Consider the following 56,062-nt stretch of genomic DNA (forward strand, 5'->3'; position numbering starts at 1 on the left):
CTGGCGCGCGATCTGGGGCCGTTCGGCGTGCGGGTCAACACGGTCACGCCGGGCTGGGTCATGACCCAGCGCCAGGTCGACCTGTGGGTCGACGCGGCGGCCGAGGTCGAGATCAAGAAGGCGCAGTGCCTGCCGGGCAAGCTGATGCCCGACGACGTCGCGCGCATGGTGCTGTTCCTCGGCGCCGACGACAGCAGGATGTGCACGGCGCAGGATTTTGTCGTGGACGCTGGTTGGACCTGATCTTTCGGTAGCACACGCGCGGGACTTCGCTCGGTCGGCGTCCCCGTCTACACAAAACAACGTCATTCCCGCGCAGGCGGGAATCCAAGTATTGCCGGCCAATCGTGCAGCCTTGGGTACCCGCCTCCGCGGGTACGACGTACTGGAGCTTGCCATGACTGCATACCGCTTCACCGCTCTGCTTGTCGTTGGAACCTTCTGCGCACATGCGCACGCCGCACCTCTCACCAGCCCCGACCGCCACATCGCGGTCGACGTCACCGTATCCCCGACGGGCGCATTGAGCTATGCCGTCACCCGCGACGGCAAGCCCGTCATCCTGCCATCGAGCCTCGGCATCGCAGTGCAAGGCTCCGACCTGACCCAGGGCCTGACGCTGGCGGCCAGCTCCCCGGTCAAGTCGATCGAAGACCGCTACGAACTTGCCACCGCCAAGAAGCGTCACATCGCCTACCGCGCCAACGAACAGACCCACACCGTGCGCAACGTCCATGGCCAGGCGATGGATGTGACCTTCCGCGTCTCGAACGACGGCGTCGCCTTCCGCTACCGCGTCCCGGGCAAGAACCTGAAATTCGTTCATGAGACCACCGGCTTCGCCTTCGACAAGTCGACGAAAGCCTGGCTGCAGCCGATGGCGGTCGCCCAGACTGGCTGGTCGAACACCAATCCCTCCTACGAAGAACACTACCAGCGCGAGATCCCGGTCGGCACCCCGTCGACCCTGGGCGCCGGCTGGGTGTTCCCGGCGCTGTTCCGCACCGGCGAGACCTGGGTTGCGCTCACGGAGGCGAACCTGGATGGCAGCTTCCACGCCTCGCGCCTGCACACCGATTCGCGCGGCGGCGTCTATCGCCTCGATGTCCCGGTGGCGCCGGAGGTGTTTACCAACGGCGCGCTGCTGGCCGAGTCAAAAGGCGATCTGGTCACGCCGTGGCGCGTCGTCGCACTGGGCAGCCTGCGCACGCTGGTCGAATCGACCCTCGGGACCGATCTCGCGGCGCCCGCGATCGCCTTCGACAAGGCCAGGATCCAGCCTGGCCATGCATCCTGGAGCTGGGCACTGCTCAAGGACGACGGCACTTATATCGACACCCAGAAGCGCTTCGTCGATTACGCGGCCGACATGCGGTGGGACTACACGCTGGTAGATGCCGACTGGGACCGCAAGATCGGTGTCAAACGCTTACGCGAGCTGGTGGACTATGCGGCCGCGAAGAAGATCGGCATCCTGGTCTGGTACAACTCGTCCGGCGCCTGGAACAAGACGCCGTACAGCCCGAAGGGCGCGCTGCTCACCCGCGCAGCGCGCGTGCGCGAGTTCGCACGGCTGCGCGACATGGGCGTCAAGGGCGTCAAGGTCGACTTCTTCGCCGGCGACGGCAAGTCGATGATCGCCTATTACGTCGACATGCTCCAGGACGCGGCCGATGCCGGCCTCTTGGTGAACTTTCACGGCGCTACCTTGCCGCGCGGCTGGTCGCGCACCTTCCCGAACCTGATGACGGTGGAGGCGGTGAAGGGCTTCGAGTTCACCACCTTCGACCAGAAGGACCAGGATGCGATGCCGCCGCACGCCGCCATGCTGCCGTTTTCCCGCAACCTGTTCGACCCGATGGACTACACGCCACTGGTGTTCGGCGACATCCCCAAGATCAAGCGCGTCACGCGCAACGGCTTCGAGCTGGCCGAGGCGGTGCTGTTCCTGTCCGGGATCCAGCACTTCGCCGAACGGCCCGAAGGCATGGCCGGCGTTCCCGCGTATGTAAAGAACCTGCTGCGCGACCTGCCGCGCAGCTGGGACGACGTGCGCTTCATCGACGGCTACCCGGGCCGCCATGCGGTCATCGCGAGAAAGAGCGGCGACAGCTGGTATGTGGCCGGATTCAATGCCGACACTGAAGCGCGCAGCGTCGACCTCGACCTCTCGTTCATCGAGGGGCGCAGCGGAATCTTGACCACCGACGGCGATGGCGAACGCGCATTCAGCCAGGCCCCGATCAGGGCCGGCAAGACCAGCATCAGCATCAAACCGCGCGGCGGCTTCGTCGCGGTATTCAAATAAGACCCACTATAAAACCAGGAGACGTCAGTGAAAGCACTCAAGCCCATCATCTTCGCATGCAGCCTCGCCGCCTTGCCGGCCCTTGCCTTCGCCCAGGTGAGCGTGTCGGTCGACACCACCAAGCCGGGCCCGGTCATCAACAAGAACGTGTACGGCCAGTTCGCCGAACACCTCGGCACCGGCATCTACGAGGGCATGTGGGTGGGGCCGGATTCCAGGATCCCGAATACCCGCGGCTGGCGTAACGACGTGGTCGGCGCGCTGAAGGAACTGAAGGTGCCGCTGGTGCGCTGGCCGGGCGGCTGCTTCGCCGACGAGTACCACTGGCGCGACGGCATCGGCGCGCGCAACAAACGTCCGGTCAAGGTCAATACCCACTGGGGCGGCGTGGCCGAGGACAATGCGGTGGGCACCCATGAGTTCTTCGACCTGGTCGAGCTGCTGGGCACCGAAGCCTACGTCAACGGCAATCTCGGTTCCGGCACCCCGCAAGAGATGGCCGAATGGCTCGAGTATATGACTTCGGACACCAAGTCGTCGCTGGCCGAACTGCGGCGCAAGAACGGCCGCAAGGAGCCGTACAAGGTCGCCTATTTCGGCATCGGTAACGAGGCCTGGGGCTGCGGCGGCAATATGAAGCCGGAATATTACGCCCACCTGTACAACCACTACGCTACCTTCCTGAAGACGCCGCCGGGCGCGCGGCCGAAGATCGTCGCCAGCGGCGGCAACGACAACGACACCAGGTGGACCGAGGTATTGAGCAAGGAAGCCGCGCGCGGCACCGACGGCATCAGCTACCACTACTACACCTTGCCGACCGGCGTATGGGACAAGAAGGGCGCCGCGACCGGCTTCCCGGAATCGGAATGGTTCTCGACCATCCAGCAGACCCTGCGCATCGACCAGCAGATCAAGCAGAACATCGCCATCCTCGACAAGAACGATCCGCAGAAGAAGATCGGCTTCTATGTCGACGAGTGGGGCACCTGGTATGACGTGGAGTCGGGCACCAATCCGGGCTTCCTGTTCCAGCGAAACACGATCCGCGATGCGGTCGTGGCGGCGCTCAACTTCAACATCTTCCACGAGTACGCCGAGCGTGTGCGCATGACGAATATCGCGCAGATGGTCAATGTGCTGCAGGCGATGATCATCACCGACAAGGACAAGATGCTGCTCACGCCGACCTACCACGCCTACAAGATGTACATCCCGTTCCAGGACGCGACCAAGCTGCCGGTGGCGGTCGACAATGACGTGGCCTATTCGAGCAATGGCAAGGCGGTGCCGGGCATCAGCGCCACCGCGGCGCGCGGCAAGGACGGCAAGGTCTACCTCGCCCTGGTCAACACGCACCCGACCCGCGCCAGCGATGTGGCGCTCAATGTGGCCGGCCTGAACGTGGGCAGTGTCTCGGGCCAGGTGCTGACGGCCGAGAAGATGGATGCCCACAACACCTTCGAGCAGCCGCAGGCGGTCAAGCCGGTAGCGTTCAGCGCAAAGGCGGTCGACGGCAAGCTGACGATCAAGGTGCCGGCCAAGGCCGTGATGGTCTTCGCCGTCGAGGCGTGAGGTGAAGGCCGCGCGCGCAATCGCGGCTGTAGCGATGGCGGTATTTGCTTCACTGGCCGCGCTGACCGGTGCGGCCCACGCCGCCCAGGTCGGCGTGCACGATCCGGTAATGGCAAAGCAGGGCGATCGTTACTACCTGTTCAGCACCGGCCCCGGCATCACGTTCTACAGCTCGAGCGACATGAAGACCTGGAAGCCGGAAGGGCGTGTGTTCCCGGATGGCCCGGCGTGGGCGACCAAAGCCGCACCGAGCTTCAACGGTCATATCTGGGCGCCCGACATCTATCACCATGGCGACAAGTACTATCTGTACTATTCGGTGTCAGGCTTCGGCAAGAACACCTCGGCCATCGGCGTGACCGTCAACAGCACGCTGGACCCGCGTTCGCCGGCCTACAAGTGGGAAGACCAGGGACTGGTGGTGCAATCAGTGCCGGGCCGCGACCTGTGGAATGCGATCGACTCGCACGTGATCGACGACGACAAGGGCACGCCGTGGATGTCGTTCGGCTCGTTCTGGGGCGGGCTCAAACTGGTGAAGCTCGACACCAGCCGCACCCGCCTGGCCGAGCCGCAGGAATGGCACACGATCGCGCGCCGCGAGCGTCCGGCCTTCACGCCCGACGAAGAAGCCGCGCCGGCGCAGATCGAGGCGCCGTTCATCTTTCCGAGGAATGGCTGGTATTACCTGTTCGCGTCGTGGGACCTGTGCTGCAAGGGCAAGGACAGCACCTATAAGGTGGTGGTGGGGCGGTCGAAGCGCGTCACCGGCCCCTACCTCGACCGCAATGGCGTCGACATGGCCAGTGGCGGCGGCTCGCTCGTGATCCAGGGCGACGGCGACTGGCAGGCGCTCGGCCACAACAGCGCCTATACCTTCGACGGCAAGGACTATATGGTGCTGCACGCCTACGAGACCGCCGACAAGTACCGGCAAAAGCTGAAGGTGCTCGACATGACATGGGATGGCGACGGCTGGCCCGTGCTCGACCAGAAAGACCTGAATCGCTACCAGAGCGTCCTCCAGAAATGAAAATCCCTATCGCAGCCTTGACCCTGATGCTCGCCGGCGCCTGGGCGCAGGCGGCCGAGCTGTTTCCGCTGTCCGCCGTGCGCTTGCAAGCGGGCCCCTTCCTCGACGCCCAGACCACCAACCTGAACTACCTGATGGCGATGGAGCCCGACCGCCTGCTGGCGCCATTCCTGCGCGAAGCCGGCCTGCAGCCGCGCCAGTCCAGCTACGGCAACTGGGAGTCGACCGGCCTCGATGGCCACATGGGCGGCCACTACCTGTCGGCGCTGGCGCTCATGCACGCCTCGACCGGCGACCAGGAAGCCCTGCGCCGCCTGAACTACTTCGTGGCCGAGCTCAAACGCGCGCAGCAGGCCAATGGCGACGGCTATATCGGCGGCATCCCCGGCGGACGCCAGGCCTGGGGCGACATCGCGGCCGGCAAGCTGGAAGCCGACAACTTCTCGGTCAACGGCAAGTGGGTGCCCTGGTATAACCTGCACAAGGTGTATGCGGGCCTGCGCGACGCCTACCGTTACGCCGGCAATGAGGATGCGAAGACCATGCTGGTGCAGTTGTCCGACTGGGCGCTGGCCTTGAGCTCGAAGCTGTCGCCCGCGCAGATGCAGACCATGCTGCGCAGCGAGCATGGCGGCATGAACGAGGTGTTCGTCGACGTGGCCGAGATGACGGGCGAGCGCAAATACCTCGACCTGGCGCTGGCCTTCTCGCACCAGGCTGTGTTGCAGCCGCTGGCGAGAAAGCAGGACCAGCTGACCGGCCTGCACGCGAATACCCAGATCCCGAAGGTGATCGGCTTCCAGCGCATCGCCGACATGACGGGACGGCAGGATATGGGAGAGGCGGCCCGCTTCTTCTGGCAGACCGTGGTCGACAAGCGCACGGTGGCCATCGGCGGCAACAGCGTCAAGGAGCACTTCCACAGCACCGACGACTTCGAGCCCATGGTGCACGAGGTCGAAGGCCCGGAGACCTGCAACACCTACAACATGCTGAAGCTGACCGGGATGCTGTTCCGGTCGGAGCAGAAGGGCAGCTACGGGGATTACTACGAGCGCGCGCTGTACAACCACATCCTGTCGTCGCAGCGGCCGGAAGGCGGCTTCGTCTACTTCACGCCGATGCGGCCGAACCACTATCGCGTGTATTCGCAGGTCGACAAGGGCATGTGGTGCTGCGTCGGCTCGGGCATCGAGAGCCACGCCAAATACGGTGAGTTCATCTACGCGCACGACAAGGACACGCTGTTCGTCAATCTGTTCGTCGCCTCCACCCTGGACTGGAAGGAGAAAGGCGTCAGGATCGTCCAGGCCACGACGTTCCCGGATGCCGACACGACGCGCCTGACGGTCGAGGGCCAGGGCCGGTTCGCGATGAAGATCCGCTACCCGGCCTGGGTAGCGCCGGGCCGCATGGAGGTGAAGGTCAATGGCACGGCGATGAAGATCGACGCCCGGCCGGGCAGCTATGCGGCGATCGAACGCGCCTGGCGCAAGGGCGACCGGGTCGACGTGCGACTGCCGATGACCACCCACCTTGAACAAATGCCGGGCAAGTCGAATTACTACGCCGTGCTGCATGGGCCGGTCGTGCTGGCGGCGCGCACGCGCATGTTCGGCGACGACAAGCTCAATTACCTGGCCGACGAGTCTCGCATGGGCCATATTGCCGCGGGGCCGACCTGCCCGTTGGAGGCGGCTCCAATGTTCGTCAGCGATTCGACCGATTTCATTGCCCGCTTCAAGCCGGTGGCCGGCAAGCCGCTGACCTTCACAGCGCCGGGGCTGGTGCATGGCGCGGATGGGCCGCGCACCGAGTTCATTCCCTTCTTCCGCCTGCATGAATCGCGTTACACGATGTACTGGCAGCATGCGACGCCGGGCGGACTGAAGGCGCAGCAGGCCGCGAACGCTGCGCGCGAGGGGGACCGGATCGCGCTCAACGCCAGAACCATCGACCAGGTGGCGCCGGGCGAGCAGCAACCGGAGGCGGATCACTTCTTCAAGGGCGAGGGCAGTGAGGCCGGGATCGACGATGGCCGGCACTGGCGGCATGCGAGCAGGTGGTTCAGCTATGAGCTGAACGATCCGAAGGGCGAGGCCAGCGTGTTGCGACTGGCGTTTTCCAGGGAGGATGCGGGGCGGCGGTTCGATGTGCTGCTCAACGAGCATCTGTTGGCGAGCGTCACCCTGACGGCGGATGCAAAAGAGCAGATCTACACCGTGGATTATCCGATTCCTGCGTCGATGCGCCAGGCCGCCCGGGGCAAGCTGAGCGTGCGCTTCGTCGCCAGGCCGGGTTCGGTGACCGGCCGGCTGTATGGATTACGCTTGCTGCGCTAGGCGGCAGCTACAGCATCCGCACCCAGTTGCCCTTGTAGAGGATCGGCCCGGTTGGCCCGTCCGGGTTCGGCGAGCCGCCGCGCGGTTCCAGTGACACGGCGAGCAGCGCTACGTCGTCGCCGATCGCTGTCCGGTTCAATTCGAGTTCGATCACGCCGCGATCGGACAGCACGCCGAGCGAACGCGGATTGCCTTGCTTCGGCACTGCCCAGAGCTGCAGGCTGCGGTCGGCGGCGACCGGGCCCGGCTCGACCAGGCGCACGGTCAATACCTGGCGGCGACTGTCGCCGGTCAGCAGCAGCGCGGTGCGGGCCTTGTCGTCCTGGAGCGTGGCGAGGTAGTCCACCCGTGGGCGGTCCAGCAGCGACGAACCGAGCACGCCCACCAGAAGCAACGCGCAGGCCATCGAGGCCAGCCCGAGCGTGCGCCAGAAGACCAGCGATTCGCTCCGCCAGAATTGCCATGCGGAATGGCGGCGCCGCAATCCGAGCCGCCGTTCGATGGCCAGCCAGACCCGCTCGGGCGCGGGCTGCGGGGGCGAGAGCTCCGCCATCGGCGCCAGACGCTCTTCCCATTCGTGCACGAGACGGCGCAACGCCGCGTCGTCGCGCAGATGGGTCTCGAAGCGGCGCCGCGCGCCGCCCTTGAGCGTGCCCAGGACGTATTCGGCGGCCAGTTTATCGCACAGGGCAGGATGGTCGCGCAGCTTCATGGCCGATCCCCTTTCGCCAGGCAGGCCTTGAGACGTTCCAGGCTGCGCCGGATCCAGGTCTTGACGGTGCCGATGGGGATGGCCATCTGTCGCGCTACCTCGCTGTGCGACAGGTCATGGAAGAATGCCAGTCCGACGACTTGCCGGTGCTCACCCTCGAGCGTCGACAGGCAGTAGGCCAGCGCCTTGGCGTCGCGGCTGATGAGCAGCGCATCGATCGGCGTCGCGCGCGGATCGTGCAGCGCGGCCATCACGCGCTCGTCGAATACCGGACCGTCGATACCGGCGTCGTGCGCATGCCTGCGCAGCAGGTCGAGCGCCTTGTTGCGCACGATGGTCGTCATCCACGTCATGGGTGCGGCCAGGTGTGCCTGATAACTGGCGGCGCCGTGCCAGATCGCGACGAAACCATCCTGCAGGGCTTCCTCCGCCAGTTCCCGCTTTCCCAGTATACGCAGTGCGAAGCCAAACAGTTTTGGCGACGTGGCGTCATAGAGCAGGCGAAACGCGGGCCCGTCGTGCCGCGCTGCCGCTTGCAGCCAGGCCTTCAGCTGTTCGGGATCGATCGGGTGGAAGTCTGGCACCGGGCACCTTGGCGTTAGCGCGTGGGAAAGAAATCTGCTTTTTTCGACAATATCACGCGATATCGCCGAGCACGCGCACGCGAGCGGCCGCGCGCGTCGTCAAATAATTGAAACCGAACGCAGCCAGCGCGAGTACAAGCTGCATGCGCCGTGTCGTCGATTTCGAGCAGATTTCCTGATTGAAATTCTTAAGCATGCGCTGGCGAAGTTTCTTGATTGCTATTCCAACAGGAGAACTACCATGACAGACACGAATGTGACCTTGGCACTACTCGAATCACGCAAGCAGAAGCTCGAAAAACGGCGTTCCTTCTTCAAGAACGTCGGCGGCATCAGCGTCGGCATGGTGGGCGGCACCTTCCTGAGCGCCTGTGGCGGCTCGGTAAAGAACGCCATCGCCCAGGCCGCCGCGCCGACCGACGTTGATATCCTCAATTTCGCGCTCAATCTGGAGTACCTGGAAGCACAGTTCTATTCTTATGCGGCGCTGGGCATCGGCCTTCCAGCCAATCTGCTGACCGGCGCCGGTACGCAGGGCGCCGTGACCGGCGGCCGCCAAGTGCAGTTCAAGGATCCGCTGGTGGCCCAGTATGCGAAGGAAATCGCGCAGGACGAGATCGCCCACGTCGCCTTCCTGCGCGGCGCGCTCGGCGCGGCGGCGGTGGCCCAGCCGGCGCTGGACATCGGCGGCACCGATCCGAACGGCGCGTTCTCGAGCGCGGCGCGCGCCGCCGGCCTGGTCGGCCCGGGCGTCGCTTTCGACCCGTATGCCAGCGACGAAAACTTCCTGCTCGGCGCCTTCATCTTCGAAGACGTCGGCGTGACCGCCTACAAGGGCGCTTCGCCGCTCATCCAGAACAAGACCTTCCTCGAGGCGGCAGCCGGCATCCTGGCGGCCGAAGCCTATCACGCGGGGCTGGTGCGCACGGTGCTTTACTCGAAGGGATTGAGCACGCCGTCGCTGCGCACCGCGGCCGGTGCGATCTCGGATGCGCGCGACAGCCTCGATGGGACGAGCGATGTGGACCAGGGCATCGTCCACGCGTCGGATGCGACCGTGTCGAACATCGTACCGCTGGACAAGGACGGCATTGCCTTCAGCCGCACGCCGGGCGATGTGCTCAATATCGTTTATCTGACCAGGGAGTCGGTCACCATGGGCGGGTTCTTCCCGCGCGGGGCGAATGGGGTGCTGAATATGAGCTCTGCATATTCCTGAGCCGTGACCGGAGGACCTGCCTGCCGGTCCAGGGGGCAGGTCACGATCGATATTCAAAAACATATCGCAACTCTCAAAAAATTGATTGGATCAGTATCTCGCTTTGGCCTAGGATTGCAGAACAACAATACCGGAGACAAAGTGATGAGACTCACCCGCAGGAATTTCCTGGGCGTCGCCGTTGCCGCGCCTGTGGCCGCAACCGTTGTGCCGCTGAACCCGGCCTTCGCCGCCAAACCCCTCACCATCGGCTTTTCGCAAGTCGGCGCCGAAAGCGAATGGCGCACCGCCAACACCGCCTCGATCAAGGACGCCGCCAAAAAGGCCGGCGTCAACCTCAAGTTCGCCGACGCCCAGCAGCGCCAGGAAAACCAGGTCAAGGCGATCCGCTCCTTCATCGCCCAGCGGGTCGACGTCATCGCCTTCTCCCCGGTCGTGGAATCGGGCTGGGATACCGTGCTGCGCGAAGCCAAGCGCGCCAATATTCCCGTCATCCTGACCGACCGCGGCGTCAAGGTCAGCGACGAGTCGCTGTACGTCACCTTCCTCGGTTCCGACTTCGTGGAAGAGGGCCGCCGCGCCGCGCGCTGGCTGGTCGAACACGCGAAGAAGAACCCAAACCGCACCTACAACATCGTCGAGCTGCAGGGCACCGTGGGCTCGGCCCCGGCCATCGACCGCAAGGCCGGCTTCGCGGAAATCATGAAGACGGAGCCGCGACTGAAGATCATCCGCTCCCAGACCGGCGACTTCACCCGCGCCAAGGGCAAGGAGGTGATGGAAGCCTTCCTCAAGTCCGAGGGCAAGAACATCACCGTGCTATACGCGCATAACGACGATATGGCGATCGGCGCCATCCAGGCGATCGAGGAGGCGGGCATCAAGCCGGGCAAGGACATCCTGGTCGTGTCGATCGACGGTGTGCGCGGCGCGTTCGAGGCCATGTTGCAGGGCAAGCTGAACGTGACGGTCGAGTGTAATCCGCTGCTCGGCCCGCAGCTGATGGAAGCGGCCAAGGCGGCCAAGGCCGGCAAGCCGCTGCCGAAGCGCATCGTGGTGCAAGAAAGCGTCTTCCCGGCCGAAGTCGCAGCCAAGGAATTCCCGAACCGTAAGTATTGAGGCGGCCATGCTCGCCTCGACCACGGCGCTGCCGGTGCTCGACGTCACCGGCATCCACAAAGAATTCCCGGGCGTGAAAGCGCTGTCGGATGCGGGCCTGCGCCTGTATCCGGGCGAAGTCCATACCCTGATGGGCCAGAACGGGGCCGGCAAATCCACCCTGATCAAAGTGCTGACGGGCGTCTACCAGCCCGAGCGCGGCAGCATCGTGCTGGATGGCGAGCACGTAGCGCCACGCTCGACCCAGCACGCCCAGGAGCTCGGCATCAGCACGGTGTACCAGGAAGTGAACCTGTGCCCGAACCTGTCGGTCGCCGAGAACATCTTCATCGGCCGCTATCCACGGCGCTTCGGCATGATCGACTGGCGCAGGATGCGTCGCGACGCCGCCGAGCTGCTCGCACGCCTGCAGGTCAATATCGATGTCAGCCAGCCGCTGGCCAGCTATCCGCTGGCGATCCAGCAGATGGTGGCCATCGCCCGCGCGCTGAACATCTCGGCCAAGGTGCTGATCCTCGACGAACCCACGTCCAGCCTCGACGAGGCCGAGGTGCAGCTGCTGTTCTCGGTGTTGAAGAACCTGCGCGCGCAGGGCATGGCGATCCTGTTCGTCACCCACTTCCTCGAGCAGACCTATGCCATCTCGGACCGCATCACGGTGATGCGCAACGGCGAGCGCGAAGGTGAGTACCTGTGCAGCGAGCTGTCGCGCCTGGCCCTGGTGAACAAGATGATCGGCGTGGCCGCCGACACCCGGGAGCAGCCGCAGACCTGCATCGAAGAAGGCCACCAGGCCGGCCCGATCCTGCTGCAAACGAAAGAACTCGCGCGCCGCGGCGTGCTGGCGCCGCTCGACCTGACCATCAAACAGGGCGAGTTTCTGGGCCTTGCCGGCCTGCTGGGTTCCGGCCGCACCGAGACCGCGCGTCTGCTGTTCGGCGCCGATAAAGCCGACGATGGCGCGATCGAGATCGGTGGCCGTTCAACTACCTTTGCCACGCCGCGCGATGCGATTCGCGAGGGCATCGGCTTCTGCTCCGAAGACCGCAAGCACGAGGGCGCGATCCTGGACCTGTCGGTGCGCGAGAACCTGATCCTGGCCCTGCAGGCGCGCCAGGGATTGCTGCGCGCGATCCCGCTGCGGCGCCAGCAGGAGCTGGCCGACTACTACGTCAAACAACTGGGGATCAAGACGGCGAGTATCGAGACGCCGATCGGCACGCTCTCGGGCGGCAACCAGCAAAAAGTGCTGCTGGCGCGCTGGCTGGCCACCGAGCCCAAGCTGATGATCCTCGACGAACCCACGCGCGGCATCGACGTGCGGGCCAAGCAGGAAATCATGGACTACGTCACCACGCTGTGCCGCAAGGGCATGGCCATCCTGTTCATCTCGTCCGAACTGCCCGAGGTGCTGCGCGTCTCCGACCGCATCGTCGTCATGCGCGACCGCAAGGCATGCGGCGAGTACCGCCGCGGTGAGCTGGACGACAGCTCGGTGCTGCACGTGATCGCGGGGGAGGGCTGCCAATGATCGTCAAGGAACAACCGCCCGTGGCAGCGACGACGCCGGCCGGGAAGCCAAATGCGCCCGTACCCGTCTCGCTGCCAGCGCGCATGACAGGGCACCACCTGTTCCGCCCCCTGGCCGCGCTGGCCGCGCTGCTGCTGATCGACTTCCTGCTGATTCCCGGCTTCTTCCGCCTGGAGATCAAGGACGGCCACCTGTACGGCTCCCTGGTCGACATCGTCAACCGCGCCGCGCCGCTGATGCTGGCGGCGATCGGCATGACCTTGGTGATCGCCACGCGCGGCATCGACATCTCGGTCGGCGCGGTAGTGGCCTTGTCCGGCACCGTGGCCTCGATGTTGATCGGCGGGACGATGGTGATCCAGGACGGCGTGCCGGTCTACGTGGCCGAAACGCCGATGCTGCTCGCGATGGCCGCCGCGCTTGGCGCGGCGCTGCTGTGCGGCCTGTGGAACGGCCTGCTCGTCGCCGGCCTGGGCCTGCAGCCCATCGTCGCGACCCTGATCCTGATGGTCGCGGGGCGCGGCCTGGCCCAGCTGCTCACCGACGGCCAGATCGTCACCGTCTACTATCAGCCGTTCTTCTTCCTCGGCAGCGGCTACCTGTTCGGCCTGCCGTTCGCGCTGTTCGTGGTGGCGGCTGTATTCGGCGTCACCGCGCTGCTGCTGCGCCATACCGCGCTGGGGCTGTTCATCCAGGCTGTTGGGGTGAATCCTGTCGCCGCGCGCCTGGCCGGCATTCGCACCGCGGCCCTGATCGTATTCGTCTACGTGTTCGCGGCGTGCTGCGCCGGCATGGCGGGACTGATGATCAGCTCCAACGTCAAGAGCGCGGACGCCAACAACGCCGGGCTGATGCTGGAACTCGATGCGATCCTGGCCGTGACCCTGGGCGGCACCTCGCTCGCCGGCGGCAAGTTCAGCCTGGCCGGCTCCATCATCGGTGCGCTGATCATCCAGTCGCTTACCTACACCATCTATTCGTTGGGCGTGCCGCCCGAGGTCAATATGGTCGTCAAGTCGGTCGTCGTGTTCCTGGTTTGTGTTTCGCAGTCAGACCAGTTCAAGAGCCTGTGGAAGCGGAGGGCGGCATGAACGCGGTCGTCGCGCACGCACGTAAGCTGTCAGGCGCGCCGTCCTTTACCTCGCTGGTCACGGTGGTCCTGCTGGCCGCGATGCTGCTGGTCGGCGGCGCCCTGTACGAAGGTTTCCTGTCGCTGCAGGTGATGCTCAACCTCCTGATCGACAACGCCTTCCTCCTCGTGATCGCGATCGGCATGGGCTTCGTGATCCTGTCGGGCGGGATCGACCTGTCGGTCGGCGCCGTGCTGGCGCTGTCGACCATGATCGCAGCCTGGCTGCTGCAGGTGGCGCATTGGCCGCCGCTGGCGGTGATCGCAACCGTGCTGGCGCTGGGTTTCCTGTTCGGCGGCGGCATGGGGGCGGTGATTCATTACTTCCGCCTGCAGCCCTTCATCGTCACCCTGGCCGGCATGTTCCTGGCGCGCGGCTTGTGCTATCTGATCAGCATCGAGTCGATCACGATCGAGGATCCGCTGTTCGTGGCGATGTCGCAGACGCAGATCCCGTTCTTCGGCGGTTTTCTCTCGCCCGGCGCCCTGATCGCGCTCACCATGCTGGCCTCTGCGGTCTGGCTCGCCCACTACAGCGGCTTCGGGCGCGCCGTGTATGCGATCGGCGGCAATGAGCAGTCGGCCGCGATGATGGGCCTGTCGGTCGGCCGCACCAAGATCCTGGTGTATGCCTTCAGCGGCTTCTGCGCCTCGCTGGCGGGCCTGCTGTTCGCGTTCTACATGCTGTCCGGCTACGGCCTGCATGCGCAGGGCACGGAACTCGATGCGATCGCCGCCGTCGTCATCGGCGGCACCTTGCTCACGGGCGGCTACGGCTACATTCTCGGGGCGCTGTCCGGCGTGCTGGTGCTGGGCACGATCCAGACCCTGATCGCCTTCGACGGCACGCTCAGTTCGTGGTGGACCAAAATCGTGATCGGCGGCCTGCTGTTCGTGTTTTGCGTGGTGCAGCGCGTGATGGCCTTCAAATCAAAATAAGACACTCGGAGACACGATGTTCAAGCACACCATCCTCGCCGCCGGCCTGTGCGCGGCAGCCTGCGCGCAGGCGAGCAACCCGATCGTGAAGGACATCTTCACCGCCGATCCCGCGGCGCTGGTCGATAACGGCCGCGTCTACGTCTACGTCGGCAAGGACGAAGCACCGGTCGGCGGCAAGGACTATGTGATGAACGAGTGGCGCGTGTATTCGAGCTGCGACATGAAGCGCTGGCTTGATCACGGTTCGCCGCTGCGCTACTCGACCTTCAAGTGGGCCGGGCGCGACGCCTGGGCCTCGGACATCGTCAAGCGGGACGGCAAATATTACTTTTATTCGACCGTCGATCACGCCACCATTCCCGGCAAGGCGATCGGCGTCGCCGTCTCCGATAGTCCGACCGGTCCTTTCGTGGATGCCCTCGGCAAGGCGCTGGTCTCGAACGACATGACGAAAGAGACGAAGATCCTGTGGGACGACATCGACCCGGCCGTGTTCATCGACGACGATGGACAGGCCTATCTGTACTGGGGCAACACGGTCATGAAGTATGCGAAGCTCAAGGCCAGTATGATCGAAATCGACGGCCCGATCCATACCGTCGGCCTGGAGCACTTCGTCGAGGCGGCCTACCTGCACAAGCACAAGGGCACCTATTACCTGACCTACTCGCGCCACTTCCCGGAAGAGACGGTGTACATGACCGGCCCCACGGCCACCGGGCCCTGGACCATGGGCGGGGTGATCATGGAAAAGAACACCAACGTCAACACCATCCACCAGGGCATCGTCGCGTTCAACGGCAAATCCTATATCTTCTACCACAACGGCAAGCTGCCCACGGGCGGCGAATACCGGCGCTCGGTCGCGCTCGAGGAGCTGCGCTACGGCCCGGACGGCGCCATCCTGCCCGTGCCCCAGACGGCCGAGGGTCCGGCCGCGAATCCTGCGCCGGGCTGCAAGTGAGCGCCGCCTCCCATGAATCCCCGCCGGGCCGGTATCCGCTGATATGATTTCCTGATGGATACGACAAACCCGAACTGGTTCCTGAAGGCGCGTCTCAAGACGCGCCAGCTGCTGCTGCTGATCGCGCTGGACGATTACCGCAACATCCACCGCGCGGCCGAGGAGCTGCACATGACGCAACCGGCGGCGTCCAAGCAGGTCAAGGACCTGGAAGAGATGCTCGACGTGCGCCTGTTCGAGCGCCTGCCGCGCGGGATGGAGCCGACCATCTACGGCGAGACCATGATCCGCCACGCGCGCATGGCGCTGACCAGCCTGGCGCTGGCGCACGACGACATCGTCGCGCTCAAGGCCGGGCTGGCGGGGCAGGTCGAGGTGGGCGTGATCATGGCGCCGGCGATGGCGCTGCTGCCGCGCGCGATCGCGCGCATCAAGGAGCAGGCGCCATTGCTGCGCATCGGCGTGCAGCTCGAATCCAGTAATGTATTGCTCGATAAGCTCAAGCACGGCACCCTCGACTTCATGATCGGCCGCATCCTGGACAAGGAGGATTCGACTGGCCTGATCTACGAGGAGCTGAGCGAGGAGCCGGCCTGCGCCGTCGTCCGGCCCGGCCATCCGCTGCTGGAGCGGCGCGGCCTGACCCTCGAGGACATCGCCGCCCGGCCGTGGATCCTGCCGTCGCCGGGCAGCATCCTGCGCCACCGCTTCGACATGATGTTCCGGCGCGCCGGCCTGGCGCCGCCTGGCAACGTGGTCGACACCACGGCGATCCTGCTGGTGACGGCGCTGCTGCAGCAGACCGACGCCCTGCACGTGATGCCGCAGGAGGTGGCGCAGTACTACGCCTCGCTGAACGTGATGCGCATCCTGCCGATCGAGCTGCCGTGCAAGATGGATGCCTTCGGCATCATCCGCCAGCAAGACCACCTGTTGTCGCCGGGCGCCGACCTGCTGCTGAAGGCGGTACGGGCCGCCGCCGCCGAAATCTATTGAATTGTGTCATCGACACAACCACCAAAAGTCACAGATGTGTAACGGGCGCAGCCCAATCAATTTGCTCTATATAATCCCCAGCAATAAGAAAATGTTGGCGGCGGGGCAATAAGAACGCGAGGGGAGACGTTCCAGTGTATTAAGCCCGGCCGGCTTTGCAAGAACCATACTGGGCAATCCTGATGAGCAATCTGAGCAGTTTCCCGCCGGCGGCCGTCGGCGGCCTGGCGCTGGGAGAGCCAGACACTTGGCCCGAGGGCTTGCGCGCCATTGGCGACCTGATCCTGGCCTCGCGCTTCCCGATGTTCCTGGCCATCGGCCACAACTTGCGCCTGTTCTATAACGACGCCTATTCCGACCTGCTCGGCGACAAGCACCCGGCAGCCCGCGGCGCGCCGTATGCGAGCGTGCGCCCCGAGCTGTGGGAGCGCTTGCGTCCCTATTTCGAACGCGTGCTGGCCGGCGAAGCGACCCAGCTCCAGCACGCCCTGATGGAATTCGAGCGCAACGGCAAGCGCGAGCGGCGGTTCTTTTCCGTCTCGCTGTCGCCGGTGCGCCATGCGGGGCAGGTGGCCGGCGTCTATTGCGTGCTCACCGAAACCACGTCGGACGTGCTGTCCGAGCACCGCCATGCCTTCCACCAGAAGCTGGGCGAGACCCTCGACGGCCTGGACGACGCGGTCAACATCATGAAGGCCACCAGCGCCATGACCGGGAAGACCCTGGGCGTGGCGCGCGTCGGCTATGGCGAGATCGATCCTGCCGGCCACACCGTCAGCATCGACCGCGACTGGACCGAGGGCCGCATGGCCAGCCTGGCCGGGATGTCGCATGCCCTGGATAATTTTGGTCCCGAGGTCGCCGACATGCTGCGCCAGGGCCGCACCGTGCGCATCGACGACGTCCGGACCGATGCGCGCTCGGCGCCGAGCGCCGCGGCCTATGCCGGCATCGGCGCGCGCGCGGTGGTGATCGTGCCGATCATCGAAGAGGCGCGCCTGTCGGCCGTGTTCTACCTGCACGAGCCGTTCGCGCGTCACTGGACCGAACAAGAAACAGCGATGGCCGAGGACGTGGCGCGCCACACGCGCGAGGTGGTGCGCCGCTCCCGCCTCGAGGCAACCCTGCGCGATGCGGCGCTGGAGCGCGACGCGCTGCTGCAGAGCGAGCGCCTGGCTCGGGTGCAGGCCGAGCGCCTCAGCCACACCAAGGACGAATTCCTGGCCATGCTGGCGCACGAGCTGCGCAATCCGCTGGCGCCGATCAGCAGCTCGGCCAGCCTGCTGAGCATGCAGTTCGCCACCGAACCGCGCATCTGCCAGACCAGTTCCATCATCAGCCGCCAGGTCAAGCACATGAGCCGCCTGATCGACGACCTGCTGGACGTCTCGCGCGTGACGCGCGGCCTGGTCAAGCTCAAGCTGGCGACGGTCGACTTCCGCGAGGTGGTGACCGGGGCGCTCGACCAGACCCGCCCGCTGGTGCTGGAGAAATCGCACCAGGTGCGGGTGGAGCTGCCCGATGCGCCGGTCTGGGTGCGTGGCGACCAGACGCGCCTGGTGCAGAGCGTGGCCAATATCGTCAACAACGCCGCCAAGTACACGCCGAAAGGCGGCCAGCTCACGCTCGCGCTCGAGGCGGTCGATGGCCGCATGGTCTTGCGCGTGCGCGACAACGGGTCCGGCATGCCGCCCGACCTGGTGCCGAGCGTGTTTGACCTGTTCACTCAGGGCGCGCGCACGCTGGCGCGCTCGCAGGGCGGGCTGGGGCTGGGCCTGACCCTGGTCAAGCGCCTGGTCGACCTGCATGAAGGCGAGGTGGCGGCGCACAGCGAAGGCGTGGGCTTCGGCAGCACCTTCACGCTGACCTTGCCCTGCGTGGCGGGCGCCTGCAACGGCAGTGACGCGCAGCCGGGCGATCCGGAAGCCGCGCGCGCCGTCCTGCAGCGCAAGCTGCGGGTGCTGATCGTGGACGACAACAGCGACGCCGCCGACAGCCTGTCCACCCTGCTGCAGGTGCAGGGCCATGCCACCTCGGTCGAATACGACGCCCAGTCGGCCCTGCGCCGCGCGCGCGCCGAGCGGCCCGACGTGATGCTGATCGATATCGGCCTGCCCGATGTCGACGGCTACCAGCTGGCCCAGGAGCTGCGGTCGCTGCCCGAGACGGCGGCCACGGTGCCGGTCGCGGTGACCGGCTACGGCCAGGCCAAGGACCGCGAACGGGCGCTGCAGGCGGGCTTTGCCCACCACCTGGTCAAGCCGGTCGACATGACGGCGCTGGCGCGGATCCTCGAGTCGAGTGCGGCCCTCGCGGCGGTGGCGGAGGCAGAGGCGGAGGCAGATGTGGCCCGCGCGACCCCCAAGCCGGCGTCGGCGTCCGAATCCGAAGAGGCGATGGCGCCGGCCTGAATCGATCGTCGGACCACGGCCGTCCGTGGCGGGAGTATGATCGTGCTTCCGTCAATGAAAGGATGAGCATGTCCGAATTTGTCATCACCGCTCCCGCAACGCCATCGGTGGCCGTGGCCGGCTCCGAAGCCCGGTTCCCGGTGCGCCGCGTGTTCTGCGTCGGCCGCAACTACGCCTCGCACGCGCGCGAGATGGGGAGCGATCCGAACCGCGAACCGCCGTTCTTCTTCACCAAACCGGCCGACGCCGTGGTGCCGGCCAGCGGCGCGGTGCCATATCCGCCGTCGACCGACGACCTGCACCACGAGATCGAACTGGTGGTGGCGCTGGGCCAGGGCGGCGCCAACGTCGATCCGGCCAACGCGCTCGACCTGGTGTGGGGGTATGGCGTGGGGCTGGACCTGACCCGGCGCGACCTGCAGGCGGCGGCCAAGGACACCGGCCGTCCCTGGGACATGGCCAAGGGCTTCGACGCCTCGGCGCCGTGCAGCGCCCTGCATCCGGTGAGCGCAGTGGGCCATCCCGCCGAAGGCCGCATCTGGCTCGAGGTGAACGGCGCCCTGCGCCAGGAGGGTAGCCTCAATGAACTGATCTGGCCGATCGCCGACGTGATCGCCTACCTGTCGCGCTTCGTGACGCTGGCGCCGGGCGACCTCATTTATTCGGGCACGCCGTCGGGCGTGGCGGCGCTCAAGCCGGGCGACCGCGTGCGCGGCGGCGTCGACGGCGTCGAGACCTTCGAACTCGAGATCCGCTGACCGTCGATCAACCTCTCCATCTGCGCCTGCAAGGCCTGGCGCGCCGCGTCGAGCTGCTTGCCGTTGGTCTTGCTCGATAGCGTGGAACGGTCCTTGCGACCGAGGAAGTAGGCGACCCGTTCGGCGTTCGCGCCGGACGGGTGCGGCAGGCCGTGCAGGATGCGGCTCGCAGTCAGCACGCCTTGCGCCGCCAGCCAGTCCAGGCCTTCGCCGACGCTGGTCCCCATCGGGATGTACAGGGCGTCGGGTAGCATGGCCGCTTCGTGCGCGAAGTAGCGCAGCGTTTCTTCGCGCAGGAAGGCGTGGCGCGGCATGGCGGGCGTGCCGCTGTAGTTCTTGCCGTCGACGAAGACCGGATGGCGCAGGATGGCGCCGATGTGGACCAAGCCGGCATCGGGGCCGAACAGGGTGGCGCAGCTGGCGATGCCGAGCCAGCGCTGCACGCCAATCGCATCGAGCAGGGCCACGAAGTTGGGCCGGATCGCGCCGCTGAAGGCGCCGGCCTGGCGCGCCGCCACCAGCACCTGGTCGGTTGAAGCGCCCGCGGCCATCTGGCGCTGCGCCTCGCGCATCGCATTCTTCCACTGCACGAAGCCGGGCGAGATCCCGACCACCACCACGCGCGCGGCGCGGTTCACCGATTCGAACGGGATGTAATAGCTGCGGTAACGCCCGTCTTGTGCCAACAGGAAATGCTCCGGGATGTCGGCCGGGGTGGCGATGCCGGCCAGGTCCAGCCTGCGGATCGCATCCGCATAACGGTCGAAAAGATTGTCCATGGAGCAGGAAAGGGAAAAAGGCGACAAGCTCGACATTCTGCCAGCGTTTTGAGACGCATCAATGCACGCAAAGTTTGATACGCTAGTGACATCGACGCACATTGCGCCAGATCCACCAGGAGAAAGGCCATGACTCAAGTCGCATTGATCACCGTGCACGGCATGGGGGAAACACTGCCCGCGTATGCGGACGGGTTGATGGCGCAGCTGCGCAGCCGGCTGGGCGGCCTGGCGCCCCAGGTGACGATGCGCTCGGTCTATTATCAAGGCATCCTGCACGAGAACCAGCGCCAGGTCTGGGAGCGCACGGCCGCCGGCGGCAAGGTGCGCTACGACGCCTTGCGTAAATTCGTGCTGTACGGCCTGGGCGACGCCGCCGGACTGGAAACCCGCAAGGAGATCCCCGGCTCGGTCTATGAGCTGGCCCAGGGCGAGATCGCGAGTGCGCTGCTCTCGTGCCATGCGGCCCGCCCCGACATGCCGGTGGTGTTCGTCGCCCAGTCGCTGGGTGGACAAGTGCTGTCGAGCTATCTGTACGACGCCCAGAAGGCGGCCGCAGGGAGTCCGGTCGGCGCCGGCATCTGGCGCAACATCGACGCCTGGGCCTCGGGCGCGCTGGGGCGCCCGTTGACCGCGAGCGAGCGCGTGTTCCTGGGCGGCGGCACCTGCGCCAGCCTGGTCACCACCGGCTGCAATATCCCGATCTTCGTTGCAGCGCACAAGGAGATGGACATCATCCCGATCGCGCCGCCCACCTCGCTCTTCAAGTGGATCAATTTCTACGATCCTGACGACGTGCTGGGCTGGCCGCTGCAGCCGCTGTCGGGTGGTTACCGGGCCCTGGTCGAGGACCGCGCGATCAATGCCAGTGGCGGCATAGGCAGCCTGCTGGCGCGCAGCTGGAATCCGCTATCGCACGAAAACTATTGGGAAGACGCAGCTGTGCTGGACGCGATCGCTGCCATGCTGCGCCGTCTGGCGGCTTAGGCCAGCCCACTCACAGTCATTCCCGCGCAGGCGGGAATCCAAGTTTCATGCTCGGCCAATGAAGCTTGAGCTGGCAACTACGCTACGGCCTTGGATTCCCGCCTGCGCGGGAATGACGTGCGGGCTTTTCGGACTAAGGTACCGGCGCTATAGGATCCGAGCGCCAGCATCCCTTACATCGCCAGCGCCGGACTCTTGCGCAGCGCCAGGCGCGGCTGCCCAGCCGCATCCGCATTGCCCAGCCTGAAGCCCGCCGCCACCTCGGCCAGGCGCGCCGCCTGTTCCTGCATGCTGGCCGCGGCCGCGGCGGCCTGTTCCACCAGCGCCGCGTTCTGCTGCGTCACCTGGTCCATCTGCGTGATCGCCTCGTTCACCTGGTGAATGCCGGTGCGCTGTTCCTGCGTGGCCGAGGTGATCTCGGACATCATGTCGGTCACGCGCGCCACGCTGGTCACGACGTCGTTCATGGTGGTGCCGGCCTGCTGCACCAAGGTCGTGCCGGCATTCACCTGGGTCATCGAGTCGCCGATCAGGCCCTTGATTTCCTTGGCCGCGCTGGCCGAGCGCTGCGCCAGGTTGCGCACCTCGCTCGCGACCACGGCGAAGCCGCGGCCCTGTTCGCCGGCGCGCGCCGCTTCCACCGCCGCATTCAGGGCCAGGATATTGGTCTGGAAGGCGATGCCGTCGATCACGCCGATGATGTCGACGATCTTGCGCGCCGAGGCATCGATCGAGCCCATCGTGTCGACCACCTGGCCGACGATGGCGCCGCCGCGCGCCGCCACTTCGGACGCCGCCTGGGCCAGGCCATTGGCCTGCACCGCATTGTCGGCATTCTGGCGCACGGTCGCCGTCAGTTCTTCCATTGAGGCCGCGGTCTCTTCGAGCGAACTGGCCTGCTGCTCGGTGCGGCTCGAGAGGTCGAGGTTGCCGGCCGCGATCTCGCCCGATGCGGTGGAGATGGCGGTAGTGCCTTGCTGGACCTCGGCCACGACCCGGGCCAGCGCGCCGTTCATGGTTTCCAGGGCGCGCATCAGGTCGCCCACTTCGTCTTTCGGGTAGGTCGCGAAGGTATTGCCGAGGTTGCCCGCCGCGACCGTCCTGGCCACGTCCAGGGCGCTGTCGAGCGGCCGGGTGATGCTGCGCGTGATCATGACGGCTGCCACCGAGCCGAGCGCCGTGGCCAGCACGGTCAGCAGGATGACCAGGCGCGTGCTGCGCTCGTTCGCGGCTTCGATGTCGAGCGCGATCTGGTCGATTGCCTTGCGCTGGATCTGCAGCAGACTCAGCACCCGCGCGCCATAGGCGGTAGCGGCCGGGTTAAAGACCGCCTCATACGCCTGCTCGGCGCCGGCGGCGTCGCCCGCGGTGCGGGCGTTCATCACCACTTCCTTGGCAGCCTGGTATTGCTTGCGCAGGCCGAGGATCTCTTGCAGCGTCTGTTTTTCTTCGGGCGAGTCGAGCAAGACTTCGACTTTCTTCAAAATCGCGGTGGTATCGGTGACGCTGTCCTTGATCGGCTTGGCGAACACGGTCGACAAGGTGCTGTCGGTGCTGCGCGCGATCAGCGAGGTGCGGGCAATCGCCGAATAGGTCATGACATACCAGTCCGAAACCAGGCGTTCCTTGGCCAGGGGCTTTTGCATCATCTGGTGGGTGGCTTCGGCACTGCTGCGCGTGGTGTATAGCGCGAAGGCGGTGCCGGCCAGGGAGAGAACGAGGATCGTGGCGAACGCGAGCGTCAGGCGCGAGCCGATGCGTAGATTTTTTAACACGATGTCAATAACCCGTAGAAACGGAAAATTCCGCTAAGCAAGTATCACCTGTTTAAACCTAAATTGAAATCTCCCGATGTGCTAGCTGTTGTATGGACGCATCGTATGTTAAATCGGCGAATTCACAGCTTCACGCGCCGCCTTTCCCGGCTCCCTCCAGTGTGAACACGGGACGGATATCGCCCGCCACTGTGCCGCGCGCATTCTTGATGGCAGGTTGGCGGTAGCGCTCGAGCGCGGCCTTGCGCCCTGCGTCGAGCAGGCCGAGCTGGTCGAGCACGGCGTACACGGCCGGATGCAGGGCGCGGCTGTTGCCGTCCGCAATCTTGATCGCGATGCCGATCCCGGCCGAGCGCACGCCGATCGCCTGCACCGCGTCGGCGCCGATCTTGGCCACCCAGTCGCCGCCGCCGGCCGTCATCCAGTGCAGGTCGGTACGCTCCTGGCCCGAGACCATGTCCGGCCGCGCCGTCATGGCCTCACCCAGGATGCCCATCGCGCCGCCCAGCTGCGGGTCGTTGTTGCCATGCGCCAGGCGCGCATACAGATGCGCCAGCGACGACAGCGGCAGCGCATAGTTCGGCGCCGAGCAGCCGTCGATCCCGGTCGGCATGGCCTCCGCAGGCAGGCCCACGGCATCGGCCAGCGCGGCGCGGATCGCCTGCTGCAGCGGGTGGCCGCGGTCGACGTAGTTGGCGGTCGGCGCGCCGTGCAGGCGGCACCAGGCCAGGAAGCCGCTGTGCTTGCCGGAACAGTTGTGGTGCAGCGGCGTCCATTGCGCACCCGGCGGCGGCGTCAATCCCGTGAACTCGTAGTGCAGCGGCTGTGCGCAGCCGCATTCGAGGTGGCCGGGGTCGAGGCCGATCTTGTCCAGGATCGCGCGCACGCCCTCGAGGTGGATGTCTTCGCCGGAATGGCTGGCGCACAGCAGCGCCACTTCGTCCTGCGTGAGGCCGAAGCGCGCCGGGCCGTCGGACAGGATGAAGGGCAGGGCCTGGAACGGTTTCAGCGCCGAACGGGTGAAGGTGGGATAGTCCGGGTCGCCCGCCGACCACAACAGCCGGCCGCGGGTGTCGACCACGGCGACCGAGCCCCAGTGGACGTTCTCGATCACGTTGCCGGAGTCGGGATAGCCGCGCGTGGTCGCGACGAGGGGGATCGCTTGCATGGGTTGGTCTGGTTCGTTGTCGATGGCGCTAATGTACGGCATCCGTACGCAATACAGACACACGCTTGGCAGGGCGCCATTCACGTCCCGTCGAGCTTCGACATGCACAGGTAACCGGCCTCGAAAAAAGCCTGGAAACACGCATGCAGACGGGGTGCAGACGTGTACGAACGACACGCATATGCACCTCCCGTTCACTTCACGTTTTCAGCATTTCATCGCGCGTTTCAGCGCTTCGTCCCACTGCCGCTTGAGTGCGCGCGAAGTCTGGCTAGACTGGATTCATCGCCAGACAAACAGCAGCCCTGGCGACGACGAAACATGTGAACCACGCGGCCTCTTCATGAGCGATCGAACGCTTGCCGCACCGGTTCTTCTCTCGCATCCGACCTGAAAGGAAAAGACATCATGCGCATCAAGCACATCGCCCTGTTCGCCATCACCGCCGCCACCGCCACCCTGTCGCTGCCCAGCCTTGCCGCCCCGCAGGGCGCCGGCAAGGAAGTGGTGGAAGTGCGCAGCTCCCATCAGCAGGTGCGCATGCCGCCGTTCGCCTACGACCGCGTGCAGGGCGAATATGCGCTCGAGGATGGCCGCGTGCTGGAGGTCAAGGGCAAGATCGAGGACGGCAAGCGCGCGCTGTACGCCGACCTGGGCGACGGCCCGGTCGAACTCATCCACGTCGGCAAGAAGCGCTTCGTCGCAGTAGGCAAGGACCTGAACATGCGCTTCGAGGGCGAGCGCGCGGCGCATACCGTGTACGTGCGCGAAGCCGGCAACCGCGCGTTGGCGGCGACCCAGCGCTGATCCGCTTGCTCACCCGACCTGACAGGAGAAGCACCATGCGTATCCAGCATCTCGCCTTGCTTGCCGCAGCGGCCCTGGCGGCGCTGCCCGCTCTCGCCGCGCCGGCCGCATCCGCCGACAGCGGCGGCGCCGAGGCCGTCCAGGCGAAGAAGTCTTATCTCGATCCATTGATGAACAAGCGCATGCAGGGCGTCTACCGGCTCGACGACGGCCGCATCCTGCGCGTGAGCGAACGGAGCCGCAAGCTGTATGTGGACGTCGGCGCCGGGCCGGTCGAGATCGTCCACATCGGCGACGACCGTTTCGAGGCGGTAGGTAGCGACTTGAGCCTCAACTTCGAAGGCGGCCCGCACCCCCACGCAGTGGTGCTCAAGAGCGGGCCCGAACGCAGGGTGGCTTCAAGCCTGCGTTGAACCGAAGCGCCCGGCCTGGTAGTCGGCGATCGCCTGCACGATCTCGTCGCGGGTGGTCATGACGAAGGGGCCGTGCGCCACCACCGGTTCGCGGATCGGTTCGGCATGGCCGAACAGCAGCAGCGTATCGGCCTCGGCCCTGATGTCCAGGGCGTCGCCGTCTTCATCCAGTTCCACGAGTTGGTAAGCGTTGACGAGATCGCAGTGATCGCCCACACCGATGCGTCCACGCACCACATACAGCAGCACGTTGCGTCCATGCAGGCCGGCCACCGTCAACCTTCCTCCGGCCTGCATCGCGACCGTGCTCATGAACACGCCGGTGAGCGACCGCACCGGTCCCGTGCTTGTCTCCCACTGGCCGGCGATCAGGTTCATGGTCACCTTGCCGTCGTCGAGCGCCAGGGCGGGGATCTGGTCGCGCTGCAGTCCGGTGTATGCGGGTGCGCTCATCTTCAGGCGCGACGGAAGATTGACCCACAGCTGCAGGATCTCGAGCGGGCCGCCTTGTTCCAGGAAATCGCGTGGCGACACCTCGGCGTGCACGATGCCGCTGCCGGCTGTCATCCACTGGATGCCGCCGGCGTGGATCACGCTTTCGTGGCCGAAGCTGTCGCGGTGCGCCAGCATGCCGTCGACGATGAAGGTGACCGTCTCGAAGCCGCGATGCGGATGCGGTCCGAACGGCAGGCCGCGGTTGTGCGGCCCGTAGACCTGCGGGCCGTGATGGTTCAGGAACAGGAAGGGATCGATCTGCTCGAGCTGGTTCGAGGGTACGGGACGCTGCGTCAACAGGTCGCCGATGTCGTCGCGCAGGGCGGGGTGCAGGCGGCGGATGGTCTTGTCGGTCATGGCGCGTTTTCTCTTGGTCGAAGCGCGTAACGATACGCGGAAAACGTGGTTCGGGTGCACACATGCCTGTGCTAGACTCCTTGCGCTTTTGCAACCTTGCGCTGACTTCTGGAGACCGGCACCATATGTACAAGAAAGCCCTGCTTGCCAGCCTGGTGCTGGCGTGGACCACTACCGTCGCATCCGCCGCCCCCACCGCCGCATCGGCGACGGCCCCGAGCGAGACCGCCGTCAACGCCGCCAAGTATGCGGTCCAGACTTACCGCAACGACGTGGTCGACACCCTGGCCAAACTGGTCAGCTTCAATACGGTGGCCGATGCCCGCGACCCGTCCGACAAGAACCCGGTCCACATCGCGTTCAAGGCCGCATTGAAAGAGGAGGCCGAGCGCCTCGGCCTCGATTACCAGGACCATGGCTGGACCGTCATCGTCGGTCTCGGCAAGGGCAGCGAACGGGTCGGCATCGTGACCCATGGCGACGTGCAGCCGGTCGATCCGGCCAAATGGAAGAAGTCGCCGTTCGTGCTGGACCGCACGAGCGAGCCGGGCAAGTTGATCGCGCGCGGCGCCGAGGACGACAAGGGACCGATCGCCACCGCGCTGTATGCGATGAAGACGATCCGCGACCGCCAGATCCCCTTGAACAAGCGCATCGAACTGTATGTGTACATGGGCGAGGAATCGGACTGGGGACCCTTGACCGAATTCCTCAAGACCCACGTGCCGCCGCAAATGAGCATCACGCTCGACGCCGAATATCCGGTGGTGACGGCGGAAAAGGGCGGCGGCACGGTGGCCGTGACGATCCCGAAGGTCGGCGCCGCGATTCCCGCAGCCGGTGAAGCGCAGATCGCCGAATTCAGGGGCGGCTCCTTCAATACCCAGATTCCCGAAGACGCCGAGGCGCTGCTCGCCAATGCCACGCCGGAGATCGAGCAGCAGATCCGCGCGCGCGCCGCCGCGCAGGAAGGCATGCGCTACACCTTCGAGCGCCAGGGCGCGAACCTGAAGGTGATTGCGAAGGGCGTGTCGGCCCACTCGTCGAAGCCGCAGGAAGGCGTGAACGCGGTCAGCATGCTGGCCGACGCGCTGGCGGTGCGCAGCTGGCCGAATACGGTGGCCGGCGGCGTGGTGAACTACCTGAATGACCTGGTCGGCACCGGTTACCACGGCGAGAAGTTCGGCAAGATCGCCTACCGCGACAGCTTCATGGGGCCGATGACTTTCAAGCCGACCGTGATCCGCCAGCTGGATGAAGGCATCGAGGTCGCGATCAATGTGCGCCGGCCGCGCGGCAAGTCGACCGCGCAGCTGACGTCCGAGATCGAGGCCGCCCTGGCCGACTGGCAGGCGCGCCGGCTGCCACTGGCGAACATCAAGGTCGGCGTGCGCGAGCCGTGGATCCTGGAGAATGCGCCGCAGGTGCCGACCCTGTTGTCGACCTTTTCGTATTTCACCGGCATGAAGGACGCCAGGCCGGTGGCGATCGGCGGCGGCACCAATTCGCGCCTGTTCCCGAACGCGGTCAGCTTCGGTCCATCGATGCCGGGCCAGAAGTACACCGGGCACTCGGAACACGAATTCATCACCACCAAGCAGCTGCTGTTGAATTTGCAGATGTATACGGCGGTGCTGGTCGAGTTGGCCAAGTAAGCCGATCAGGTAAGCCTGCCATCTCCGCCGGCCCGGCGCTCCGGGCCGGTTGTCTCCCGACCTCCCCCTTGCTTTGAAACGCCGCTTTTGCCTACGATGGGCAGGTAGGCGTTTTTCTTGCCAAAATGTGTAAAAAATTCTAATTATTGCGTAGGTGCGGGACTACAATGATCCTGCCGGTTGGCGTTCGTCCGGACGCTCTCCCTGCCAATCCACGCCGTATGCCAATGGCTGTCTCGCCCCTGTGACACAGCAGTATTGACGCCTGGAAAGTGCGCAAATTCTGGGTGGAAAGTGTGGCGAAAACAGCATGCTAGGATCGGTTTCTCGTGCCGCGAGCGCGCCGATGTCTTGGCATTCGGCGTGCACGCTCGCGCCCGATTGACCGAACCTGAACTGTTGCCATGCATAGTAAAGAACTCAAGAAACCGGACGGACGTAATCTCACCCTGTACAGCAATGTGCCGATTCCGGACGGCATTGTTGCGACCAGCCCGTTCCCCGATCCGCAGCATGCGAATCCGCACCTGCGCTGGCATTCGCTGCGCGGCGAGTGGGTGACCTATGCCGCTTTTCGCCAGAACCGCACCTACCAGCCGCCGCCGCAATACAACCCGCTGGCGCCAACCGTGGACGCGGAACATCCGACCGAGATGCCGGCCGGCGACTACGAGATCGCCGTATTCGACAACCGCTTTCCCTCGCTGGCGCTGGAGTCGCACGATCCGCCATTGGCGACGGTGCCGACCGCGCCGGCCAACGGCCATTGCGAAGTGGTGGTGTTCACGCAAGACCCGAACGCGGCGCTGGCCCACCTGCCGCTGTCGCGCATCGAGCTCTTGCTGCAGGTCTGGGGCGATCGCACCACGCGCATCGGCAGCCACCAGAACATCCACTATGTGCTGCCGTTCGAGAACCGCGGCGCCGAGGTCGGCGTGACCCTGCACCATCCGCATGGCCAGATCTATGCCTATCCCTTCGTGCCGGCGGTGCCGGCGCGCATGCTGGCGCAGGAGCGCGAATACTATCTGCAGCACGGCGCCAGCCTGCTGTGCGACATGGCGCGCGACGAGGCCGCCGACGGCCGGCGCGTGCTGTACCAGGACGACTACGCGATCGCCTTCGTGCCGGCCTGCGCGCGCTATCCCTACGAGGTGTGGGTGATGCCGACCGCGCCGTGCAAGGATTTCGCCGCGCTCACGCCGCCGCAGCGCGAAGGACTGGCGCGCGCGCTCAAGACCGTGCTGCTCAAGTACGAGACCCTGTGGAACCGGCCTTTCCCTTACCTGATGGCCTGGTATCAGGCCCCGACCGACGGTGCGCAGCACCCGGAAACCCAGCTGCACGCCCAGTTCTATCCGCCTTACCGCACGCGCGACCGCCTGAAATACCTGGCCGGCACCGAGCTGGCGGCCGGCATGTTCGCGATGGACGTGCTGCCCGAAACCACGGCCTATGAATTGCAGCAGGTCGAAGTGAACCTGGAGGACGCCGCATGACGGAGATGGATATGCGTGCCCTCGAAGTGGCCGACAAACTGGCGCTGCTGCGCGCCACCCTGGTCCAGGAAGGCGCCGGCGCGGTGCGCCTGCGCGGCACCGACTGGTTCGCCTGGGTCACGGCCGGCGGCTCGAGCGCGGTGCTGCTCACGACCGGCGTCGGCATCGCCGAGGTGCTCGTCACCGCGGACGACGCCTGCGTGCTGACCGACGAGATCGAGGGCGAACGCCTGCGCGCCGAAGAAGTCCCGGGCGGCTTCACCTTCCACATCGAACCGTGGGCCGAGCCGGAGCTGCGCGAGCGCTTCGTCGCCGGTGCGGCCCAGGGCCGCGCCGTCCTGTCCGACCGTCCGGTGGGCGAGGAGCGCCCCTTGCCGCTGGCGCTGCGTCAACGCAAGCTGGTGCTGGGCGACGCCGAGCAGGTGCGCTACCGCCTGCTGGGTCGCGAGGCGGCCGAGGCGATGACCGAGGTGCTGCACCGTGCCCGTCCCGACTGGACCGAGCAGCAGCTGGCCGGCGCCGGCGCCGAAGCACTGTGGCGGCGCGGCATCCATCCGGCCCTGGTGCTGGCGGCCGGCGCGCGCCGCCTGCCGCTGTACCGCCACGCGACGCCGTCGCACGAAGCGATCGGCGAGCGCGCCATGCTGGTGTTCTGCGCGCGCCGCCATGGCTTGTATGCGAACCTGACCCGTTTCGTGAGCTTCGGCGGCGCGGGTTCGGCGCCCGAGGCCCAGCGCGCGCTGATGGACGTCGAGGCCACCGGCCTGGCCGCCGTGGCGCCGGGTAAATCGCTGTCGAGCGTATACCACGCGCTGGCCCAGGCCTACCACCACGCCGACGTCGAAGGCGCGATCCGCGAGCACCACCAGGGCGGCATCACCGGTTACCTGGCGCGCGAGATCGTGGCCACCGCCAGCACCGCGACCCAGCTCGAAGAAGGCATGGCCTTCGCCTTCAATCCCAGCTACGGCGGCATGAAGATCGAAGACACCTTTTTGCTCGGGCCGCAGGGACTCGAGAACCTGACGTGCGATCCCGGCTGGCCGGCGCTCGACGTCCATGGCCGCAAGCGGCCGCTCTGGCTGGAGGCGCAAGCATGACCTTGAACCCCGACACCTTCTTTGGCGGCGCGCCCGAAGTCAACGCCTCGGCCCCGGGCCGGGTCAACCTGCTGGGCGAGCATACCGACTACAACGACGGCTTCATGCTGCCGGTGGCTACGCCCCAGCGCACCATGGTGGCGATCAGCCACAGCGGCGACGACCATTTCCACTTCTATTCGCCGAACCTCGATGCGACCGTGACCTTCGCCCGGGACGGCAGCGCGCCGCAGGGCTTCGGCAGCTATATCGAGGGCTGCATCCGGCTGGTGCAGGCCGAAGGAATCGAGGTGCCGCCGCTGCGCGTGTATGTCGAGACCGATCTGCCGGTCGGCTCGGGCCTGTCGTCCTCGGCCGCGCTCGAGGTGGCAACCCTGCGCGCGATGCGTGCGCTGCTGGGGTTCGAACTGGACGACGTCAAGCTGGCTCGCATCGCCCAGCGCGCCGAGATCGAGTATGCCCGCGTGAACTGCGGGATCATGGACCAGATGGCGTCCAGCCTGGCCGACGAGAGCAATATGCTGTTCATCGACGCCCGCACGCTGGAACACCGCCTGGTGCCGCTGCCGCCGGACACCGAGCTGATCGTGGTCGACTCGGGTGTGGCGCGCAAGCTCGCGGCCAGCAAGTACAACGAGCGCCGCGCCGAGTGCGAGGAGGGCGCGAAGAAGCTCGGCGTGCAGGCGCTGCGCGATGTGGCCGACCCATCTTCGGTGGAAAGCCTGCCGCCGCCGCTGCGCGAGCGGGCGCGCCACGTGGTGCAGGAAAACCTGCGCGTGCTCGAAGCGGCGCAAGGCGTCAGCGCCGAGCGTTTCGGCGAATTGATGAACGACTCGCATTTCAGCCTGCGCGACGACTACGAGGTCTCGATCCCCGAGCTCGACGCACTGTGCGAAGCCTTGCGCGCCGCCCCCGGCGTGCTGGGCGCGCGCCTGACCGGCGCCGGCTTCGGCGGCGCCTGCGTGGCGCTGTGCCGCAAGGGCCAGGCGCAGCAAGCAGCCGCCAGCGCGCTGGCGGCCTATAACCAAGATGGACGCCAAGGCCGGATTCTGGTGCCGGTGCCGACTGACAGAAAGGACCACGATGAACCAGTTTGAATATCCCCGTCCACAGCTGGTGCGCGACCAGTGGCAGAACCTGAACGGCAAGTGGCGGTTCTGCTTCGACGACGAGGGCCAGTATTTCATGCCGTCCGACGTCAAGGAGTGGACCCACGAGATCACCGTGCCGTTCGCCCCCGAGACCGAGATGAGCGGCATCCAGGACACGGGTTTCCACCGCGTGGTCTGGTACCAGCGCGACTTCGAACTGATGCCCAACGACGGGCGCACGATACTGCACTTCGGCGCGGTCGACTACAGTGCGAAGGTGTGGGTCAACGGCCAGCTGGTGGCCGAGCACGAGGGCGGCCATACGCCGTTTTCAGCCGACATCACCTGCGCCATGCAGGGCGACGGCAAGCAGACGGTGACGGTGTGGGTCGAGGACGATCCGGCCGACCTGGCCAAGCCGCGCGGCAAGCAGGACTGGCTGCTCGATGCGCACTCGATCTGGTATCCACGCACGACCGGCATCTGGCAGACCGTCTGGGTCGAGCAGGTGGCGTCGACCTATATCCAGAAGCTGCGCTGGACGCCGGTGTTCGAGACCTACGAGATCGGCTGTGAAGTGTTTGCGGCCGGCGACATCCAGCAGGAGCTGTTTGTCGAGGTCAAGATCTGGCACGGCGATCAGTTGTTGGCGGACGATTACTACAAGCTGCTGGCAGGCGAAGCCAACCGCAAGATCGCGCTGTCCGACCCCGGCATCGACGATTCGCGCAACGTGATCCTGTGGAGTCCCGAGCGGCCGACCCTGCTCGACGCCGAAGTGACCCTGCGCTGCGGCGACGTGGTGCTGGACCGCATCCGCTCATACACGGCGCTGCGTTCGGTATCGATCAACCGCGACCGCTTCATGCTCAATGGCCGCCCCTACCAGCTGCGCCTGGTGCTGGACCAGGGGTACTGGCCGGAATCTTTCATGACGGCGCCGTCGGACCAGCACCTCAAGCGCGATGTCGAGCTGGCCAAACTGATGGGCTTCAATGGCGTGCGCAAGCACCAGAAGATCGAGGATCCGCGCTTCTTGTACTGGGCTGACAAGCTGGGCCTGCTGGTATGGGAAGAGATGCCCTCGGCCTACCGCTTCAGCCCGCGCGCCATCACGCGCATGGTCAAGGAATGGACCGAGGCGATCGAACGCGACTACAGCCATCCCTGCATCATCGTATGGGTGGCGTTCAATGAGTCGTGGGGCGTGCCCAACCTGACCCTGACCCAGGCCCATCGCAATGCGGTGGAAGCGCTGTACCACCTGACGCGCACGCTCGATTCGACCCGTCCGGTGATCGGCAACGACGGCTGGGAAGCCTCGGCCACCGACATCCTCGGCATCCACGACTACGACAGCGATCCCGAAAAAATCCTGGCGCGCTACGCCGTCACCGATCCGGTGCGCACCCTGTTCGACCAGCGGCGTCCCGGCGGGCGCATCCTGACCCTGGATGGCTTCCCGCACCGCGGCCAGCCGATCGTGCTGACCGAATTCGGCGGCATCGCCTACGATCCGAAACAGACCCCAAACCCGGATGAGAGCACCTGGGGCTATAGCCGCGCGCATACGGCCGAGAGCTACCTCAAGCAGTACCGGCGCCTGCTGCAGGTGGTTAACGAGACCTTCATGTTCAGCGGCTTCTGCTATACCCAGTTCGCCGACACCTTCCAGGAAGCCAATGGCTTGCTGAACGCCGACCGGACGCCCAAGCTGCCGCTGGAAGTCATCAGCAATGCGACGCGCAACATCCCGATGTTTCACCGCGAGGTGGAGGAAGGCAAGGACCCGGGCACACCCTGAACCCGGCAATCCGTTCGCTTCTCGCACGGGTGGACGGACCGTCCACCCGGCAGCCAGCTAGCGCTGGATGCTGCCACCCGTGACATTGACCCGATCGCCGCTGCGGAAATCGGGCGTGGTGCCGTGGGTGACTACCTGCGTGCTGCCGTCGTCCATGCGCACCGTGACGCGGTAGGACTGGCTGCTACCAGAGCTGCCACCGGAGCTGCCGGTGGCGCCGGCCGCGCCGCTGCTGCCCATCGACGAATCGCCCTCGGTGATGCCGCTCGACGCCGGTAGGATCTCGATCGCCAGCACGGTGCTGTTGGGCGCGGCGCTGGCCGCGGCGGCGCCCGCGGTCGACGCGCTGCCGCCGCGGTCGTCCTGCATGCTGGAGGTGCCGGAGCCGCTGCTGCCGGAGGCGCCCGAGCTGCCCGAGCTACCCGACGTGTCGGAGCTGCCCGAGACGCCCGTGGCGTCCTGGGCGCCCTCGGTGGCCGTGCCGCTGCTGCCCGAGCTGCCTGAGGTGCCCGAGCTGCCGCTGGTTCCCGACCCGTAGCCGCTGGTCCCGGTGCTGCCGCTGGTACCGCTGTCGCCGCTCGATGACGATCCGCCACGCATGGCGGCGCACCCGGAAATGGCGAGCGCGACCGCCAGCAGGCCCGCCATGGCCACGCTCTGGTGAGTTTGCTTCATGATCAACTCCTCGTTTGGATGTTCAGTGGGGGATGTGACGATGCCGCGCGCCACGAGGATAAGAGGCGGGAAGTGCGTCAGCGTTCCAGCTGACTTCCTTTGGAGGCCGGTTCGATCAAGCGGGAGAGTTCTTTGCGGAACCCGAACGGAAGATGATGGTCAGTGTCGGCCAGGCGCCGCCGCCGGCCGCGGCGCGAGGGTGGCCAGCACCGCCAGCACGGTGGAGGCGAGGGTGGCGGCCGTGACGTCGACCAGCCAGTCGCGCACGTCGCCCGAGCGATACGGGAAGAAACTCTGCACCCATTCGTCGACGGCGCCCATCAGCGCGACGGCCAGCATCGCCTTTAGGGCGCGCTGCAGCGGTGTGCCGGTGGCGCCCAGGAACCACAAGGCGGCCAGGAAGGCGTAGGTCATGCCGTGCAACACCACGCCGGACGCATAGGCGCCGACCTCGGCGCGGGCGCCGGGAATCGAGCCCGCCACCAGGATGGCGAGCAGCCCGAGCAGGGCGAAGGCATGCAGGGCGCGGCGGACTTTGGCTGGAGGCTGCAGCATGGACGACAGGGCGGGCATCGATACGGAAGGAGAAGGTAGGCGTTCGAAACGCCAACCTTACCACGCCATGCAGCCAATTGCCCGCACGCCAATACCAGTTCAGATCGTCAGGGCTGGCGCGCCGTCGGCGTAATGGGCGTCGAAGCAGCTTTCGCAATCGGCACAGAACAGGTGGGCCTTGCGCACGCTGCCCTGTCGCAAGACCAGCTTGAGGTGGGTTTGCTGGCACTTGGGGCAGACTTCGCGGACGCTCCCGAAGGTGAGCAGGTTGAGCGGCGTGCTGTCGCTGTCGAGCCTGTCGACAACGATGCGCGGATTGAGTTCGCTCAGGACGAGGTCGCCATCTTCATGCTGACGGCGGCAAGTATCGGGCGCGGCGCTGGCTGGTACACGTAGGTTCATAGGACGGGTTCCTTTGGACGTTTCGTGGTACGTGGTCTTCCGACCGGGGGCCGAATCGGAAGCGCGAACTTTATGATAGCCAAATCAGCGACGGCTTCAAGCGTTGTGACAATTTTTTTAGCGCGAGTTGCGCTGGGGCAGAGAATAAGACCGACCTGCAACGGAACTGGTTCCTGAACGCATAGGCAAAAAAATGCCCGCCGGTGGCGGGCACAACCCAAGATCGGGCCAAGAGATTCGAAAATCGGTTGGTGTGGAGCACCCGGGGCGCCGCACACCTGCTGTCATCAGGCATATCGGTTGCGTGTATGACAGGTGATTCTTAGTATAGGCAGCGTTTGTGACGCGATCGTGACGAAGCGCAAAGTTCTGCCGGTATCAAATGACCGGCGGGCGCCGTCATGTCGTCAGCGCTCGTTATACGTAGAACTACGTAGCGGCGGCCTTCCTTGCTATTTTTCGGCAAAAAAAAAGCCCGCTCTTGTGCGGGCTTAAAACTATTTTCTTGGAGGAGAATAGTGGAGACAGGTGTAATTATCGGGGTCGGCCCGGTGGGTGTCCAATTGCGAGTTCGGATACCAGACATGCGTTACGGTAATATCTGCTCCACTTGTATGGGTTTTCAGTCGCGTACCGGCACCGTGTAGTTCAGCGCCATGCGGCCGCCGTCGGCGTACAGCGTCTGGCCGGTCATGTACGAGGCGTCATCGCTGGCCAAGAAGGCGGCGATCGAGGCGACTTCTTCCGGCTCGCCACAGCGGCCCAGCGGCGTGCGCGACAAGATGGTGTGGCGCGCCTCCGGGCTGCCCAGCACGGCCTGCTTGGCCAGTTCGGTCAGGATAGTGCCCGGTCCGATCGCATTGACGCGGATGCCATGGTGGGCCAGGGCGATCGACGCCACCCGGGTCAGCTGGTTGACCCCGCCTTTCGACACCACATAGGGCACCTGGTTCGGGATGGTCAGCTCGGCGTTGACGCTCGACATATTGATGATGCAGCCGCCTTCGCCCCGTTTCACCATATCGCGCGCCGCCGCCTGGCTGCACAGGAACATCGATTTCAGGTTGATGCGCAGCACGCGGTCGAAATCGTCTTCTTCCAGATCCAGGAAATCGGCCGCGTGGGTGACGCCCGCGTTGTTGACCAGGATATCGATGCGCCCAAAAGCGTCGAGCGTGGCCTGGACCATCGCATCGACTTCTTTCTTGACGCCGACGTCGGCGCGGAAGAAGCGGGCGGCGTCGCCCAGGCTGGCGGCGGCCTGGGCGACTTCCGGCTTGAGGTCGACGAGCATCACGCGCGCGCCTTCGCGCACCAGGCGCTGGGCGCAGGCCAGGCCGATGCCCTGGCTGGCGCCGGTAACGATGGCGATTTTCTGCTTGAGTTTCATGGCGGGCTTTCGTAGAGAGGCAAAGTCCGCCATTCTAACCACTCGCCACCACTACCCAAAATGCATGATCGTCGATGCGGGTGTAAGTTTTTGGCGCGGCGCGCTACTAAGCGGGTATCTCCACCACAACGAGAACAAAAATGACCCGCAAGCATCTCGCCCTTGCCTGGACCCTGTTCCTGGCGATGCTGCTGTATTCCAGCATGGCCGCCGCCCTGGAACCCTGCCACCTGCCGCACTTCCCCGAGCGGGTCGAATGCGGCACGCTGGAAGTGCCGGAAGACCGCGCCAACCCGGCCGGCCGCCGCATCACCATCCATTTCGCCCGCATCAAGGCCACCGCGAAACCGGCGGCGCCCGACCCGTTGCTGGTGCTGGCCGGCGGTCCCGGCCAGGCCGCCACGGATTACGGGCCGCTCCTGGCCAGCGCCTTCCGTGAAGCGAGGAAGCGCCGTGACATCCTGCTGGTCGACCAGCGCGGCACCGGCAGGTCAAGCCCGCTGCGCTGCCCGATGCCCGAACAGGCGATCGCGCAAGGCGACACGGCAAGCGCCCAGGCCAGCCTGCGCGCCTGCCTGGCCGCGCTCGAGGCCGACCCGCGCTACTTCCATACCGAAGCCGCGCTGGCCGATTTCGAGGACCTGCGGCGCGCGCTCGGCTACCGCCAGTTCAGCCTGTGGGGCGGTTCGTACGGCACCCGCACCGCGCTGATGTATGCGCGGCGCTACCCCGGCAGCGTGCGTGGCATGGTGCTCGACTCGGTGGCGCCGCCCAATGCCCGCATCCTGCTGTCGTCGCGTCACGCCCAGGCCGCGCTCGAACGCCTGCTGGCCGACTGCGCCGCCGACCAGGGCTGCGCCAGGGCCTTCCCGAACCTGGCGCGCGAACTCGACGCCGTGCTGGCGCTGCCTGCCCTCGGCCCGCACCAGGCCGCGGCCGTGCCGCAACTGCTGCGGGGCGCCATGTACAGCGCCCAGCATGCCAGCGTGCTGCCGTTCGCCATCCACGCCGCCGCCAATGGCCGGCCGCAGCCGCTGCTGGCCCTGTACGACGCCCTGGCCGGCTGGAGCCTCGAAGGCATGACCTTCGGCCAGACCCTGTCGGTGCTATGCGCCGAAGAAGCGCCATTCACCGATGCCGCCGCGATGCGCGAGGACGGCGCCGGCAGCCGTTTCGGCGAGGCCTATGCCAGGGGCTGGCGCGACTGGTGCGCGGTATGGCCGGCCGCGCGCTTCGATTCCCGACTGAGTGCCGAACTGACGCGCGCCGTGACGTCCGACATCCCGACCCTGCTGCTGGCGGGCGGCCTCGATCCGGTCACGCCGCCCGAAAACGCCCACCTGGCGGCCCGCACCCTGCGCCACAGCCGGGTGCTGGTGGCCGCCGGCGCCGGCCATACCTTCAGCGGCGCCGGCTGCGCGCCGCGCCTGATCGCCGCCTTCCTCGAGCATGTCGACCCGGCCGCCGTGGATGGCGCCTGCCTGGCGGCGATTCGCCGTCCCCCGTTCGTGCTGGCCGACGGCCAGCCCACCCTGTAAGGAGCCCCCATGATCGTCGTGAACAATATCGGCAAGCGCTTCCAGTCCTTGCAGGCCCTGGATGCGGTGAGCTTCAGCGCGCGGCCCGGCACCATCACCGCGCTGCTCGGCCCCAACGGCGCCGGCAAGTCGACCTGCCTGCGCATCCTGTATGGCCTGCTGGCGCCGGACAGCGGCACGGTCGCCATCGACGGCATCGACGTGACGCGCGCGCCGCTCGCCGCGCGGCGCCGGCTCGGCATCGTCACCGACGAATTCGGGCTCTATGAGCGGCTCACGCCGCGCGACCACCTGCGCTACTTCGGCCGCCTGCACGGCATGCGCGGCGCCATGCTCGAACGCGCCATCGAGCGCGTCGTGCAGGAGGTGGGACTGGAGGCCGAAGCGGGGCGTGCCTGCAAGGGATTTTCGGCCGGCCAGCGCATCAAGGTAGCGCTGGCGCGCGCCTTGCTGCATGATCCTGCCGTGCTGGTGCTGGACGAGCCCACGCGCGGCCTGGACGTGATGAGCACGCGCGCCGTGCGCGAGGCCCTGGTGCGGGCGCGCTCGCGTGGCGCGGCGGTGCTGCTGTCGACCCACGTGATGCAGGAAGCGGCCCAGTTGTGCGACCAGGTGGTGGTGCTGGCCGCCGGCCGGGTGCGTTTTGCGGGAACGACGCCGGCGCTGCTGGCGCAGACCGGCAGCAGCGGCCTGGAACAGGCATTCGTCGAAGTAATCGGCAGCGATGAGGGGATTGCGGCATGAAGGTGAGTCAATTCGTGGAAAACTTGTGGATCGTGGTGTCGAAGGAGGTGATGGACGCCGTGCGCGATCGCCGCTCGATGATGGCCGGCCTGCTGTTCGCGCTGCTCGGCCCCTTCGTGCTGGCGGGCGTGCTCAAGGCGCTGATCGCGTCCGAGGTCGATGCCGGCACGCGGCCGCTGAACCTGGTCGGCGCAACGCATGCGCCGGGACTCGTGCGTCACCTGGAAGCGGCGGGTGTCACGCTGCAGGAGCGCAGCGGGAAGCCTGAGGACCTGCTCGCGGCTTCGCCCGGCGCGGTGGTGCTCGAAGTGCCGGCGGAGGCGCCGCGCGAACTGGCGCAGGGCCGCGAAGCCACGCTGGCCTTGTGGGTCGACATGTCCGACGACGATGCCAGGCGCCAGGCCGGGCGCGTGCAGGCTCTGGTGGCCGGCTATGGCGCGCAGTTGTCGGGCCAGCGCCTGCTGGGCGCCGGGGTGGCGCCCGGCCACGCCAATGCCTTGCACCTGCAGCTGCGCGACATGGGCGGGCAGGGCGGCCGCACGGCGCTGGTGCTGGGCGCGCTGCCGCTGTTCTGGCTGCTCGGCCTGTTCGTCGGCGGCTCGCACGTGGCCCTGGATGCGACCGGCGGCGAGCGCGAACGGCGCTCGCTCGAGGCTTTATTGGCGCAGCCGGTGGCGCCGGGCACGCTGTTCATCGGCAAATGGCTGACCGCCTCGCTGTTCGGCTATGTGAGCAGCGCCGCCGCGCTCCTGCTGTCGGTGGTCGCCCTCGAGCGCCTGCCGCTGTACGAAGTGGGCATGGCCTTCGCACCGGACGCGGCGATGCAGGCGCAGATGCTCTTGACCCTGCTGCCGCTGGCGCTGCTGGTGGGCGCCCTGCAATGCGTGGTGGCGCTGCACGCGCGCACCCACAAGGAAGGCCAGATCTACCTGAACCTGCTGCAATTGGCGCCGATGCTGCTGATGGTGGAGGAGATCGGGGCGGCATCCCCGCCCGCCGCCCACCTGCTGCCCATGTTCAGCCAGCACGCTCACCTGGGCGCGCTGGTGAGCGGCGGGGCGCCGGCGCCGCAGTTGCTGGCCCTGTCGGTGGCCGGCTGCATCGGCGGCGCCGCCTTGCTGATCGCCTTCGGCAGCCGGCGCCTGGGCAGCGAACGCTTTGTGTTCGGGCTGTGATGGGCCGATTGCACGACGCCGAATTCAAACGCCTGATGGCCGAGCATGGCGGCATGCTGGTGCGCTTCGCCGCCAGCTTCGAGCGCAATCGCCACGCGCGCGACGACCTGGTGCAGGACATCATGCTCGCGGTGTGGCAGGCCTTGCCGGCCTTTCGCGGCGAATCGAGCATCAAGACCTATGTGGTCGGCGTCGCGCACCGGCGCTGCGCCAGCCACGTGATGCGCGCGGTGGCCCAGCCGCAGCACGAGGAGCTGGACGACGAATGGGCCGACCAGCAGCCGGGGCCGGAAGCCCTGGCCGGCCTGAACCAGCAGCAGCAACGCCTGTTGACGGCATTGCGCCAGCTGCCGGTGGGGCAGCGCCAGCTGGTGCTGCTAGCGCTGGAGGGCATGTCCTATGAAGAGATCGCGCAGCTGCTCGGCATCTCGGTGAATAATGTCGGCGTGCGCCTGAACCGCGCCAAGGCTGCGCTCAAGGAAAGGCTGGAGGAACGATGAACGATGCGGATGAATGGGCCAGGCTGCAGGATGCCTGGGGCGCGGATGCGCCGGCTGCTCCCTTGACGCCGGACGTGACGGCGATGATCGCGCGCGCGCGGCGCCAGCGGCGGCTCATCGTGTTGACGATCCTGGGCGAGTGGATGCTGGCGGTGGTGGGTGCGGGGATGCTGATCCGCGACTGGCCGCGGGCGACGGCCAACGGGTTCATGCTGCTGTGGTGGGTGTACTTCCTGCTGTTCATGGTCGCCGTGATGATCAGCTACACCTGGACCCGCGTGCAAGCCCTGCGCGAGCCGCAAGGGAACAGCCTGCGCGACTGGCTAGGATTGCGTCGCCGCCGCGCCTTGCTCAGCCTGCGCCTGGTGCGGCTGACGCGCTGGTCGACCATCCCCATGCTGCCGGCCCCATTCCTCACCCTGTACACGGGGCGCGACGCATGGTCTGCCGCGTGGACTTCGGCGGCGGTGGCCCTGCTGCTGGCTGGCGGCTGGCTGTGGGCGTGGGACAAGGCGCGCCGCATGAAGGCCGAGCTGGCCGAGGTCGACGCGTTGCAGCGCGAATGGCTGGACGAGCAGCAGGACGGGACGCAGGACCGGACGACTACAGCATGACCGGCCGGTCCGGCAGCTCGTTGGGCCGCTCGCCGCTGGCCGGGAAGTGCTGGCGCAGCAGCTCGTTGACCTGATTGACCGCCGCCAGGGTCGCTTCATGGAAGCTGCCCTGCCTGAAACCCTCGGTCATGGTGCGGCACACGGCCTGCCAGGTGGCGGCGTCGATCTTGCGGTCGATGCCGCGGTCGGCCACGATGTCGATCTTGTGCTCGGCCAGGTTCACGTAGATCAGCACCCCGCAATTGTCTTCGGTGTCCCACACGCCATAGTCGGCGAACAGGTTGATCGCGCGCTGGCGGTTGGTGACGCCTTCCCAGGCCGCCTCGAAAGGCAGGGCCTTCTCGACGATCAGGCGCACCTCGCCGCGGTGTGTCTGTTCGCCCTGGTCGATCGCCTCGGCGATCGCGTCCAGGGTCGTGTCGGGGAAGGCCTGTTTCGCTTCGCGCGCGCTGCTCTTCCAGTGGCGCCAGGCGCGGCGCATCTTGTGTGTCATCGATCGCATTACCAGTCTCCCGAGGCGCCGCCGCCATCGAAGCCGCCGCCGCCGCCCGAAAAGCCGCCGCCGCCGAATCCACCGCCGCTGCTGCCGAAACCGCCACCGCCGCCACGGCTCATATTGCCGATGATGTTGCCGAGGACGAAGCCGGTGGTGGCGCTGCCCCAGTGCGACTGGCCGCGGCGGGTGCCGACGGTGCGGCCGCGCGGCCGGAACACCGAGCGCAGCATGGAGGCGCCGATAATGATCAGGAAGATCGCCCACAAGGGGAAGCCGCCGTCGCTCGCCGCCTGGCGCTGCTGTTGCTGCGGTGGCGGCGCGGGAAAGGCTTCCTGGTTGAGCAGGGTGGCGATGGCGCCGACGCCGGCGACCAGGCCTTCATAAAAATGCTCTTGCTTGAAATGCGGCGCGATCACGTCCTGCAGGATGCGCTTCGATTGGGCGTCGGTCAGCACGCCCTGTACGCCGCGCCCGGCCTCGATGCGCAGACGGCGCAGCGCACTGGGGTTATCGCGCGCCACCAGCAGCAGCACGCCATCGTCCACGCCCTTGCGGCCCAGCTTCCAGGCATCGGTGACGCGGATGCTGTACTGCTCGATCGCCTCGGGCTCGGTCGACTTCACCAGCAGCACGGCGATCTGGCTGCCGGTCTTGGCCTCGTAGTCGGCCAGCACCGCTTCGAGGCGCTGACGCTGGGCGGCGTCGAGCATGCCCGCCTGGTCGGTGACGCGCGCGGTCAGCGTCGGCACCGGCTGCAGCTGGGCGAAGGCCGGCGCGCTGGTAAGCAGCGCGAGCAGCAGGATGCAGAAGAAACGCGACAGTGCGGTCATGCCGGCTTACTTGCCGAAGTCGACCGTCGGCGCGGTCGAAATCGCCTTCTCGTTCTCGACGGTGAACGACGGCTTGGTTTCATAGCCGAACACCATCGCCGTCAAGTTCTTGGGGAACTGACGCACGGTCACGTTGTAATCCTGGACCGAGGCGATATAGCGCTGGCGCGCCACCGTGATGCGGTTTTCCGTCCCTTCCAGCTGCGACTGCAGGTCGCGAAAGCTCGTATCGGCTTTCAGGTCGGGGTATTTTTCAGAGACCATCATCAGGCGCGACAGGGCGCCCGACAGCTCGCCCTGCACCTGCTGGAACTTCTGGAAGGCCTCGGGGTTGTTCAGCACCTCGGGCGTGATCTGGAAGCTGGTGGCCTGGGCGCGGGCGCGGGTTACCGCTTCGAGCGTGGCGCTCTCGTGCGAGGCATAGCCCTTGACGGTGTTGACCAGGTTCGGGATCAGGTCGGCGCGGCGCTGGTACTGGTTCACCACTTCGCTCCATGCCGCCTTGGTGGCCTCGTCCTTGGTCTGGAAGTCGTTGTAGCCGCAGCCGGACAGCAGGGCGCCGGCCAGGACGGCGCCGCCGAGAAGACGGGTCCAGCGATAGAAGAAGGAATTGGTCATGATGATGTTTGTGTGTACAAGTTGTCGAATGATCAAAATATACCTGAAACAGACATGCTTGGGCGTCCGGACGGGCGCCGACTGGCGGCCATGGACCGCCGGCGGGTACAATAATGGGTTTGCATTTACAAAGATACAAGGGGCTAGAGGTGAATTTCATCAACAAACTTTCCGCCGCATGGGCCAGCAACGATTCGCTGCTGTGCGTCGGCCTCGACCCGGACCTGACGCGCCTGCCAGCCCATCTGCAGGGCCAGCCGGACGCCATCGTCCAGTTCTGCAAGGCCATCATCGACGCGACCGCCGACCTGGCCTGCGCCTTCAAACCGCAGATCGCCTATTTCGCCGCCCTCGGCGCCGAAGACCAGCTGGAAGAAATCTGCGCCTACCTGCGCGCCACCTACCCGCACATCCCGCTGGTACTGGACGCCAAGCGCGGCGACATCGGCGCCACCGCCCACCAGTACGCGCGCGAAGCCTTCGAACGCTATGGCGCCGACGCGGTGACGGTCAGCCCCTACATGGGCTTCGATTCGGTCGAACCGTATATGGAATGGCCGGACCGCGGCGTGATCGTGCTGTGCCGCACCTCGAACGCGGGCGGCTCCGACCTGCAGTTCCTGGACGTGGCGGGTCGCCCGCTGTACCAGCACGTGGCCCAGCTGGTCGCCGAAAAATGGAACCGCAACGGCCAGTGCGCGCTAGTGGTGGGGGCGACCTTCCCGGACGAGATCGCGCAGGTGCGCAAGCTGATCGGCGATATGCCGCTGCTGATCCCGGGCGTGGGCGCCCAGGGCGGCGACGTCGAGGCGACCGTCAAGGCGGGCCGCACGGCGGGTGGCGCGGGCATGATGATCAATTCGTCACGTGCGATCCTGTATGCGACGCCGCAGGAAGGTGAAGATTTCGCCGCCGCCGCGCGGCGCGTGGCGCGCGAGACGCGCGATGCGATCAACGCGCATCGCCACGGTTGACAGCGCGGCGGCGCTTGAGTACTTAGGTTCCCGCCAAGGCGCCCTGGCCGGGCGCCTTGGCGGGAACCTAAGTCTCCAGAGCACCCGCTAGCTCAATACCGATCCGGCGCAATCGACTCCACATAGTCATACAGCGCCCCAAGAATCTCCTCGGCACGCTCATCCGCCGTCTCCGACAACGCATCGATCTCGGTAAACAGCTGATCCACCGTGCGCGCCCCATGCGCGCCTTCGAACAGCCGCGCCGCGCGGTGCGCCTCCCACAGCTGCATCTCGTCTTCCGACAGCGTGTGCGGGAAGTTGCGCGCGCGGTAGCGGAACAATAACTCGTTCAACCGTTCGTCCTCGAAGCTGACGCGCTTTGCCAGCGCCTCGGGCTTTTGCATGCGCAGGGATTCCAGCTGGCGGCGGTCGTCGCGGCTGACGAAGCCGCCGTACAGGTCTTCGTCGACGTCCACCGCCTCGCCCGCACCGGGTTTTGCCAGCACCTGGGCCCAGATCGCCTTCATGTCCGGCCCGCCGGCCGCCAGCGCGGCGTGCGCGCGGCCGCGTTCCAGGTCGATGTCCCAGCGCGTGGCCAGCTCGGGCCGCAGGGTCTTGAGGTTCCCGACCAGCATCGGCGATTTATTCAGGTGCACGCTCTTGATCGGCAGCCGAGTCATGCCTTCGGGCAATTCGCTCGCGCGCGTGTACATGCGGGTGCGGATGGTGTCGGCGTCGAGCGCGAACAGTTCGGACGGGTCGTGGCGGCAGTCCCAGACCAGCACCTCGTTCTTGTTGGTCGGATGCTGGGCCAGCGGGTAGACCAGGCCCAGGCAGCCGTATTCGACCGGGAACATGCCGGACACGTGCAGGAAAGGCTGGCGCTGGCCCGGGTCGAGGTGCAGCCCCATCTCGCTGGCGACGCGGTCCTTGCGGCGCAGTTCGAGGCAGAAGTCGAACAGGCGCGGTTGCTTGTCGCGGATCAGGCGCGCCAGCGCGATGGTGGCGCGCACGTCGGACAGCGCATCGTGCGCCGCCTCGTGGGCCAGGCCGTTGGCGGCGCTCAGGTGTTCCAGCCGGAAGCTCGGCTTGCCGTCTTCGCGGGTCGGCCATTCGATGCCTTCCGGGCGCAGCGCGTACACCATGCGCACCACGTCAAGCAGGTCCCAGCGGCCGCAGTTGTGCTGCCACTCGCGCGCATATGGATCGATCAGGTTGCGCCAGAACAGGAAGCGGGTCACCTCGTCGTCGAAGCGGATGGTGTTGTAGCCGACGCCGATCGTGCCCGGCTCGCTGAAGGCGGCTTCGATGTGGCGCGCGAATTCGTGTTCGGGCACGCCCCGTTCGAGGCAGTGCTGCGGGGTGATGCCAGTGATCAGGCAGGATTGCGGGTCGGGCAGGAAGTCGTTGGCCGGCTGGCAGTACAGCATGATCGGCTCGCCGATCTCGTTGAGGTCGGCGTCGGTGCGGATCGCGGCGAACTGGGCCGGACGGTCGCGGCGCGGCACTGCGCCGAAGGTTTCATAGTCGTGCCAGAGGAAGGTATGCGTGCTCATGTGTTGTTGTTGTGGGTGCTGCAATCACAGCGTCAACCGGCATGGTGGCACATCCGCGCGGATCAGTCACGGCCGGCGGCAAAGGTCTGGGGCATTGCGTCAGGCGCAGACGCGGTCCCGTCCGGCTTCCTTGGCGCGGTACAGGGCGGCGTCGGCCGCCGCCAGCAGGCTGCGCTCGTCGCCGCCGGGCGTCAGGCTGGCCACGCCGAAGGAGCCGGTCAGGTGCGGCAGCGGCAGGCGCATATCGGGGAACACGACGGCCAGGCGCAGGCGCCGGCACAGGCGTTCGGCGACCCCGGTGGCCATGTCCGGCGTGGTGTCGGGCAGCACCGCCAGCATCTCTTCGCCACCATAGCGCACCGCGAAGTCGGACGGGCGCAGCGCGCCGCGGATCACGCTCGCGGCGGCGGCCAGCGCGGCGTCGCCGGCGATGTGGCCGTGGGTGTCGTTGAAGCGCTTGAAGTGGTCGAGGTCGATCATCACCAGCGACAGCGCGCTGCCGTCGGTGGCCGCGCGCGCGGCCAGCTTGGGCAGCATCTCGTTGAGCCAGGCGCGGTTGTACAGGCCCGTGAGCGGGTCGTTGAGCGACAGCTGGCGGTAGAATTCGCCCAGCTTCTGGCGCCGGCGCAGCAGGGCGTTGGTGGCGCGGATGCGGAACGACAGCAGGCGCAGCAGGTTACGCGCCAGCACGCCAGACCGCTCGATCAGGGTCCACACCATATCGGATTCGATCACCAAGAGTTCGGTGTCCTCGAGGGCCGTCATCGCCGCCAGGTTCAATGCGTCGTCCAGCACCGCCTGTTCGCCGACGCTCTCGCCCGGGAGGATGCGGCTGGTGTTGCCCTCGTCGCCGGCATGGGCGTCGGGTGCGATCTCGAGCACGCCCGACAGGACGATGTACAGGCGCGCCTGGCCGCCATCGTCGATGCGGCGGCCGCGCGCCATGCGCACGACGGCGCAGCCGGCCACCATCGCGGCGATGGCCGGGTCGGTCTCGTCGCGAAACAGGTGCAGGTCGCGGATGGTCGTGCGGGAAGCACCGAAGGTGCCGATGTGTTCCAAGTGGGGCCTCGAGCGAATCGCGTAAGGTTGAGTCCTTACAGCATTGAAATGATAGCCTATCAGACTTGGAATGCGTATTCGGCGCGCCTTAAACAACAATGGTGACATGGCGGCATGACTGATTCTGACAATTCACTTGATGATGTGCTCATTGATGCGCTTGGGCACGCCCATCGGCCGGCCCCGGACGCGCGCATCGTGTCGCTGGTGCCGTCGATCACCGAGCTGCTGTGCGACCTCGGCCTGGCGTCGCAGCTGGTCGGCCGCACGGGCTTTTGCATCCACCCGAAGGCGGTGGTGGCGGACATCCCCAAGGTGGGCGGCACCAAGGACGTCAATCTAGAGAAGATCCGCAAACTGGCGCCGACCCACGTCGTGGTCAATATCGACGAGAACGAGAAGCCGACCGTCGATGCGCTGGCGCAGTTCGTGCCGCACGTGGTGGTCACGCATCCGCTGGTCCCGCACGACAACCTGGCGCTGGCGCGCCTGATGGGCGGGATCTTCGGCGCCCGGGAGCAGGCCGCGTCATGGTGCGCGGCCTTCGGGGACGAACTGGCGCGGCTGCGCGCCTTGCCGGCCGGCCCGGCGCGCACGGTCCTGTACTGCATCTGGCAAGACCCGTGGATGAGCGTGTCGAAGGACACGTATATCGCCGCCATGCTGGCCGAACTGGGCTGGCGCGTGCCCGATCTTGGGGCGGCGCGCTATCCCCGTTTCGACTGGTCCGAAGCCCTGGTGGACGGGCTCGACGCCGTGCTGCTGTCGACCGAACCTTATCGGTTTACCGAGGCGCACGCGGACGCGCTGGAAAAGCAGATCGGGATTCCCGTGCTGCTGGTCGATGGCGAGATGATGTCGTGGTATGGAAGCCGGGCCCTGGCGGGCCTGCGCTATCTGCGCGAAGTGAGGGCAATGCTGGAAGGAAGCGCAGGCTGAAGTGCAGGCTGAAGTGCAGGCCCGGACGGGCCTGCGCTTCATTGGAGGACGATCACATATCCGTCAGGTGCTTGTCGGCGGTTGGATCTTCGGTGTGCGTGATCGAGGCGGCGCGCTGCTTGTCGTGCAGGCGGCCGATCGCGCTGTCCAGCGCACGCGCCAGCTTGCCGCCAGCGTTGTTGATCGCCTGGTGCAGGTCATTCGCGTGCTCGTGGATGACGATCGGCGCAATGCCGGTCAGGCGTGCTTCGAGCATGCACGAATTGCCGCCATCCGCTTTCTTTTCTTTGTTCTCATTGCTCAAGTGCACGTCAACGCGATTGACGTGGTCGCCGAAGCGACCAATAGAGGAGCGCACGACACTGTCGACGTGCTCGTCCAGGCCCTGGTGCTTATTGATGGTGTTGTCGGTGTTGATATTGATCTGCATGGAAGCCTCCTGTAGTCGTTACGGCTTCATCTTACACTCCCCCCGGAATTCGCCGCGCCCGACTGTATTGCCGTCTTGATAATGACGAGCAGGTATCAGTGTTGCCGAATTTCCACAACGCAATTTATCACTCGTTTTGTAGGAAGTCTCCTACTAGAATCTGCAAATACCACCAATTCTATCGAATTGTTTCATATCGAATTCGCAAATTCACAAGAAACGGATGATGGCGGACGGGGGTAAACCAATAAAAACGCGCAGGCAATTTCCTCGAGCACGGCTGGCGCACCAACAGGGAACGGAAATCAAGATGCAATTGAAGCAACTGAAAATCGGCCAGCGCCTGGCGCTCGCCTTTGGCTTGGTACTTGTGCTGCTGGCTGTCGTGCTGGCGACGGGCGTCCAGAAACTGAGCGCCATGAACGACTTGCTGGTCAAGGTCGTGGAAGTGAACAATGCGCGCATCGAGGCCGCCAGCACGATGCGCGACAACCTGCGCCGGATCTCGATCGCCGTGCGCGACATGACGATCATCTCGGATGAAGCCCAGATGCAGGAACAGTCGAGCGCGATTGCCAAGGCGCGCGAAGCCTACCTGGCCGGCGTCAAACTGCTGGATGTGTCGATCACTACCGACGAAGGCAAGGCCCAGCTGGCCAATACCGCTGCGGCCGCCGCCAAGGTGCTGCCGCTGATCGCCAAGGGCGAAGCGCTCGCGCGGCAAAACGACATCGATGCTGGCAGGGATTTCCTGCGCGACGAGTTCGTGCCGGCCATGCGCGGCTGGACCACCTCGATCGACGACATCATCACTCTGCAGAGCACGCGCAACGATGAAGACCAGGCGCGTGGACGCGATGCCTATGCGCAGGCGCGCGTGCTGATGTTGAGCGTCGGCGGCTTCGCCCTGATCGCGGCGGTCGCCATTGCCTGGCTGATCACCCGTTCGATCGTCAAGCCGCTGAACCGGGCCGTGGAAGTGGCGCGCACCGTCGCCGCCGGTGACCTCTCCAGCCACATCGAGGTGACCTCGCTGGATGAAACCGGCCAGCTGCTGGGCGCACTGAAAGAGATGAACACGAACCTGCGCGACATCGTCAGCCAGGTGCGCGAGGGTACCGATACCATCGCCACCGCCTCGGATGAGATCGCGTCGGGCAACCTGGATCTGTCGAGCCGTACCGAACAGCAGGCCAGCTCGCTGGAAGAAACCGCGTCGTCGATGGAAGAACTGACCTCGACCGTCAAGCAGAATGCCGAACACGCACGCCAGGCCAACGGCCTGGCGCGCTCGGCCTCCGACGTCGCCACCCGCGGCGGCGCCGTGGTATCCGACGTGGTCGAGACCATGGGGGCCATCCATGCGTCGGCCAGCAAGATCGTCGACATCATCTCGGTGATCGACGGCATCGCCTTCCAGACCAATATCCTGGCGCTGAACGCGGCGGTCGAAGCGGCGCGCGCCGGCGAGCAGGGCCGCGGCTTCGCCGTGGTGGCGAGCGAGGTGCGCAACCTGGCCCAGCGTTCGGCCAGCGCGGCCAAGGAAATCAAGACCCTGATCGACGATTCGGTGAACAAGGTCGACGAAGGCAGCCGCCTGGTGAGCCAGGCCGGCGCCACCATGGACGAGATCGTCGTGAGCGTCAAGCGCGTCACCGACATCATGGGCGAGATTACGGTTGCCAGCCACGAGCAGGAAAACGGCATCGAGCAGATCAACCAGGCGGTCAGCGAGATGGATGCGGTGACCCAGCAGAATGCGGCCCTGGTCGAAGAGGCGGCCGCGGCCGCCCAGTCGCTGAAGGAACAGTCGGCGCTCCTGGCCGAGACGGTCAGCGTGTTCAACCTGGGGACCGGACAGCGCAATGCCGGCGCGGCCCGTCCAGCGTCGGCCGCGCCAGCGTCGCACCGGCGCGCGCTGGCGGTGGCCTGAAGCCAGGGCGCGGGAGGTTAGTTCCCGCGCTCCTTGTCGTGGTGCGGAAAGCGGTCCATCCTTGACAGCACCGGGAACAGCACCGCCCACAGCCCGGTGACCACCAGCGTGGCGACGCCGCCCAGCAGGATGGCGCGCGTCAGCCCCAGCCAGCCGGCGGTGACGCCGGATTCGAATTCACCCAGCTCGTTCGAGGCGCCGATGAACACCGAGTTCACGGCGCTGACCCGGCCGCGGATCTCGTCCGGCGTCTCGTACTGCACCAGCAGGTGGCGGATGTAGACGCTGACCATGTCGCCCACGCCCAGCAGGAACAGGGCGGCCAGGGCGACCGGGAAGCTGTCGGTCAGGCCGAGCAGGATCACGCATACGCCGTACAGCGCGACGCCGCCGAACATCCAGGCGCCGACCCGGCGCGTGATCGGGAACATCGCGAGCGTGATCGAGCACAGGGCGGCGCCGACGCCGGGCGCGGTACGCAGGAAACCGAGGCCGGTGGGCCCGGCGCCCAGGATGTCGTGGGCGTAGGCCGGCAGTAGCGCGGTGGCGCCGCCGAACAGCACCGCGAACAGGTCGAGCGAAATGGCGCCCAGCACGATCGGGCGCGAGCGCACGAAGCGCAGGCCCTCGAGCAGGGTGTGCCAGCTGACCGGCGCCTTGTTGACGATCTGCCCGATGCTGCGCGTGTTCGTCATCAGGAGCACCGCCAGCGCCAGCAGGCTGGCGGAGGTCATGTGCACGATCTGCGCGCCGAACACGTACAGCAGGCCGCCGATGATCGGCCCCAGGATCATCGCCACGTGCATGGTCGACGAGCCGAGCGCCACCGCCTGGCTGAATTCGCGGTCGGGCACCAGGTTCTTGAGCACGGCCTGCGAGGCCGGCATCATGAAGGCGCGCGCGCTGCCGAACACCACCAGGATAGCGAACACCGGCCACACGACCGTGCTGCCGCTGGCGGTAAAGGCAATCAGCAGCGCGCTGCACACCAGCTGGGCCGCCATGCAGGCCATGACGATCAGGCGCCGGTGGTAACGGTCGGCCACGTGGCCGGCCCAAAGAATAAATAACAGGAACGGCGCGAACTGCGCCAGGCCGATCAGGCCGAGATCGAACAGGCTGCCGGTGATCTGGTACACCTGCCAGCCGATCGCCACGCTCTGCATCTGGACGGCGAAGGTGGCGAGAAAGCGCGCCGAGAGATAGAAGGCGAGATTGCGGTTGCGCAGGACGCCGAGGCGGCCGGAGGGAGAGATAAGAGACATGGCGTAGGGTCGGCGGCTTCGCCGCCGACGCGGTGATTGTTATTGGTGCCGTTTTCGCGCCGGACGATCTCGCTGTCAACCATCGACGCGTCGGCGGCGCAGCCGCCGACCCTACGGTTATCCGGCTGCGAGATCTGCTTCGGTGGTAAACGAATCGGCGAAGAACTCGTCTTCCGGCAGGCCGCACAGGGCGGTATAGTCGCGGCGCGCCGAATCGACCATGACCGGGGCGCCGCAGGCGTACACCTGGTGTCCCGACAAATCGATGATGTCCTGCATGACGGCCGCGTGCACGAAGCCGGTGCGTCCAGTCCAGTCATCCTCGGGCAGCGCGTCCGAGATCACCGGCACGTAGGTGAAGTCGGGCAGCGTGGTTTCCCAGGCGCGGCACAGCTCGTCCATATACAGGTCTTGCGGGCGGCGGCCACCCCAGTACAGGCGCACCGGGCGGGTCGATTTCAGGTGCATCAGGTGCTCGACCAGGGCCTTGACCGGGGCGAAGCCGGTGCCCGAGGCCAGCAGCACGATCGGCTTGTCGGATTCCTCGCGCAGGAAGAAGGTGCCCAGCGGGCCCTCGAAGCGCAGGATGTCGCGTTCCTTCATGGCGCCGAACACGTGGTCGGTGAACAGGCCGCCCGGCAGGTGCCGGATGTGCAGCTCGAGCGGGCCTTCGAACGACGGCGCGTTGGCGATCGAGTAGGCGCGGCGCTTGCCGTCCTTGAGCAGGAATTCGATGTACTGGCCGGCGCGGTAGGCCAGAAGCTCGTTGGCCGGCAACTGCAGGTTGACGATCGCGACGTCGGGCGCGGCGCGGCGGATGGCGGCGATCCGGGTCGGCATCTTGCGCAGCGGGTAGTCCGAGCTGCCGCCCACTTCGCGCGCCTCGATCACCAGGTCGCCGCCCGGCACGGCGCAGCAGAACAGCGACATGCCGCCGGTCTTTTCGATGTCGGACAGCGCGCGCTGCTGGTGCGGCTTGTGCTCCACCGCGCCATTGAGCACCTTGCCCTTGCACGAGCCGCAGGCGCCGTTCTTGCAGCCGTAGGGCAGGCCGATGCCGGCGCGGATGGCAGCGGAAAGGACGGTTTCATCGGCTTCGCAGGTGAACTGGCTGCCACTGGGCTGGACGGTGATCTGGAAGGTCATGCGATTCGGTGGTTGGCGCGCAAGCTAGCGCAAGTGGTTGATCCAATGGCGGTTTTCCGCAACTCTGCGCTATTTTACACCGGCCCCGGTTTTGCCGGGCGCGGGTGGCCCGGCCCGGCGCCGGCGTCGGCGCGACCGCTGTGCTACAGTGCCGCGGTCCGTCTCTACCGCGCCCGAACCCATGCCCGACCGCTCCTCCTTCGCCCGTCCCCGCCTGCTCATCGTCGGCTGCGGCGACGTCGGCATGCGCCTGCTGCCGCTGCTGGCCGCGAAATACCGGGTATTCGCCCTGACCAGCCAGCCCGAGCGCCGCGCCGAGCTGCGTGCGCTGGGCGCGGTGCCGCTGGTGGCGGACCTGGACCGGCCCGCGACCCTGGCGCGCCTGCGGCGGCTCGCGCCGTGGGTGCTGCACCTGGCGCCGCCGCAGCCGGATGGCGAGCACGATCGGCGCACGCGCCACCTGGTGGCGGCGCTGGGAAAGGTCGAGCGCATGGTGTATGTGAGCACGAGCGGCGTGTACGGCGACTGCGGCGGCGCGCTGGTCCATGAACACCGGCGGGTAGCGCCGCGCAATGCCCGTGCGCGGCGGCGCGTGGACGCCGAACGCGTGCTGCGCGCCTGGGCCCTGGCCACCGGCGCGTCGCTGTCCATCCTGCGCGTGCCGGGCATCTACGCCGACGACCGCCTGCCGCTGCGCCGGTTGGAGCAGGGCACCCCGGCGCTGCGTGCCGAGGACGACGTCTACACCAGCCACGTGCACGCCGACGACCTGGCGCGCATCGTGCTGGCGGCGCTGTTGCGCGGACGGGCCGGGCGCGTGGTGCACGCGGTGGACCGCACGCGCATGAAGATGGCCGATTATTTCGATGCCGTGGCCGACGCCTTCCGCATGAACCGCCCGCCGCGCCTGGCGCGCGCCGAACTGCAGGCCGTGGTGTCGCCAATGCTGCTGTCGTTCATGTCGGAATCGCGGCAGCTGGACGACACGCGCCTGCGGCGCGAACTGCGGGTGCGCCTGCGTCATCCCGACGTCGCCACGACGCTGGCGCGCCTCGCATCTGGGCTATAAGTTAATGAAGTAGATTAGTAAACATTATTTATCGACTATCTGTATAATTTCGCGTCCCGCGAAAATAGCCGTATAAATGCTGATGGTTTGCCTCTTTCTGCTAATTTTTCGCGGCGCCGCGTCTTAAGCAGCAATAATAATTAATTGAAAGAGTCATGCCGATCCGCCGCCTTCCGCCTGGCGCCGAGTACGACCCCAACCGGGTCCTCGACGCCATCATCTCCCGCCTGCGCCTGAAGAATGACGCAGCCCTGTCGCAGCTGCTCGAAGTGGCGCCGCCCGTGATCAGCAAGATCCGCCACAACACCTTGCCGATCGGCGCCACGCTGCTGATCCGCATGCATGAGGAGAGCGATTTCAGCATCAGCGAATTGCGGGCGCTGATGATCAGGAAGGGCAGCGAGGCAATGATGGCTGGCGCCGTATAGGGCGACAGCCGGCATGGCGGCCACGACCGCGATGCCGGCTGCGGGGCCGGGCCTTGGCGTTGATTCAGACGGTCAGGCGGCTTGCGCGGCCTTGCTCGGGGCCGCGCACCAGGCGGTGTCACCAGCCTTGACGGCTTGCTTACCTGGAGCTGCACACCATGCGGTTTCACCGGCCTGGGCGGCTTGCTTGCTCGGCGCCGCGCACCATGCGGAGTCACCGGCCCGGACGGCTTGCTTGCTCGGCGCCGCACACCATGCGGTGTCACCGGCCTGGGCGGCTTGCTTGCTCGGGGCTGCACACCATGCGGCGTCGCCAGCCTGGGCAGCTTGCTTGCCCGGCGCTGCGCACCACGCGGTGTCAGCGGCTTGGGCGGCTTGCTTGCCCGGCGCTGCGCACCATGCGGTGTCGCCAGCCTGGGCGGCTTGTTTGCCCGGAGCTGCGCACCAGGCGGTGCCATCGGCCTGAGCGGCTTGCTTGCCCGAAATTGCGCACCAGGCAGCGTCGCCCTTGATGACCACGCCGAATTCGGCTTCGTAGATTTCACGCATACGCTCGCCCGCGCGTTCGCGTTCGCCTTCATTGGCGCCGGCGCCCATGCCGACGTAGGGGTAGTGATGGAGGAAGAAGCCGAAGGTCGCTTCGCAGTCGCGTGCGTACTTCATCGTGTCGAGGATGTGATAGTGCCAGAACGTGTCGACATCGACCGTCGGCGAGGCGCCGTCGTCCGGGTACTTTTTCGTCAGGAACAAGAAGCGCCGGTACTCGGCCTCGACCGCGTTGGCACGGCGTTCGGACCAGCCTTCGCCCGATTCCGCATGCATCAGTTTCATTTTGATGGGTGTCAGGTCAAGAGCTTCGAACACTGAGAATTCGGTATTGGTCGACATGGTTATCACCTCGTTAGATTGTAATGGCGCTGCGTTATCCCTGTTTGGCATGGCAGTCGTGCGATTGAAGCTGGTGGTACTGGCTCGCGTCATGGCCTCCTGGTCGAAACTACTGCTGCCAAGTTCGTCTTGACCCGTGACAGTGATAAAAATTTTCATGCGGATAGTCATTGCATCTGTTGAGCTTGATCAAACTCATGCCGTAAATAACGATATTTGTTGCAACACTGCGTAATGACGACGCGCGTCGTCATGCGGCCACCGCCACCGTCGACAGCGGCCCCCCATACATCACATCGTCGTCGCCGAACATGGGCGTGACCGGGATCGACACCACCACCGTGGTGCCGACGTCCAGGCCGCTGCTGATCGAGAACGAGCCGCCGAGGATGCCGACCCGCTCCTCGATCCCGACCAGGCCGAACGAGCCGTGGCGGTTGCGGCTTCCCGGCTGCATGCCGACGCCGTTGTCGCGGATCGTCATGGTCAGCATGTCGGCCTGCTGCTGCAAGGCGATCCTGACCCTGGTCGCGCGCGCATGGCGCGCCACATTGTTGAGCGACTCCTGCAGGATGCGGAAGAAGGCGGTGGCGCTGTGGTCGTCGATGCGGTGCTCGCCGTCGTCGTCGACCAGCTCGCACTCGATGCCGGTGCGGCGCGCGAAATCGGCCACCTGCCAGTCGACCGCCGCCGACAGGCCGAGGTCGAGCACGTTGGGGCGCAGGTCGTTGATGATCTGGCGCACACTGCGGATGGTGACGTCGATCTGGCGCACGGTGGCGTCGGCGCGCGCGTGCAGGCGCCGGTGGCCGCCGCGGGTGCGGTTGGCCAGGAGCTCGGCCTCGATCTTCAGCGCCAGCAGGTTCTGCGCCAGGTCGTCGTGGATCTCGCGCGCGATGCGCTTGCGTTCGCCTTCCTTGATCTGCTCTGCATGCGCCGCCAGCAGGCGCAGCTTTTCGTGGCTGGCCTGCAGCTTGGCCTGGCTGGCGCGCAGTTCGCGCGTCATTTCCTCGGCCATGCGCAGGGCGTTGCGGCGCGACGAGGCCAGGATCTGGAACAGGGCGTAGAGCAGGGCGGTGCTGATGCCGGCGGCGAAGGCGGCCAGCCAGGGGTAGTACATGTCGAAACGCGTGTACAGCACCGACTTCGGGATGCTGAAGTCGGCGCGCCAGATGCGCTGGTTGAATTCGATCGGCAGGCTGGTCGCGAACACGCTGCTGTCGTCCAGCGGCGGCGGCGGGTTGGGACGCTCGGGGCTGGCCAGGCTGTCGTACAGCATGGCGCGCGGCGGCGTCTCGCC

At 66.3% G+C, this 56,062-nt stretch carries 52 protein-coding genes (2 of these 52 only partly in view); 32 read left to right on the plus strand and 20 right to left on the minus strand.

Annotation, left to right across the window (positions count from 1 at the left end; all coding sequences use genetic code 11):
* From AC3A6F_RS03155 to AC3A6F_RS03175, 5 genes are all read left to right on the plus strand, one after another.
* Positions 1-243, plus strand: the 3' end of a protein-coding gene (locus AC3A6F_RS03155) for an SDR family NAD(P)-dependent oxidoreductase (protein WP_487678524.1). Its footprint begins 513 nt before the window's first position; 243 of the gene's 756 nt are visible here — the last part of the coding sequence; its start codon lies beyond the left edge, outside the window; its stop codon occupies positions 241-243.
* A 154-nt stretch (positions 244-397) separates the two neighbouring features.
* A complete protein-coding gene (locus AC3A6F_RS03160; protein ID WP_487678525.1) occupies positions 398-2,308 on the plus strand; it encodes a glycoside hydrolase family 97 protein in 1,911 nt (636 codons plus the stop codon).
* Between the two features lie 27 nt (positions 2,309-2,335).
* Positions 2,336-3,883 (plus strand): alpha-N-arabinofuranosidase, encoded by a 1,548-nt coding sequence (locus AC3A6F_RS03165; RefSeq protein ID WP_487678526.1) that lies wholly within the window; start codon positions 2,336-2,338, stop codon positions 3,881-3,883.
* A gap of 34 nt (positions 3,884-3,917) precedes the next feature.
* On the plus strand, positions 3,918-4,916 hold the full coding sequence (locus AC3A6F_RS03170) for a family 43 glycosylhydrolase (protein ID WP_487678527.1): 999 nt from the start codon (positions 3,918-3,920) through the stop codon (positions 4,914-4,916).
* Positions 4,913-7,258: a beta-L-arabinofuranosidase domain-containing protein gene (locus tag AC3A6F_RS03175; protein ID WP_487678529.1), complete on the plus strand. Its 2,346-nt coding sequence runs from the start codon at positions 4,913-4,915 to the stop codon at positions 7,256-7,258. The genes AC3A6F_RS03170 and AC3A6F_RS03175 overlap by 4 nt, the downstream gene beginning before the upstream one ends.
* A gap of 7 nt (positions 7,259-7,265) precedes the next feature.
* Here AC3A6F_RS03175 and AC3A6F_RS03180 read toward each other — a convergent pair whose 3' ends face one another.
* Together AC3A6F_RS03180 and AC3A6F_RS03185 are read right to left on the minus strand one after the other, a co-directional pair.
* Positions 7,266-7,970, minus strand: coding sequence for an anti-sigma factor (locus AC3A6F_RS03180; protein ID WP_487678530.1), 705 nt, complete (start codon positions 7,968-7,970; stop codon positions 7,266-7,268).
* Positions 7,967-8,554, minus strand: a complete 588-nt coding sequence (locus tag AC3A6F_RS03185) for a sigma-70 family RNA polymerase sigma factor (RefSeq protein WP_487678531.1) — start codon at positions 8,552-8,554, stop codon at positions 7,967-7,969. The genes AC3A6F_RS03180 and AC3A6F_RS03185 overlap by 4 nt, the downstream gene beginning before the upstream one ends.
* A gap of 241 nt (positions 8,555-8,795) precedes the next feature.
* On the opposite strand from AC3A6F_RS03185, the gene AC3A6F_RS03190 reads away from it, so the two are divergent.
* From AC3A6F_RS03190 to AC3A6F_RS03230, 9 genes are all read left to right on the plus strand, one after another.
* Positions 8,796-9,773, plus strand: a complete 978-nt coding sequence (locus tag AC3A6F_RS03190) for a ferritin-like domain-containing protein (protein ID WP_487678532.1) — start codon at positions 8,796-8,798, stop codon at positions 9,771-9,773.
* A gap of 144 nt (positions 9,774-9,917) precedes the next feature.
* The gene (locus AC3A6F_RS03195) at positions 9,918-10,892 is read left to right on the plus strand and encodes an ABC transporter substrate-binding protein (protein WP_487678533.1); all 975 of its coding nucleotides are present in this window, start codon (positions 9,918-9,920) and stop codon (positions 10,890-10,892) included.
* A gap of 7 nt (positions 10,893-10,899) precedes the next feature.
* Entirely contained in the window at positions 10,900-12,423 is a 1,524-nt protein-coding gene (locus AC3A6F_RS03200) for a sugar ABC transporter ATP-binding protein (protein WP_487678534.1), read from the plus strand.
* Positions 12,424-12,506: 83 nt separating this feature from the next.
* Positions 12,507-13,514 (plus strand): ABC transporter permease, encoded by a 1,008-nt coding sequence (locus AC3A6F_RS03205; protein ID WP_487678980.1) that lies wholly within the window; start codon positions 12,507-12,509, stop codon positions 13,512-13,514.
* Positions 13,511-14,491 (plus strand): galactofuranose ABC transporter, permease protein YjfF, encoded by a 981-nt coding sequence (gene yjfF, locus AC3A6F_RS03210; RefSeq protein ID WP_487678535.1) that lies wholly within the window; start codon positions 13,511-13,513, stop codon positions 14,489-14,491. Before AC3A6F_RS03205 ends, yjfF begins: the two co-directional genes overlap by 4 nt.
* 16 nt (positions 14,492-14,507) lie before the next feature.
* A complete protein-coding gene (locus AC3A6F_RS03215) occupies positions 14,508-15,458 on the plus strand; it encodes a glycoside hydrolase family 43 protein (protein WP_487678536.1) in 951 nt (316 codons plus the stop codon).
* 54 nt (positions 15,459-15,512) lie between these two features.
* Positions 15,513-16,454, plus strand: a complete 942-nt coding sequence (locus tag AC3A6F_RS03220) for a LysR family transcriptional regulator (protein ID WP_487678537.1) — start codon at positions 15,513-15,515, stop codon at positions 16,452-16,454.
* A gap of 182 nt (positions 16,455-16,636) precedes the next feature.
* Positions 16,637-18,865: a hybrid sensor histidine kinase/response regulator gene (locus tag AC3A6F_RS03225; protein WP_487678538.1), complete on the plus strand. Its 2,229-nt coding sequence runs from the start codon at positions 16,637-16,639 to the stop codon at positions 18,863-18,865.
* 68 nt (positions 18,866-18,933) lie between these two features.
* Positions 18,934-19,623, plus strand: coding sequence for a fumarylacetoacetate hydrolase family protein (locus AC3A6F_RS03230; protein WP_487678539.1), 690 nt, complete (start codon positions 18,934-18,936; stop codon positions 19,621-19,623).
* On the opposite strand, the gene AC3A6F_RS03235 is transcribed toward AC3A6F_RS03230, so the two are convergent.
* A complete protein-coding gene (locus AC3A6F_RS03235) occupies positions 19,524-20,402 on the minus strand; it encodes a hypothetical protein (protein ID WP_487678540.1) in 879 nt (292 codons plus the stop codon). The two genes, AC3A6F_RS03230 and AC3A6F_RS03235, sit on opposite strands and share 100 nt — an antisense overlap.
* Positions 20,403-20,531: 129 nt before the next feature.
* On the opposite strand from AC3A6F_RS03235, the gene AC3A6F_RS03240 reads away from it, so the two are divergent.
* Positions 20,532-21,389: a hypothetical protein gene (locus AC3A6F_RS03240; RefSeq protein WP_487678541.1), complete on the plus strand. Its 858-nt coding sequence runs from the start codon at positions 20,532-20,534 to the stop codon at positions 21,387-21,389.
* A 173-nt stretch (positions 21,390-21,562) separates the two neighbouring features.
* Here AC3A6F_RS03240 and AC3A6F_RS03245 read toward each other — a convergent pair whose 3' ends face one another.
* Together AC3A6F_RS03245 and AC3A6F_RS03250 are read right to left on the minus strand one after the other, a co-directional pair.
* A complete protein-coding gene (locus AC3A6F_RS03245; RefSeq protein WP_487678542.1) occupies positions 21,563-23,164 on the minus strand; it encodes a methyl-accepting chemotaxis protein in 1,602 nt (533 codons plus the stop codon).
* A gap of 130 nt (positions 23,165-23,294) precedes the next feature.
* Positions 23,295-24,332 carry an asparaginase gene (locus tag AC3A6F_RS03250; protein WP_487678543.1) on the minus strand — a complete coding sequence of 346 codons (1,038 nt, stop codon included), beginning with the start codon at positions 24,330-24,332 and terminating at the stop codon, positions 23,295-23,297.
* A gap of 408 nt (positions 24,333-24,740) precedes the next feature.
* On the opposite strand from AC3A6F_RS03250, the gene AC3A6F_RS03255 reads away from it, so the two are divergent.
* Together AC3A6F_RS03255 and AC3A6F_RS03260 are read left to right on the plus strand one after the other, a co-directional pair.
* Positions 24,741-25,139: a hypothetical protein gene (locus AC3A6F_RS03255; protein WP_487678544.1), complete on the plus strand. Its 399-nt coding sequence runs from the start codon at positions 24,741-24,743 to the stop codon at positions 25,137-25,139.
* A 35-nt stretch (positions 25,140-25,174) separates the two neighbouring features.
* Complete coding sequence (locus tag AC3A6F_RS03260) at positions 25,175-25,552, plus strand: hypothetical protein (RefSeq protein WP_487678545.1); 378 nt, start codon at positions 25,175-25,177, stop codon at positions 25,550-25,552.
* On the opposite strand, the gene AC3A6F_RS03265 is transcribed toward AC3A6F_RS03260, so the two are convergent.
* Positions 25,538-26,404, minus strand: coding sequence for a pirin family protein (locus AC3A6F_RS03265; RefSeq protein ID WP_487678546.1), 867 nt, complete (start codon positions 26,402-26,404; stop codon positions 25,538-25,540). The genes AC3A6F_RS03260 and AC3A6F_RS03265 overlap by 15 nt on opposite strands.
* Before the next feature lie 125 nt (positions 26,405-26,529).
* Here AC3A6F_RS03265 and AC3A6F_RS03270 point away from each other — a divergent pair, with 125 nt between their 5' ends.
* The 5 genes from AC3A6F_RS03270 to AC3A6F_RS03290 all read left to right on the plus strand — a co-directional run bounded on the left by AC3A6F_RS03270 (position 26,530) and on the right by AC3A6F_RS03290 (position 33,553).
* Positions 26,530-28,059 carry a dipeptidase gene (locus tag AC3A6F_RS03270; RefSeq protein ID WP_487678547.1) on the plus strand — a complete coding sequence of 510 codons (1,530 nt, stop codon included), beginning with the start codon at positions 26,530-26,532 and terminating at the stop codon, positions 28,057-28,059.
* Positions 28,060-28,463: 404 nt separating this feature from the next.
* The gene (gene galT, locus AC3A6F_RS03275; RefSeq protein WP_487678548.1) at positions 28,464-29,558 is read left to right on the plus strand and encodes a galactose-1-phosphate uridylyltransferase; all 1,095 of its coding nucleotides are present in this window, start codon (positions 28,464-28,466) and stop codon (positions 29,556-29,558) included.
* Positions 29,559-29,569: 11 nt separating this feature from the next.
* On the plus strand, positions 29,570-30,658 hold the full coding sequence (locus tag AC3A6F_RS03280; protein WP_487678549.1) for a M24 family metallopeptidase: 1,089 nt from the start codon (positions 29,570-29,572) through the stop codon (positions 30,656-30,658).
* Positions 30,655-31,755, plus strand: a complete 1,101-nt coding sequence (galK, locus tag AC3A6F_RS03285; protein WP_487678550.1) for a galactokinase — start codon at positions 30,655-30,657, stop codon at positions 31,753-31,755. The genes AC3A6F_RS03280 and galK overlap by 4 nt, the downstream gene beginning before the upstream one ends.
* Complete coding sequence (locus tag AC3A6F_RS03290; protein ID WP_487678551.1) at positions 31,742-33,553, plus strand: glycoside hydrolase family 2 protein; 1,812 nt, start codon at positions 31,742-31,744, stop codon at positions 33,551-33,553. The genes galK and AC3A6F_RS03290 overlap by 14 nt, the downstream gene beginning before the upstream one ends.
* Positions 33,554-33,610: 57 nt before the next feature.
* Here the strand turns inward: AC3A6F_RS03290 and AC3A6F_RS03295 are convergent, their stop codons facing one another.
* From AC3A6F_RS03295 to AC3A6F_RS03310, 4 genes are all read right to left on the minus strand, one after another.
* Positions 33,611-34,228 (minus strand): hypothetical protein, encoded by a 618-nt coding sequence (locus AC3A6F_RS03295; RefSeq protein WP_487678552.1) that lies wholly within the window; start codon positions 34,226-34,228, stop codon positions 33,611-33,613.
* Between the two features lie 159 nt (positions 34,229-34,387).
* Positions 34,388-34,783 carry a VanZ family protein gene (locus AC3A6F_RS03300; protein WP_487678554.1) on the minus strand — a complete coding sequence of 132 codons (396 nt, stop codon included), beginning with the start codon at positions 34,781-34,783 and terminating at the stop codon, positions 34,388-34,390.
* A 99-nt stretch (positions 34,784-34,882) separates the two neighbouring features.
* Positions 34,883-35,185, minus strand: a complete 303-nt coding sequence (locus AC3A6F_RS03305) for a hypothetical protein (protein WP_487678555.1) — start codon at positions 35,183-35,185, stop codon at positions 34,883-34,885.
* 622 nt (positions 35,186-35,807) lie between these two features.
* Entirely contained in the window at positions 35,808-36,575 is a 768-nt protein-coding gene (locus AC3A6F_RS03310; protein ID WP_487678556.1) for an SDR family NAD(P)-dependent oxidoreductase, read from the minus strand.
* 140 nt (positions 36,576-36,715) lie between these two features.
* Between AC3A6F_RS03310 and AC3A6F_RS03315 the strand changes: the two genes are divergently transcribed.
* Genes AC3A6F_RS03315 through AC3A6F_RS03335 form a run of 5 tightly spaced genes read left to right on the plus strand, consistent with a single transcriptional unit; the run spans position 36,716 to position 41,146 of the window.
* A complete protein-coding gene (locus AC3A6F_RS03315; RefSeq protein WP_487678557.1) occupies positions 36,716-38,113 on the plus strand; it encodes an alpha/beta hydrolase in 1,398 nt (465 codons plus the stop codon).
* Positions 38,114-38,122: 9 nt separating this feature from the next.
* Positions 38,123-38,857 carry an ABC transporter ATP-binding protein gene (locus AC3A6F_RS03320; RefSeq protein WP_487678558.1) on the plus strand — a complete coding sequence of 245 codons (735 nt, stop codon included), beginning with the start codon at positions 38,123-38,125 and terminating at the stop codon, positions 38,855-38,857.
* Positions 38,854-40,032 carry an ABC transporter permease gene (locus tag AC3A6F_RS03325; RefSeq protein ID WP_487678559.1) on the plus strand — a complete coding sequence of 393 codons (1,179 nt, stop codon included), beginning with the start codon at positions 38,854-38,856 and terminating at the stop codon, positions 40,030-40,032. The genes AC3A6F_RS03320 and AC3A6F_RS03325 overlap by 4 nt, the downstream gene beginning before the upstream one ends.
* A complete protein-coding gene (locus AC3A6F_RS03330) occupies positions 40,032-40,532 on the plus strand; it encodes an RNA polymerase sigma factor (protein WP_487678560.1) in 501 nt (166 codons plus the stop codon). The genes AC3A6F_RS03325 and AC3A6F_RS03330 overlap by 1 nt, the downstream gene beginning before the upstream one ends.
* The gene (locus AC3A6F_RS03335; protein ID WP_487678561.1) at positions 40,529-41,146 is read left to right on the plus strand and encodes a hypothetical protein; all 618 of its coding nucleotides are present in this window, start codon (positions 40,529-40,531) and stop codon (positions 41,144-41,146) included. Before AC3A6F_RS03330 ends, AC3A6F_RS03335 begins: the two co-directional genes overlap by 4 nt.
* Here the strand turns inward: AC3A6F_RS03335 and AC3A6F_RS03340 are convergent.
* The 3 genes from AC3A6F_RS03340 to AC3A6F_RS03350 are packed head-to-tail and all read right to left on the minus strand — an operon-like array spanning position 41,136 to position 43,090.
* Complete coding sequence (locus AC3A6F_RS03340; protein WP_487678562.1) at positions 41,136-41,648, minus strand: TPM domain-containing protein; 513 nt, start codon at positions 41,646-41,648, stop codon at positions 41,136-41,138. The genes AC3A6F_RS03335 and AC3A6F_RS03340 overlap by 11 nt on opposite strands.
* Entirely contained in the window at positions 41,648-42,472 is an 825-nt protein-coding gene (locus AC3A6F_RS03345) for a TPM domain-containing protein (protein ID WP_487678564.1), read from the minus strand. The genes AC3A6F_RS03340 and AC3A6F_RS03345 overlap by 1 nt, the downstream gene beginning before the upstream one ends.
* A gap of 6 nt (positions 42,473-42,478) precedes the next feature.
* On the minus strand, positions 42,479-43,090 hold the full coding sequence (locus AC3A6F_RS03350; protein ID WP_147933971.1) for a LemA family protein: 612 nt from the start codon (positions 43,088-43,090) through the stop codon (positions 42,479-42,481).
* 149 nt (positions 43,091-43,239) lie between these two features.
* Between AC3A6F_RS03350 and pyrF the strand changes: the two genes are divergently transcribed.
* Positions 43,240-44,064 (plus strand): orotidine-5'-phosphate decarboxylase, encoded by an 825-nt coding sequence (pyrF, locus tag AC3A6F_RS03355; RefSeq protein ID WP_487678565.1) that lies wholly within the window; start codon positions 43,240-43,242, stop codon positions 44,062-44,064.
* A 92-nt stretch (positions 44,065-44,156) separates the two neighbouring features.
* Here the strand turns inward: pyrF and sbcB are convergent, their stop codons facing one another.
* Both sbcB and AC3A6F_RS03365 read right to left on the minus strand, forming a co-directional pair.
* On the minus strand, positions 44,157-45,602 hold the full coding sequence (sbcB, locus tag AC3A6F_RS03360) for an exodeoxyribonuclease I (RefSeq protein WP_487678566.1): 1,446 nt from the start codon (positions 45,600-45,602) through the stop codon (positions 44,157-44,159).
* A 99-nt stretch (positions 45,603-45,701) separates the two neighbouring features.
* On the minus strand, positions 45,702-46,664 hold the full coding sequence (locus tag AC3A6F_RS03365; protein ID WP_487678567.1) for a GGDEF domain-containing protein: 963 nt from the start codon (positions 46,662-46,664) through the stop codon (positions 45,702-45,704).
* Between the two features lie 114 nt (positions 46,665-46,778).
* On the opposite strand from AC3A6F_RS03365, the gene AC3A6F_RS03370 reads away from it, so the two are divergent.
* Positions 46,779-47,603: a helical backbone metal receptor gene (locus tag AC3A6F_RS03370; RefSeq protein WP_487678568.1), complete on the plus strand. Its 825-nt coding sequence runs from the start codon at positions 46,779-46,781 to the stop codon at positions 47,601-47,603.
* A 52-nt stretch (positions 47,604-47,655) separates the two neighbouring features.
* Here the strand turns inward: AC3A6F_RS03370 and AC3A6F_RS03375 are convergent, their stop codons facing one another.
* Positions 47,656-48,033, minus strand: coding sequence for an HPF/RaiA family ribosome-associated protein (locus AC3A6F_RS03375; RefSeq protein WP_487678569.1), 378 nt, complete (start codon positions 48,031-48,033; stop codon positions 47,656-47,658).
* Positions 48,034-48,343: 310 nt separating this feature from the next.
* On the opposite strand from AC3A6F_RS03375, the gene AC3A6F_RS03380 reads away from it, so the two are divergent.
* Positions 48,344-49,966, plus strand: a complete 1,623-nt coding sequence (locus AC3A6F_RS03380; protein ID WP_487678570.1) for a methyl-accepting chemotaxis protein — start codon at positions 48,344-48,346, stop codon at positions 49,964-49,966.
* 17 nt (positions 49,967-49,983) lie between these two features.
* Here the strand turns inward: AC3A6F_RS03380 and AC3A6F_RS03385 are convergent, their stop codons facing one another.
* Both AC3A6F_RS03385 and AC3A6F_RS03390 read right to left on the minus strand, forming a co-directional pair.
* The gene (locus AC3A6F_RS03385) at positions 49,984-51,231 is read right to left on the minus strand and encodes an MFS transporter (protein WP_487678571.1); all 1,248 of its coding nucleotides are present in this window, start codon (positions 51,229-51,231) and stop codon (positions 49,984-49,986) included.
* 117 nt (positions 51,232-51,348) lie between these two features.
* Positions 51,349-52,377: a CDP-6-deoxy-delta-3,4-glucoseen reductase gene (locus tag AC3A6F_RS03390; protein ID WP_487678572.1), complete on the minus strand. Its 1,029-nt coding sequence runs from the start codon at positions 52,375-52,377 to the stop codon at positions 51,349-51,351.
* A 181-nt stretch (positions 52,378-52,558) separates the two neighbouring features.
* Here AC3A6F_RS03390 and AC3A6F_RS03395 point away from each other — a divergent pair, with 181 nt between their 5' ends.
* Together AC3A6F_RS03395 and AC3A6F_RS03400 are read left to right on the plus strand one after the other, a co-directional pair.
* Positions 52,559-53,446: an NAD(P)H-binding protein gene (locus tag AC3A6F_RS03395; RefSeq protein ID WP_487678573.1), complete on the plus strand. Its 888-nt coding sequence runs from the start codon at positions 52,559-52,561 to the stop codon at positions 53,444-53,446.
* 155 nt (positions 53,447-53,601) lie between these two features.
* Complete coding sequence (locus AC3A6F_RS03400) at positions 53,602-53,874, plus strand: hypothetical protein (RefSeq protein ID WP_487678575.1); 273 nt, start codon at positions 53,602-53,604, stop codon at positions 53,872-53,874.
* A 72-nt stretch (positions 53,875-53,946) separates the two neighbouring features.
* On the opposite strand, the gene AC3A6F_RS03405 is transcribed toward AC3A6F_RS03400, so the two are convergent.
* Together AC3A6F_RS03405 and AC3A6F_RS03410 are read right to left on the minus strand one after the other, a co-directional pair.
* Complete coding sequence (locus AC3A6F_RS03405) at positions 53,947-54,762, minus strand: glycine-rich domain-containing protein (protein WP_487678576.1); 816 nt, start codon at positions 54,760-54,762, stop codon at positions 53,947-53,949.
* 250 nt (positions 54,763-55,012) lie between these two features.
* A protein-coding gene (locus AC3A6F_RS03410) for a sensor histidine kinase (RefSeq protein WP_487678577.1) crosses the window boundary here: on the minus strand, positions 55,013-56,062 show its 3' portion. 756 nt of this gene lie beyond the right edge of the window; the window shows 1,050 of its 1,806 coding nt (coding positions 757-1,806); its start codon lies off the right edge, out of view — the gene reads right to left on this strand; it ends in the stop codon at positions 55,013-55,015.

The organism is Massilia sp. Soil_C_3, assembly GCF_057657035.1.

Bases quoted from the DNA above. Each gene is read 5' to 3' on its own strand.
- AC3A6F_RS03160 (WP_487678525.1), top strand. From the start codon at position 398: ATGACTGCATACCGCTTCACCGCTCTGCTTGTCGTTGGAACCTTCTGC.
- AC3A6F_RS03170 (WP_487678527.1), top strand. From the start codon at position 3,918: ATGGCGGTATTTGCTTCACTGGCCGCGCTGACCGGTGCGGCCCACGCC.
- AC3A6F_RS03175 (WP_487678529.1), top strand. From the start codon at position 4,913: ATGAAAATCCCTATCGCAGCCTTGACCCTGATGCTCGCCGGCGCCTGG.
- AC3A6F_RS03180 (WP_487678530.1), bottom strand. From the start codon at position 7,970: ATGAAGCTGCGCGACCATCCTGCCCTGTGCGATAAACTGGCCGCCGAA.
- AC3A6F_RS03190 (WP_487678532.1), top strand. From the start codon at position 8,796: ATGACAGACACGAATGTGACCTTGGCACTACTCGAATCACGCAAGCAG.
- AC3A6F_RS03195 (WP_487678533.1), top strand. From the start codon at position 9,918: ATGAGACTCACCCGCAGGAATTTCCTGGGCGTCGCCGTTGCCGCGCCT.
- AC3A6F_RS03200 (WP_487678534.1), top strand. From the start codon at position 10,900: ATGCTCGCCTCGACCACGGCGCTGCCGGTGCTCGACGTCACCGGCATC.
- AC3A6F_RS03205 (WP_487678980.1), top strand. From the start codon at position 12,507: ATGACAGGGCACCACCTGTTCCGCCCCCTGGCCGCGCTGGCCGCGCTG.
- yjfF (WP_487678535.1), top strand. From the start codon at position 13,511: ATGAACGCGGTCGTCGCGCACGCACGTAAGCTGTCAGGCGCGCCGTCC.
- AC3A6F_RS03215 (WP_487678536.1), top strand. From the start codon at position 14,508: ATGTTCAAGCACACCATCCTCGCCGCCGGCCTGTGCGCGGCAGCCTGC.
- AC3A6F_RS03220 (WP_487678537.1), top strand. From the start codon at position 15,513: ATGGATACGACAAACCCGAACTGGTTCCTGAAGGCGCGTCTCAAGACG.
- AC3A6F_RS03225 (WP_487678538.1), top strand. From the start codon at position 16,637: ATGAGCAATCTGAGCAGTTTCCCGCCGGCGGCCGTCGGCGGCCTGGCG.
- AC3A6F_RS03230 (WP_487678539.1), top strand. From the start codon at position 18,934: ATGTCCGAATTTGTCATCACCGCTCCCGCAACGCCATCGGTGGCCGTG.
- AC3A6F_RS03235 (WP_487678540.1), bottom strand. From the start codon at position 20,402: ATGGACAATCTTTTCGACCGTTATGCGGATGCGATCCGCAGGCTGGAC.
- AC3A6F_RS03240 (WP_487678541.1), top strand. From the start codon at position 20,532: ATGACTCAAGTCGCATTGATCACCGTGCACGGCATGGGGGAAACACTG.
- AC3A6F_RS03250 (WP_487678543.1), bottom strand. From the start codon at position 24,332: ATGCAAGCGATCCCCCTCGTCGCGACCACGCGCGGCTATCCCGACTCC.
- AC3A6F_RS03255 (WP_487678544.1), top strand. From the start codon at position 24,741: ATGCGCATCAAGCACATCGCCCTGTTCGCCATCACCGCCGCCACCGCC.
- AC3A6F_RS03260 (WP_487678545.1), top strand. From the start codon at position 25,175: ATGCGTATCCAGCATCTCGCCTTGCTTGCCGCAGCGGCCCTGGCGGCG.
- AC3A6F_RS03265 (WP_487678546.1), bottom strand. From the start codon at position 26,404: ATGACCGACAAGACCATCCGCCGCCTGCACCCCGCCCTGCGCGACGAC.
- AC3A6F_RS03270 (WP_487678547.1), top strand. From the start codon at position 26,530: ATGTACAAGAAAGCCCTGCTTGCCAGCCTGGTGCTGGCGTGGACCACT.
- galT (WP_487678548.1), top strand. From the start codon at position 28,464: ATGCATAGTAAAGAACTCAAGAAACCGGACGGACGTAATCTCACCCTG.
- AC3A6F_RS03280 (WP_487678549.1), top strand. From the start codon at position 29,570: ATGCGTGCCCTCGAAGTGGCCGACAAACTGGCGCTGCTGCGCGCCACC.
- galK (WP_487678550.1), top strand. From the start codon at position 30,655: ATGACCTTGAACCCCGACACCTTCTTTGGCGGCGCGCCCGAAGTCAAC.
- AC3A6F_RS03290 (WP_487678551.1), top strand. From the start codon at position 31,742: ATGAACCAGTTTGAATATCCCCGTCCACAGCTGGTGCGCGACCAGTGG.
- AC3A6F_RS03295 (WP_487678552.1), bottom strand. From the start codon at position 34,228: ATGAAGCAAACTCACCAGAGCGTGGCCATGGCGGGCCTGCTGGCGGTC.
- AC3A6F_RS03300 (WP_487678554.1), bottom strand. From the start codon at position 34,783: ATGCTGCAGCCTCCAGCCAAAGTCCGCCGCGCCCTGCATGCCTTCGCC.
- AC3A6F_RS03305 (WP_487678555.1), bottom strand. From the start codon at position 35,185: ATGAACCTACGTGTACCAGCCAGCGCCGCGCCCGATACTTGCCGCCGT.
- AC3A6F_RS03310 (WP_487678556.1), bottom strand. From the start codon at position 36,575: ATGAAACTCAAGCAGAAAATCGCCATCGTTACCGGCGCCAGCCAGGGC.
- AC3A6F_RS03315 (WP_487678557.1), top strand. From the start codon at position 36,716: ATGACCCGCAAGCATCTCGCCCTTGCCTGGACCCTGTTCCTGGCGATG.
- AC3A6F_RS03320 (WP_487678558.1), top strand. From the start codon at position 38,123: ATGATCGTCGTGAACAATATCGGCAAGCGCTTCCAGTCCTTGCAGGCC.
- AC3A6F_RS03325 (WP_487678559.1), top strand. From the start codon at position 38,854: ATGAAGGTGAGTCAATTCGTGGAAAACTTGTGGATCGTGGTGTCGAAG.
- AC3A6F_RS03330 (WP_487678560.1), top strand. From the start codon at position 40,032: ATGGGCCGATTGCACGACGCCGAATTCAAACGCCTGATGGCCGAGCAT.
- AC3A6F_RS03335 (WP_487678561.1), top strand. From the start codon at position 40,529: ATGAACGATGCGGATGAATGGGCCAGGCTGCAGGATGCCTGGGGCGCG.
- AC3A6F_RS03340 (WP_487678562.1), bottom strand. From the start codon at position 41,648: ATGCGATCGATGACACACAAGATGCGCCGCGCCTGGCGCCACTGGAAG.
- AC3A6F_RS03345 (WP_487678564.1), bottom strand. From the start codon at position 42,472: ATGACCGCACTGTCGCGTTTCTTCTGCATCCTGCTGCTCGCGCTGCTT.
- AC3A6F_RS03350 (WP_147933971.1), bottom strand. From the start codon at position 43,090: ATGACCAATTCCTTCTTCTATCGCTGGACCCGTCTTCTCGGCGGCGCC.
- sbcB (WP_487678566.1), bottom strand. From the start codon at position 45,602: ATGAGCACGCATACCTTCCTCTGGCACGACTATGAAACCTTCGGCGCA.
- AC3A6F_RS03370 (WP_487678568.1), top strand. From the start codon at position 46,779: ATGACTGATTCTGACAATTCACTTGATGATGTGCTCATTGATGCGCTT.
- AC3A6F_RS03375 (WP_487678569.1), bottom strand. From the start codon at position 48,033: ATGCAGATCAATATCAACACCGACAACACCATCAATAAGCACCAGGGC.
- AC3A6F_RS03380 (WP_487678570.1), top strand. From the start codon at position 48,344: ATGCAATTGAAGCAACTGAAAATCGGCCAGCGCCTGGCGCTCGCCTTT.
- AC3A6F_RS03385 (WP_487678571.1), bottom strand. From the start codon at position 51,231: ATGTCTCTTATCTCTCCCTCCGGCCGCCTCGGCGTCCTGCGCAACCGC.
- AC3A6F_RS03390 (WP_487678572.1), bottom strand. From the start codon at position 52,377: ATGACCTTCCAGATCACCGTCCAGCCCAGTGGCAGCCAGTTCACCTGC.
- AC3A6F_RS03395 (WP_487678573.1), top strand. From the start codon at position 52,559: ATGCCCGACCGCTCCTCCTTCGCCCGTCCCCGCCTGCTCATCGTCGGC.
- AC3A6F_RS03400 (WP_487678575.1), top strand. From the start codon at position 53,602: ATGCCGATCCGCCGCCTTCCGCCTGGCGCCGAGTACGACCCCAACCGG.
- AC3A6F_RS03405 (WP_487678576.1), bottom strand. From the start codon at position 54,762: ATGTCGACCAATACCGAATTCTCAGTGTTCGAAGCTCTTGACCTGACA.